Origin of the sequence: Microcoleus sp. FACHB-68, assembly GCF_014695715.1 — a bacterium.
Lineage (GTDB): Bacteria > Cyanobacteriota > Cyanobacteriia > Cyanobacteriales > Oscillatoriaceae > FACHB-68.
Genome location: NZ_JACJOT010000006.1, coordinates 173,015 through 230,685, shown reverse-complemented (window position 1 = coordinate 230,685; position 57,671 = coordinate 173,015). Strand labels below are relative to the sequence as shown.

At 45.5% G+C, this 57,671-nt stretch carries 53 protein-coding genes (2 of these 53 running past the window's edge); 26 read left to right on the top strand and 27 right to left on the bottom strand.

Annotated elements, in window-relative coordinates:
- The 6 genes from H6F73_RS05635 to H6F73_RS05610 form a co-directional block, all read left to right on the top strand.
- Positions 1-322, top strand: the 3' portion of a protein-coding gene (locus H6F73_RS05635; protein ID WP_190757818.1) for a DUF2301 domain-containing membrane protein. It extends 338 nt beyond the left edge of the window; only the last 322 of its 660 coding nucleotides appear in the window; its start codon lies beyond the left edge, outside the window; it ends in the stop codon at positions 320-322.
- A gap of 108 nt (positions 323-430) precedes the next feature.
- The gene (locus H6F73_RS05630; RefSeq protein WP_190757817.1) at positions 431-994 is read left to right on the top strand and encodes an ElyC/SanA/YdcF family protein; all 564 of its coding nucleotides are present in this window, start codon (positions 431-433) and stop codon (positions 992-994) included.
- A 47-nt stretch (positions 995-1,041) separates the two neighbouring features.
- Positions 1,042-1,581 carry a GNAT family protein gene (locus H6F73_RS05625; RefSeq protein WP_190757816.1) on the top strand — a complete coding sequence of 180 codons (540 nt, stop codon included), beginning with the start codon at positions 1,042-1,044 and terminating at the stop codon, positions 1,579-1,581.
- Between the two features lie 16 nt (positions 1,582-1,597).
- Entirely contained in the window at positions 1,598-2,734 is a 1,137-nt protein-coding gene (gene dprA, locus H6F73_RS05620; RefSeq protein WP_190757815.1) for a DNA-processing protein DprA, read from the top strand.
- 187 nt (positions 2,735-2,921) lie between these two features.
- A complete protein-coding gene (locus tag H6F73_RS05615; protein ID WP_190757814.1) occupies positions 2,922-3,953 on the top strand; it encodes a hemerythrin domain-containing protein in 1,032 nt (343 codons plus the stop codon).
- Positions 3,954-4,080: 127 nt separating this feature from the next.
- Positions 4,081-4,290, top strand: coding sequence for a hypothetical protein (locus H6F73_RS05610; protein WP_190757813.1), 210 nt, complete (start codon positions 4,081-4,083; stop codon positions 4,288-4,290).
- A gap of 125 nt (positions 4,291-4,415) precedes the next feature.
- Here the strand turns inward: H6F73_RS05610 and H6F73_RS05605 are convergent, their stop codons facing one another.
- Both H6F73_RS05605 and H6F73_RS05600 read right to left on the bottom strand, forming a co-directional pair.
- Complete coding sequence (locus H6F73_RS05605) at positions 4,416-4,895, bottom strand: DUF2243 domain-containing protein (RefSeq protein WP_190757812.1); 480 nt, start codon at positions 4,893-4,895, stop codon at positions 4,416-4,418.
- Positions 4,896-5,095: 200 nt separating this feature from the next.
- Positions 5,096-5,956, bottom strand: a complete 861-nt coding sequence (locus tag H6F73_RS05600; protein ID WP_190757811.1) for an SDR family oxidoreductase — start codon at positions 5,954-5,956, stop codon at positions 5,096-5,098.
- A gap of 1,064 nt (positions 5,957-7,020) precedes the next feature.
- On the opposite strand from H6F73_RS05600, the gene H6F73_RS25900 reads away from it, so the two are divergent.
- The gene (locus H6F73_RS25900; RefSeq protein ID WP_199330434.1) at positions 7,021-9,225 is read left to right on the top strand and encodes a Bpu10I family restriction endonuclease; all 2,205 of its coding nucleotides are present in this window, start codon (positions 7,021-7,023) and stop codon (positions 9,223-9,225) included.
- A 420-nt stretch (positions 9,226-9,645) separates the two neighbouring features.
- On the top strand, positions 9,646-10,098 hold the full coding sequence (locus H6F73_RS05580; RefSeq protein ID WP_190757810.1) for a GNAT family N-acetyltransferase: 453 nt from the start codon (positions 9,646-9,648) through the stop codon (positions 10,096-10,098).
- A 100-nt stretch (positions 10,099-10,198) separates the two neighbouring features.
- Here H6F73_RS05580 and H6F73_RS05575 read toward each other — a convergent pair whose 3' ends face one another.
- Entirely contained in the window at positions 10,199-11,749 is a 1,551-nt protein-coding gene (locus tag H6F73_RS05575) for an FAD-dependent oxidoreductase (RefSeq protein WP_190757809.1), read from the bottom strand.
- A 57-nt stretch (positions 11,750-11,806) separates the two neighbouring features.
- Between H6F73_RS05575 and H6F73_RS05570 the strand changes: the two genes are divergently transcribed.
- Positions 11,807-11,962 (top strand): hypothetical protein, encoded by a 156-nt coding sequence (locus H6F73_RS05570; protein ID WP_190757808.1) that lies wholly within the window; start codon positions 11,807-11,809, stop codon positions 11,960-11,962.
- A 248-nt stretch (positions 11,963-12,210) separates the two neighbouring features.
- Complete coding sequence (locus tag H6F73_RS05565) at positions 12,211-12,687, top strand: hypothetical protein (protein WP_190757807.1); 477 nt, start codon at positions 12,211-12,213, stop codon at positions 12,685-12,687.
- Here the strand turns inward: H6F73_RS05565 and H6F73_RS05560 are convergent.
- Positions 12,684-13,172 (bottom strand): hypothetical protein, encoded by a 489-nt coding sequence (locus tag H6F73_RS05560; RefSeq protein ID WP_190757806.1) that lies wholly within the window; start codon positions 13,170-13,172, stop codon positions 12,684-12,686. The two genes, H6F73_RS05565 and H6F73_RS05560, sit on opposite strands and share 4 nt — an antisense overlap.
- 204 nt (positions 13,173-13,376) lie before the next feature.
- Here H6F73_RS05560 and aroA point away from each other — a divergent pair, with 204 nt between their 5' ends.
- The 3 genes from aroA (at position 13,377) to H6F73_RS05545 (ending at position 16,572) form a co-directional block, all read left to right on the top strand.
- Positions 13,377-14,726 (top strand): 3-phosphoshikimate 1-carboxyvinyltransferase, encoded by a 1,350-nt coding sequence (gene aroA / locus H6F73_RS05555; RefSeq protein ID WP_190757805.1) that lies wholly within the window; start codon positions 13,377-13,379, stop codon positions 14,724-14,726.
- A gap of 254 nt (positions 14,727-14,980) precedes the next feature.
- Positions 14,981-16,006 carry an S-layer homology domain-containing protein gene (locus tag H6F73_RS05550; RefSeq protein ID WP_190757804.1) on the top strand — a complete coding sequence of 342 codons (1,026 nt, stop codon included), beginning with the start codon at positions 14,981-14,983 and terminating at the stop codon, positions 16,004-16,006.
- Positions 16,007-16,146: 140 nt separating this feature from the next.
- Positions 16,147-16,572: a hypothetical protein gene (locus H6F73_RS05545; RefSeq protein WP_190757803.1), complete on the top strand. Its 426-nt coding sequence runs from the start codon at positions 16,147-16,149 to the stop codon at positions 16,570-16,572.
- Between the two features lie 311 nt (positions 16,573-16,883).
- Here the strand turns inward: H6F73_RS05545 and H6F73_RS05540 are convergent, their stop codons facing one another.
- Both H6F73_RS05540 and H6F73_RS05535 read right to left on the bottom strand, forming a co-directional pair.
- Positions 16,884-17,330, bottom strand: a complete 447-nt coding sequence (locus H6F73_RS05540; protein ID WP_190757802.1) for a CAAD domain-containing protein — start codon at positions 17,328-17,330, stop codon at positions 16,884-16,886.
- A gap of 313 nt (positions 17,331-17,643) precedes the next feature.
- A complete protein-coding gene (locus H6F73_RS05535; RefSeq protein WP_190757801.1) occupies positions 17,644-18,651 on the bottom strand; it encodes a 2-hydroxyacid dehydrogenase in 1,008 nt (335 codons plus the stop codon).
- 595 nt (positions 18,652-19,246) lie between these two features.
- Between H6F73_RS05535 and H6F73_RS05530 the strand changes: the two genes are divergently transcribed.
- Together H6F73_RS05530 and H6F73_RS05525 are read left to right on the top strand one after the other, a co-directional pair.
- Positions 19,247-20,695, top strand: coding sequence for a YdiU family protein (locus H6F73_RS05530; protein ID WP_190757800.1), 1,449 nt, complete (start codon positions 19,247-19,249; stop codon positions 20,693-20,695).
- A 242-nt stretch (positions 20,696-20,937) separates the two neighbouring features.
- A complete protein-coding gene (locus tag H6F73_RS05525; RefSeq protein ID WP_190757799.1) occupies positions 20,938-21,654 on the top strand; it encodes a methyltransferase in 717 nt (238 codons plus the stop codon).
- Positions 21,655-21,749: 95 nt separating this feature from the next.
- Here the strand turns inward: H6F73_RS05525 and H6F73_RS05520 are convergent, their stop codons facing one another.
- From H6F73_RS05520 to H6F73_RS05505, 4 genes are all read right to left on the bottom strand, one after another.
- Positions 21,750-22,811: an iron-containing redox enzyme family protein gene (locus H6F73_RS05520; RefSeq protein WP_199330432.1), complete on the bottom strand. Its 1,062-nt coding sequence runs from the start codon at positions 22,809-22,811 to the stop codon at positions 21,750-21,752.
- Between the two features lie 382 nt (positions 22,812-23,193).
- A complete protein-coding gene (locus H6F73_RS05515) occupies positions 23,194-26,238 on the bottom strand; it encodes an ATP-binding protein (RefSeq protein ID WP_190757797.1) in 3,045 nt (1,014 codons plus the stop codon).
- A 386-nt stretch (positions 26,239-26,624) separates the two neighbouring features.
- Positions 26,625-27,617, bottom strand: a complete 993-nt coding sequence (locus H6F73_RS05510; RefSeq protein WP_190757796.1) for an aliphatic sulfonate ABC transporter substrate-binding protein — start codon at positions 27,615-27,617, stop codon at positions 26,625-26,627.
- 78 nt (positions 27,618-27,695) lie between these two features.
- Positions 27,696-28,688 (bottom strand): ABC transporter substrate-binding protein, encoded by a 993-nt coding sequence (locus H6F73_RS05505; protein WP_190757795.1) that lies wholly within the window; start codon positions 28,686-28,688, stop codon positions 27,696-27,698.
- 562 nt (positions 28,689-29,250) lie between these two features.
- On the opposite strand from H6F73_RS05505, the gene H6F73_RS05500 reads away from it, so the two are divergent.
- The 4 genes from H6F73_RS05500 to H6F73_RS05485 all read left to right on the top strand — a co-directional run bounded on the left by H6F73_RS05500 (position 29,251) and on the right by H6F73_RS05485 (position 33,706).
- Positions 29,251-30,453 (top strand): ABC transporter substrate-binding protein, encoded by a 1,203-nt coding sequence (locus tag H6F73_RS05500; protein ID WP_242072373.1) that lies wholly within the window; start codon positions 29,251-29,253, stop codon positions 30,451-30,453.
- 115 nt (positions 30,454-30,568) lie between these two features.
- A complete protein-coding gene (locus tag H6F73_RS05495; protein ID WP_190757793.1) occupies positions 30,569-31,477 on the top strand; it encodes a sugar ABC transporter permease in 909 nt (302 codons plus the stop codon).
- A gap of 213 nt (positions 31,478-31,690) precedes the next feature.
- A complete protein-coding gene (locus tag H6F73_RS05490; protein WP_190757792.1) occupies positions 31,691-32,572 on the top strand; it encodes a carbohydrate ABC transporter permease in 882 nt (293 codons plus the stop codon).
- 45 nt (positions 32,573-32,617) lie between these two features.
- A complete protein-coding gene (locus H6F73_RS05485) occupies positions 32,618-33,706 on the top strand; it encodes an ABC transporter ATP-binding protein (RefSeq protein ID WP_190757791.1) in 1,089 nt (362 codons plus the stop codon).
- Between the two features lie 108 nt (positions 33,707-33,814).
- Here H6F73_RS05485 and H6F73_RS05480 read toward each other — a convergent pair whose 3' ends face one another.
- Together H6F73_RS05480 and H6F73_RS05475 are read right to left on the bottom strand one after the other, a co-directional pair.
- Positions 33,815-34,540: a YARHG domain-containing protein gene (locus tag H6F73_RS05480; protein ID WP_190757790.1), complete on the bottom strand. Its 726-nt coding sequence runs from the start codon at positions 34,538-34,540 to the stop codon at positions 33,815-33,817.
- A gap of 102 nt (positions 34,541-34,642) precedes the next feature.
- A complete protein-coding gene (locus H6F73_RS05475; protein WP_190757789.1) occupies positions 34,643-35,506 on the bottom strand; it encodes an oxaloacetate decarboxylase in 864 nt (287 codons plus the stop codon).
- 374 nt (positions 35,507-35,880) lie between these two features.
- On the opposite strand from H6F73_RS05475, the gene H6F73_RS05470 reads away from it, so the two are divergent.
- Positions 35,881-36,672: a hypothetical protein gene (locus tag H6F73_RS05470; RefSeq protein WP_242072342.1), complete on the top strand. Its 792-nt coding sequence runs from the start codon at positions 35,881-35,883 to the stop codon at positions 36,670-36,672.
- Positions 36,669-37,802, top strand: a complete 1,134-nt coding sequence (gene dcm, locus H6F73_RS05465) for a DNA (cytosine-5-)-methyltransferase (RefSeq protein WP_190757788.1) — start codon at positions 36,669-36,671, stop codon at positions 37,800-37,802. The genes H6F73_RS05470 and dcm overlap by 4 nt, the downstream gene beginning before the upstream one ends.
- 43 nt (positions 37,803-37,845) lie before the next feature.
- On the opposite strand, the gene crtH is transcribed toward dcm, so the two are convergent.
- Entirely contained in the window at positions 37,846-39,381 is a 1,536-nt protein-coding gene (crtH, locus tag H6F73_RS05460) for a carotenoid isomerase (protein ID WP_190757787.1), read from the bottom strand.
- Positions 39,382-39,687: 306 nt separating this feature from the next.
- Here crtH and upp point away from each other — a divergent pair, with 306 nt between their 5' ends.
- The 3 genes from upp to H6F73_RS05445 all read left to right on the top strand — a co-directional run bounded on the left by upp (position 39,688) and on the right by H6F73_RS05445 (position 41,289).
- Positions 39,688-40,338 carry a uracil phosphoribosyltransferase gene (gene upp, locus H6F73_RS05455; protein ID WP_190757786.1) on the top strand — a complete coding sequence of 217 codons (651 nt, stop codon included), beginning with the start codon at positions 39,688-39,690 and terminating at the stop codon, positions 40,336-40,338.
- Between the two features lie 182 nt (positions 40,339-40,520).
- On the top strand, positions 40,521-40,856 hold the full coding sequence (locus H6F73_RS05450; RefSeq protein WP_190757785.1) for a hypothetical protein: 336 nt from the start codon (positions 40,521-40,523) through the stop codon (positions 40,854-40,856).
- Between the two features lie 133 nt (positions 40,857-40,989).
- Positions 40,990-41,289, top strand: coding sequence for a YggT family protein (locus H6F73_RS05445; RefSeq protein WP_190757784.1), 300 nt, complete (start codon positions 40,990-40,992; stop codon positions 41,287-41,289).
- A gap of 141 nt (positions 41,290-41,430) precedes the next feature.
- Here the strand turns inward: H6F73_RS05445 and H6F73_RS05440 are convergent, their stop codons facing one another.
- The 14 genes from H6F73_RS05440 to H6F73_RS05370 form a co-directional block, all read right to left on the bottom strand.
- Positions 41,431-41,865, bottom strand: coding sequence for a hypothetical protein (locus H6F73_RS05440; RefSeq protein ID WP_190758320.1), 435 nt, complete (start codon positions 41,863-41,865; stop codon positions 41,431-41,433).
- A gap of 234 nt (positions 41,866-42,099) precedes the next feature.
- On the bottom strand, positions 42,100-42,969 hold the full coding sequence (locus tag H6F73_RS05435; RefSeq protein WP_190758319.1) for a shikimate dehydrogenase: 870 nt from the start codon (positions 42,967-42,969) through the stop codon (positions 42,100-42,102).
- A gap of 32 nt (positions 42,970-43,001) precedes the next feature.
- Positions 43,002-43,367, bottom strand: a complete 366-nt coding sequence (locus H6F73_RS05430) for a Dethiobiotin synthetase (protein WP_190757783.1) — start codon at positions 43,365-43,367, stop codon at positions 43,002-43,004.
- A gap of 261 nt (positions 43,368-43,628) precedes the next feature.
- Positions 43,629-43,979, bottom strand: coding sequence for a DUF5615 family PIN-like protein (locus H6F73_RS05425; RefSeq protein WP_147682323.1), 351 nt, complete (start codon positions 43,977-43,979; stop codon positions 43,629-43,631).
- A gap of 7 nt (positions 43,980-43,986) precedes the next feature.
- Positions 43,987-44,316, bottom strand: coding sequence for a DUF433 domain-containing protein (locus H6F73_RS05420; RefSeq protein WP_190757782.1), 330 nt, complete (start codon positions 44,314-44,316; stop codon positions 43,987-43,989).
- A 150-nt stretch (positions 44,317-44,466) separates the two neighbouring features.
- The gene (locus H6F73_RS05415; RefSeq protein ID WP_190757781.1) at positions 44,467-46,089 is read right to left on the bottom strand and encodes a hypothetical protein; all 1,623 of its coding nucleotides are present in this window, start codon (positions 46,087-46,089) and stop codon (positions 44,467-44,469) included.
- A gap of 50 nt (positions 46,090-46,139) precedes the next feature.
- Complete coding sequence (locus H6F73_RS05410) at positions 46,140-46,523, bottom strand: hypothetical protein (RefSeq protein WP_190757780.1); 384 nt, start codon at positions 46,521-46,523, stop codon at positions 46,140-46,142.
- A 12-nt stretch (positions 46,524-46,535) separates the two neighbouring features.
- Complete coding sequence (locus tag H6F73_RS05405; RefSeq protein ID WP_190757779.1) at positions 46,536-47,177, bottom strand: Uma2 family endonuclease; 642 nt, start codon at positions 47,175-47,177, stop codon at positions 46,536-46,538.
- A gap of 3 nt (positions 47,178-47,180) precedes the next feature.
- Complete coding sequence (locus tag H6F73_RS26360; RefSeq protein WP_242072341.1) at positions 47,181-50,525, bottom strand: CHAT domain-containing protein; 3,345 nt, start codon at positions 50,523-50,525, stop codon at positions 47,181-47,183.
- Between the two features lie 46 nt (positions 50,526-50,571).
- Positions 50,572-50,694: a hypothetical protein gene (locus H6F73_RS26885; RefSeq protein WP_277882582.1), complete on the bottom strand. Its 123-nt coding sequence runs from the start codon at positions 50,692-50,694 to the stop codon at positions 50,572-50,574.
- 436 nt (positions 50,695-51,130) lie between these two features.
- Positions 51,131-51,919, bottom strand: a complete 789-nt coding sequence (gene phnE, locus H6F73_RS05385) for a phosphonate ABC transporter, permease protein PhnE (RefSeq protein WP_190757778.1) — start codon at positions 51,917-51,919, stop codon at positions 51,131-51,133.
- A 298-nt stretch (positions 51,920-52,217) separates the two neighbouring features.
- A complete protein-coding gene (locus H6F73_RS05380) occupies positions 52,218-53,054 on the bottom strand; it encodes a phosphonate ABC transporter ATP-binding protein (RefSeq protein WP_347239475.1) in 837 nt (278 codons plus the stop codon).
- Positions 53,055-53,084: 30 nt separating this feature from the next.
- A complete protein-coding gene (locus H6F73_RS05375) occupies positions 53,085-54,122 on the bottom strand; it encodes a phosphate/phosphite/phosphonate ABC transporter substrate-binding protein (RefSeq protein ID WP_190757777.1) in 1,038 nt (345 codons plus the stop codon).
- A 259-nt stretch (positions 54,123-54,381) separates the two neighbouring features.
- Positions 54,382-54,816 carry an NUDIX domain-containing protein gene (locus H6F73_RS05370; protein ID WP_190757776.1) on the bottom strand — a complete coding sequence of 145 codons (435 nt, stop codon included), beginning with the start codon at positions 54,814-54,816 and terminating at the stop codon, positions 54,382-54,384.
- Between the two features lie 93 nt (positions 54,817-54,909).
- Here H6F73_RS05370 and malQ (H6F73_RS05365) point away from each other — a divergent pair, with 93 nt between their 5' ends.
- Both malQ (H6F73_RS05365) and malQ (H6F73_RS05360) read left to right on the top strand, forming a co-directional pair.
- On the top strand, positions 54,910-56,394 hold the full coding sequence (malQ, locus tag H6F73_RS05365; protein ID WP_190757775.1) for a 4-alpha-glucanotransferase: 1,485 nt from the start codon (positions 54,910-54,912) through the stop codon (positions 56,392-56,394).
- A gap of 100 nt (positions 56,395-56,494) precedes the next feature.
- On the top strand, positions 56,495-57,671 hold the 5' portion of the coding sequence (gene malQ, locus H6F73_RS05360; RefSeq protein WP_190757774.1) for a 4-alpha-glucanotransferase. Its footprint extends 335 nt past the window's final position; 1,177 of the gene's 1,512 nt are visible here — the first part of the coding sequence; it begins with the start codon at positions 56,495-56,497; its stop codon lies beyond the right edge, outside the window.

Here is a 57,671-nt window from a genome sequence, read left to right as displayed (position 1 = left end):
GCTAGCTTTAACAATTTACAACCATCCCGTCACCTTACTGGGTGCCGGTTTCACCTTTGCCGCACTAACCGGAATTTACTTTAAAGAAGCCTTTTGTTTTAACCGTTTTGAAACCAAACTGCTAACACCCTTAGTGCCGGTGTTACTGCTGGGGCATCTTGCTGGAGTATTGCCGGTGCCGGTGGAGAAAACTTTATTAGCCGGTTGGGCAATTTTATTCTTAGTCTTCGCACTTCGCAAAGCCTTTCAAGCAATTCCCCCCGACATCGGCGATAAAAGCGTCTTTGATTATTTGCATCAACAACGCTCAGTAGAGGCTTGATTTTCACTCAGTTCACACAAATCAAAATCGCCCATCTCTAGCCAACAATATTAAATTTTGAGGGCTTTGGGATGGGAAATTACCTGGCTCAGGACGATCAGTATACTCGTGTTGACAATTAATCATCTCCATCCCTTTCTTGCCCTCAATTCTCCGGTTGCTGCTGATATCTTAGTTGTCGAAGGATGGCTGCCAGATTATGCCATCAAAGCCTCTATCGATGAATTTAAAACGGGAGGTTATCGTAAACTTATCACAACCGGCGGCCCTTTATCCAAAGGCTACTATCTGGCAGAATACAAAACCTTTGCCGAAATTGCAGCCGCAACTTTAATCGCCCTCAACTTTGAGCCAGATAATTTAATTGCAGTTCCGGCACCGGCAGCCATCAAGCATCGAACCCAAGCATCTGCGGTTGCCCTGCGCCAATGGCTATCCACTTCCGATTTAGAAGTCAAAGCAATTAATTTATACACATTTGGCCCTCACGCCCGCCGCAGTTGGCTAATTTTTAAACAAGTCCTCGCGCCTGAAATTCGCGTTGGAGTCATTGCCGCCCAACCCCTCGATTATGATGCTAACAATTGGTGGCAATCTAGCACTGGAGTTAGGTCAACAATCTCTGAAAGTATTGCTTATGCTTATGCACGTTTTATCGATTGGAAAGCGTAAAATTTTAACAAGCCAATCTAACTAAATGACAGTTTAACCGGCATTCTATGATAAAAATTGAATTGCAACCGTTTGAGCGCGATGATTTCGCCCGATTAATAGGTTGGATCACCTCTGCGGATCTAATCCAGCAATGGGCACCTTCAACTTTCACTTATCCATTAGATGACAATCAACTGGAAAAATATATTCAAACGTCCCAGGGAGAGAAACCTACTAAAAAAATATTTAAAGCGGTAGATACTCATACCTTCGCAGTCGTGGGTCACATCGAACTTGATAGAATTGATCTGCAAAATAGGTCTGGCACAGTTTCCAGAGTTTTAGTGGGTGAAGCTTCCCTACGAGGACAAGGAATTGGAACTCAAATGGTGAAAAAACTTTTGCAATTCGGATTTGAAGAATTAAAGCTGCACCGCATTTCTATTGGAGTGTTTGATTTTAACATAGCAGGAGTTTCTTGTTACGAAAAAGTCGGGTTTGTGAAAGAAGGATATTTTCGAGATGCTTATAAAGCCGGTGATAAATATTGGAGCTATTACGTGATGAGCATTCTCGAATCCGAGTGGAAATCGTCAGACGTTTAATCAAGATGGGGGATGAGTGGAAGAACGCGCATACTGGCTAGCCTGGTCAAAAGTTGCCGGTGTGGGTCCTGTGTTTCTCAGACGCCTGCAACAGCACTTTGGCACCCTGGCAACCGCTTGGGAAGCCACACCGGCAGCGTTGGGACAAGTGGAAGGATTTGGACGAAATACGGTTGAACGCGTCGTGCAAGGGCGAGCGCAAATCCAGCCAGACAAATTGCTACAACAGCACCAACAACAAAATCCCTGTTTCTGGACGCCGGCAGATCCCGACTATCCCCGCCTGCTGCTAGAAACGCCCAACCCGCCGCCGGTTCTGTACTGCCGGGGACAATTTGACCTCCAAGAGAATCTCGGACAAACACCGATGGTGGCGATTGTGGGCACCCGCGAACCGTCTGAATATGGCAAACGCTGGACGCGCAAAATCAGTACGGCTTTGGCAAAAAGTGGCTTTACGATTGTTTCTGGACTGGCAGCCGGCATCGATACAGAAGCGCATCAAGGCTGTTTGGATGCCGGTGGGCGCACTCTGGCGATTTTGGGCACCGGCGTTGATATCGTCTATCCGCCGCGTAACCGGCTTCTGTACGAGGCAATTCTGAAGCAGGGAGCGGTTTTAAGTGAGTATCCAGCCGGAATCGGGCCAGATCGTGCCCACTTTCCCCAGCGCAATCGAATTATTGCCGGTTTGAGTCGGGCAGTGCTGGTGATGGAAGCGCCAACGAAATCGGGTGCTTTAATTACCGCACACTTGGCAAACGACTTTTGTCGTGATGTTTATGTACTGCCGGGATCGCTCGATAATCCTAACTCGCTAGGTTGTTTGGGGTTGTTGAGTAAGGGCGCACAAGTGATTTTAAATGAAGGTCATCTATTAGAAATGCTGGGCGCGATGCCACCGATAGATGCCACTACAGAAGCAGTACATCCTGTATCTGGACAATTGTCGTTATTTGAGCAAGTGCCGATGCCGCAGTTGGAACCAGAACTCGCTAAAGTCTTGCAAGTTGTGCCGGCGGAACCAACATCATTAGATTTAATTGTGCAAGAAGCGGGCTTAGCGGCTGGATCGGTTTCTAGTGCTTTATTGCAACTAGAATTGTTGGGCTTGGTAACTCAATTACCGGGGATGCGATATCAGCGTTCTTAGGTTAGCGAGTGTCTCCTTTGGTAGGCAGTTTCCCCCAAAAGTTGTAATGCAATCTGTCAATCGTTAAGTTTTTATAACAATTCGGGTTTCGTCAAATCTGCCGGCAGAAGGATGAGCAAAGTTGGGCAACTCCAATAAGCTAATAAAAGCATCCGATAACGGAAGTTCAAATAAGAGGAGAACAAGTATGCCAGTGACTCTTGAAGACACCAAGCGTCAAGCAATTGCCACTAAATTGGCAGATATGAAAGCGGTGCAAAACCTGATCATATCCAACGACCAAGCTCTTTTAAATGCTTGTAGCGATCAAGATATTGCCCAGCGCGTGCGGGATATGCTTGAAGATGATCAAAAAAATCTGGGCATTCTTGACACCGTGATTGTTCAGTATGGTGTTAAAGCAGAGCCAAAACAAACAACCCAAGAGTTGATTGAGAAGACTCAGAAACTGATGGAAGGTTCTGAGCTGACTGTTTATGAGAAGTTCTCTCAGCACGAACTGCTCAAGCACGCTCAAACCATGAAAGGGCTGTTAGTTCACAAAGCCGCTCAGGTTGTTGGCGCTGACATTGAAGCCGCTATCACTCCTTTAAATACAGTTAACTTTGAAAACCGCGCTCATCAAGAACAACTCAAAGGAATTTTAGAAATTCTGGGTGTTCGTGAGCTAACCGGCAAAGATCCGGATCAAGGTATTTGGGCACGAGTTCAAGACGCAGTTGCCGCCTTTACAGGTGTCGCCGGCAGCGTTGTTTCTCGCACCGATGATGAGATGAGCATTCGCGATCTCATTCGCATGGATCACACCAAAGTCAACACCCTCTTCATGCAAATTCAAGGGACTGATGATCCTCAAAAGCTGCAAGAATATTTCGGTCAAATTTACAAGGATTTGAGCGCTCACTCTGAAGCCGAAGAGCAAATTGTCTACCCCGCAGTGCGTTCTTACTATCAACAGACGCAAGACTTGTACAACGAGCAAGCTGAAATGAAGCAGATGCTCGAACAAATCAAGTCTTTGAACCCCTCTGCGCCGGACTTCAAGAACAATGTTCAGCGGCTGATGGATGCAGTGATGCACCACGTTCGTCAAGAAGAAACTGAAATGTTCCCGCTAATTCGTGACAACTTCAGCGACGAACAGCAAAAGCAAATGGCTACCGAGTTCAAGACAGCAAAAAGCCAGGTTCAAGACCAATTTGCAGCTTCTAGCAAGTAATCAGAAGCTAACCGATGGTTGAGTTGCTAGTTGACATAATTCGCGGCTCTCTTTAAACAAAACTCTCACCACTAAAGTGGTGGGGGTTTTACAACTGTTTAAAGAAGTTCATTCAAGACAGCTTTCTATGCCTATTTACAGAGCGTTAGAGCGAGTTAGTGAGATGGACAAAGAGTACAAAGATCGACAAACCCAGCGACTAGATGAGACAATTCAGCAGCAAGCTGAGCGAGTTAAACAACAAGGAAGAAAGCTCGCTGAACTGGCTGAGCGAGTTAAACAACAAAGAAAAAAGCTGGCTGAACTGACTGAGCGACTTCAGCGACAGGAACATTGAGTTCGGCAATAGCAAGAAAAAATTTAAACCTTATTAACGAACAGTTAAAGAATGTGTGCCGGCAACACCCAAAAAAAGGAGGCTTTTAAATGCCTCCCTTTTTTATTTCTTTTTTAACAATCACTTTACGCCGTGACATCACTCTGCCGGCGCTGTAATAAAATCCAGCCGGCAGCAACCAGCAGCGCACTAATTACCAGAAATCCCAAATCCCATGCGAGTTGGTTTGGCCCTGATTTGACATGATGGACGCCTAATATTTGGTGGTCGATTAAACCTTCGATCAGATTAAACCCACCGGCACCAATCAGCAAGGCACCTCCGAAAGTGCTAAACGATGCCGGCACCTCACCCTGCTTGCCGGCACGCCACAGCAACCAAATTCCCACGCAGTTAATCAGGTACACCCCCGCATGAAAAAAGCCGTCCCACACCATATTTTCTTTCACATTAGAAAGACTGGTCGGCGGCATCACACTTGTTAACATTTGGTGCCATTGTAAGATTTCGTGCAGCACAATTCCATCAAAAAAGCCGGCTGCACCCATGCCAAGCAGGATGCCGGCTGCTATCAGCGTTCCGCCTACATTTCCTTGTTGATTCATTCAATTTCCTATCAGGCTCGTCGAGCTTACTATATTGACATTTATCTGAATTTAAGATACCAGAAAAGCACCTACAATCGCAGAATTGCCTCACAGAAAAATAAAAACTTAAAGTGATAAGCGGTTAGTTTTTTCCTGTCACTAACCGCTCATCACTCACGACTGTTCACTCTTCACTCTTCACTCCGCCATTAAGCGATTTAGCCATTCACAACTTTGCCGCCGTTGGGGTGCAAAATCTGACCCGACATATAAGAAGAGTCATCCGAGGCTAAAAACACGTAGCTAGGCGCAACTTCTTCTGGCTGACCGGCTCGCTTCATCGGCACTTGCTGACCGAAACTCTCAACTTTTTCTTCTGAGAAAGTAGAGGGAATGAGAGGCGTCCAGATAGGGCCAGGAGCCACGCCATTAACGCGAATACCTTTCTCTACCAACGATTGCGACAGAGAGCGGGTAAAGGCAACAATTGCCCCTTTCGTGGAAGAATAATCAAGCAGTTGCGGGTTTCCTTGATAAGCAGTTACTGACGTTGTGTTGATAATCGCGCTTCCTTCTTTGAGGTGTGGCAGCGCTGCCTTCGTCAGGTAAAACATCGAGAAAATATTCGTGCGGAAGGTGCGTTCTAACTGCTCAGCAGTGATGTCCGTAATACTTTGTTGCGGGTGCTGTTCAGCAGCGTTGTTGACGAGAATATCGAGTTTACCAAAGGTGTCAATCGTCTGTTGCACCGCTTGCTGGCAGAATTTTTCGTCGCCAATGTCGCCGGCAATGGTGAGGCACTCGGTATTATGTTCTTCCACCAGGCGTTTTGTTTCTTGTGCGTCTTCGTCCTCGTTGAGGTAGCCAATGGCGACCTTTGCACCTTCTTTGGCATACATAATCGCCACAGCGCGACCAATACCGCTATCGCCGCCGGTGATCAGTGCGACTTTACCGAGTAATTTGCCGCTGCCTTTGTATTTGGAATCATCGGCTTTGGGTTGCGGCGTCATCTCAGATTCAAGACCTGGCTGCCGGTCTTGATGCTGTGGCGGCTGTTGCTTTTCTTCGACTGGCATATTACTGTCCCTTGGAAATTTTTTGATCTCTACATTAGGAATAAAGCTTTCCTTACCTATCAGCAATCGCTCTTTTTGTAGATCCCTCTCTACGACCAAAGATAGTCATTCTCTAGCCGGTATCAATAATGCTGAGCTTGACTTAGTAATCGAAAATCAATGGATTAATCATTAATAACTGACTTATCTGCGCTGCAAATAGCTGAATGCTGATGTACGGCGGATGTATTAATCGCTACGAGATTGATACACAGTTTAGGATGTGCCGGATGATTAAAACGTATTTGAATGAGGATGCCGGTTGAAAATATTTAGAAAAAGAACAAATGAACTGAAAAGTCATAACTTTGGCAGCAATATGAATGGGGGAAGTAGAACTCAAAAATTCTTGTTATTCTTGAGCTAAAAATTCAGATAAAAGCTGAAAAATTACCCAAAGCTTTTTATGTTGGGAGACAACACCAGCGCAGTGAGTGCCTAATTTTGAGTAGAACCAGCAACCTGATCTTGCACAGCTAGATATGTCCCATTCAGCTGGGATGCCGGTTGTCATGAAACAGAATATAGCGGTTAACCCACTGCACTTAGGTGTCTTCGGTGCGGTCGGCGTAATGCTGGATCTGAATTGCGTCTCGCACTTAATCTAAATGCTTTTTAGAGCGTGGTTCCATCAGCAGTTGAGTCAAAATAATAGACCATGTTCCTGATGATATTCATTTATCTAGCGGTACACATCTGAAGATATGTGAAAATTTTTCGCCAATCTACCTATGTTAGTGTACTATACGGAAGGTTTGTGCTGAGCCAGCCGATTGAGCTACAGAAGCTATCTGCCTATGAGTCTGGTTTCTGGTGATATACGAAAACTTTCAGTCTAAAAAAAGTTATGGTGCTTCACCCCCTGATGTGGCATCAACCCATTAACCCTGGTTAGAGATCCTAATTTTATAAGTAAAAATACGAAAATTCTTTATCTGGGTTCGTAGAAGGCGGCATTAGCCAGAGGTTCAATGAACTTGAAAGGTTGATAGTGGCCTTGCACTTCTTTAGCTGTCCAAGGAAGAATGTTAAACTACACTGAGTCTTACGAGAATAGGTTGAGAAATAAGGAAGGCTGGCAATTGAAGGAATTTGACAAACCCATTCCACAAGAAAGGCTTGACATTATTGAGAAGACCAGATCTAACTTATTTGCTTGGCGTGGTCAGTTTTCGCCACAGCTTATTGAGGTTATATTAAACTCATATTGTCTATCTAACTCAGTTATTCTTGAACCTTTTGCGGGTAGTGGAACAGTTTTGCTAGAGGCTGGCACTCTAGCATTTGAGGCATATGGTTTTGAAATTAACCCGGCTGCCTGGATTCTTAGCAAAACGTATGAATTCATAAACAGTTCTAAAAAAAAAGAAGTCCTCAAAATTATTAGGAACCTAATTGATAGGGAATTTCCCTTTAGGATTTTTGAAAATGGTAGCCAAGTGCCAGATATAACAGAAAAACTAAGAAACATTAGAAGTGAATTAGATGAGGAAGGAACAAAAATATTTGATGCTTTAATAATTCTTCTTGATGTTGCAAACAATAAAATTACTAATGAGTTTATACAGAATAAATTTGCTGATTTAACAAATGTAATTGAAAAGCTTCCATACTCTGAAAAGCAAATTAAAGTAGGTTTATCTGATGCTCGGTCTCTTCCTTTGAAAAACGACCAGATAGATTTTGTTGTGACATCTCCACCTTACATAAACGTATTTAACTATCATCAAAACTATCGTAGATCTGCTGAGCTATTAGGATGGGATCTATTAAAGATAGCCAAGTCAGAAATTGGCTCCAACAGAGCAAATAGAGGAAATCGCTTTTACACGGTAATACAATACTGCCTAGATATGGCTGACACTCTAAGGGAGCTTTCTAGAGTAACTAAACATGGGGGTCGGATCGTGTTTGTTGTGGGGCATGAATCTAATGTTCTTGGAGTACCTTTTTACAATGCTGACATTATTGAGAAAATTGGAATAAGAGCAAATCTATTTCATAGAGCTTTGAGGCAAAAGAGGGAATTCAAAAACAAGTTTGGCAAAGTTATTAGAGAAGATTTAATTAACTTTTTTAACTTAAATAATAATTGCAATAAGGAAACAGCCGAGCAAATTGCGAGAGAAGTGGCATTTGATTTACTGAAAAGTGGTCTTTCCTTAGTTTCCGCAAAAAACTTAAAATCTTTAGAAGATGCAATTGACAAAGTTCAAGATATTGGAAGAACACCAATTTTAGATAAGAGATGGCATATTTATCAATCTCGTCAGTCTGCTCAATTAGCCAGCCCTCAGTATTCACAATCAGTCCAATCTATGCCTGAACTTTCTCGTCCTCATTACACGAAATTAACTGCATGTCTCAGTAACCGTCGGCTACCTGAAGCTGATAAGGAGCGGCTAGAAGAAGCTGTTATAAAGTACCACAACTGGATTGCTGAGTTGGAAGCAATTGAGCGTGGTCAAGCAGATACAGTAGAAAAGTTAGTTAAAGCTACTAACCGATATAAACGTTTTATTGAACTTGACCTAATATTTGATAGCTCAGATAACTTTTTGTATAGGCAGAAGGGTCAGCTAAAACTAGATAATACTATCTTGGAAGAATTTTTACCGCAAGTAGTTTTCCGTAGTTTGCGGGGAATAGATGATTCTTTTGAGTTGGGTCCAAGAAATACGTTTTCTGGACTTAGTTTCCTATCCTCTCTAGGAAATCTTGGTCAAGGTGGTGAACCAAGCATCAGGACTAAAGATCAGGATTTCATACTTGGAAAAAGGTTATATTTAAAGTCATCCTTCGATCCAGAATTTAAAAATTACAAGTTGATTGAGTCACATCTTGGATATGTTTGTGCGGAATGCAAAACAAATTTAGATAAGACTATGTTTCAAGAAGCAGTGGCAACAAGTAGAGATTTAAAAATAGCTGTTCCTGGATCTTTGTACTTTCTGATTTGCGAATTTCTTGATATGACACCAATTTCAATAATTTCAACTCAAATTGATGATGTTTTGATCGTGCGAAAAACTAAACGCCTGTCTTCTAATATTCGACAAGAGTATCGAACACCAGAGGAAAGACAGCTTCATAGACAGGAATATGTAGACTTTTTGGATTCTTCTAGGTACTACCCTGATGTATTTCAAAGGATGATCGATAAGATCCAAGCTCTAATTGACGATACAAGTCCATCAATGGAAAATGTTTTAGACCAGGGGCATTTCTAATACTTTTCGTATTTTTTTTGTAATCCAGTACATCTGAAAGTTAATCCAGCATAACAATCCCGATGCACGTGATCGGCGAGACGTTATCTGTTTGAAGTTCGATGTTATCTGCGGCAGGTGATTGGAAACGTTGGGTTACTTCGCTGACGGGTTGGGGCAGCACGTTGCGCCTATCGAAGCGTTGCTCAACAGGATTGGGAAGATTTTAAGTGTCAAGCGATATCTCTACAATTGGAAATCGAAAAGGCTGCCGGCACAATCTGCAATCGCAGTATTTTATAATACAAAATAGCTAAAACTGAGTGATTTTTTAGGCGGCAAACCATTGAGCGGCGGGCCGTTCAATGGTTTGCCGGTGGGGCTATACCGGCCTCCGTGGCAGGGACAATCCCAGCTTTTTTCTGTAAGGTGAAGGGCAATATGCCGCAAGAACGCATCTCTCCAGTCAATCAGGAAGACTTCCCGCGCGTCGTCGAAGTGTGGGAAGCCTCCGTCCGCGAAACACACCTGTTCCTTTCCGAAGCTGACATCCAGTTCTTCAAGCCGCTGATAAGTAATGAGCTTCCACATATAGCGGATCTGGTTTGCGTGCGTGATGAGGCCGGTCAAGTAGCCGGCTTCGTTGGCGTGGCGGAGGGCAAGGTCGAGATGCTGTTCATCCATCCAATGTGGATGCGCCAGGGGATCGGACGCCAACTGCTAGAGTATGCTGTCAAGAAGCTCGGTGCGACAAAGGTTGATGTGAACGAGCAGAATGAAGAGGCACTAGAGTTCTATAAGCGGATGGGGTTCGAGGTAGAAGGGCGCTCGGAGTTGGATAGCACCGGCAAACCGTTTCCTTTATTGCATATGCGCTTAGGTAAGGTAGCTTAAGGGCGGCGTGCCGACGGAGAGGCTTTAGAACAAATCGATCAAGCGATCACAAAGGCTGCCGGCACAACCTCTAAGCGCAGTATTTTGTAATACAAAACAGCTAAATTTGAGCGATTTTTTTAGGCTGCAAACCATTGATCGGCGGGCCGTTCAGCACTTGGCCTGTGGGACTATACCGGCCTCCGTGGCAAGGACAATCCCAGCTTTTTTCCGTATTGTTCCAATGCACAATGCAGGTGGCGTGGCTGCACACCGGCGAAAGGGCATGAATCGTGCCGGCTTCATCCCGGTAAATGGCTAATTTCTCCCCGTTGACATCAACAATTTTGCCCTCATTCGGTCGCACCTCCGACAACCGGCTGGCATCAGACTTGAACCGATCCGCAATTAAGTGCGTAGCCACATTCAAATTTTCTGTCATCAACCGAGACGCACCGGCAACCGGCACCCGATTGGGATCATACACGTCGCGCCAGGGATTCGGTTTGCCTTGAACCAGATCCGCTAAAAGCATCGCCGCAACCGTCCCGAAGGTAATACCATTGCCCGAATAGCCGGTGGCAATATACAGATGCGAGTGAACACCCGGCTTCCCAATAAACGGCAACCCGTCCACCGGCTCGTATAATTGGGCTGACCATTTGCAATCAATCGAGCTGACTTCATAGCGACCGCGCACATACTCTTCTAAGCGCTGAAAGCACGCCTCAGTATCCACATCCTGGCCGGTTTTGTGGTCTTCACCCCCAACCAGCAAAATTTGGCCGGCACTGTCTGTGTGAGTGCGGGTGTAATGATAGGGTTCTGCCGTGTCCCAAAAGAGTCCCACAGGAATCGGGGAAGTGGGGCCAAAACGCTTTTCTACCAACCGCACGCCCAGTACATAAGAGCGATAGGCGGCGATTTTAGTCGTCATTAACAACAAGTCTGGCAGGTGGAACAAGTCGTGGATCGGAGTGTGGGTGGCGAGAATCACGTTTTGCGCTTTGACGCTGCCCCGGTCGGTGTAAACTCGGCAAGGCACGTCGTCGGTGATATCGGTAACGCGAGTGCGCTCAAAAATGTGGCAGCCATCGCCCTCAATGGCACCGGCAAGTGCGTGGAGATATTCCATCGGGTGGAACTGAGCTTGATTGGGAAATAAGATGCCGGCGTGGAGTGGGAACGGCAGGGGAACGTCTGTGGTTAAGCTGGCAGTGACACCCAGGTTATTGGCGGCTTGCACTTCTTCTTGAAGATACTCAATCTCTTCCCGTGATTCGGTGTAGAGATATCCGGGAACGCGCTGGAAGTGGCAGGCGATTTGCCCTTGTGCCACAAAACCGGCAATTAATTCAATGGCAGCGCGGCGAGATTGGGCGACTAAGCGGGTATTTTCTTTTCCGAAATTAGAAATCAGCGTTTGATAACCGGCATCCGGGACTTCGCTGAGGTGAGCAGTCGTTGAGCCGGTGGTGCCGTGGCCAATTTTAAAGGCTTCAATAACGGCCACTTTCAAACCGGCACGTTTAAGCAGAAGCGCCGTTGTTAAGCCGGTGATGCCGGCACCCACAATTGTCACATCCACTGAAATATCTGTAATCAGTTGGGGAAAATGTGTCTCGGCAGTCGTCTTGCGCCAAAAAGATAGCGGTTGGTTTGGTAATGTCATGTTATACAGTCTCCAACTACAGCCTTGAGTTAATTACACCGCAGTGTTATTGAAGAAATGCCCCCACACCTTGCCCCACCCGAATTGGATTTGAACACCGTTGCCGGCTGGGGCGATCCCCTCTTTTGGCATAACCTATCTGCCGTGGATTGGCATCTGCTACTAGAGAGAGAAGAATTTAGCTGTCAGCGATTTCAACGATTTAATTACTAATAGTCAGCTTGAACGATTTGCAGAGCACCCCAAGGTTTGTAAATTTATATACATCGAGTACGGAGCTTTTCCGATTTCCCGATTCCCCTGTTCTTTTCTCCCCTTCGTCTTTACCTGATCCCCGCCCATTCCCCTGGCTTTACTTGCGCTTGGTTGGTTGATATGATTTTGGCTTTACCAGGGCTGCTAATTGCTGTACTTCATTCTAAAGCGTCAGTTTCATTCACCAATTCGCTAGGAGCGCATTAATGCACTTGCTGTCTAAATCTTCCTTAATTTCTGTTAGCGCTGCTGTTGTTGTATTGGTTGCTGGCTGCGGCAATAACAAAGTAGCCGAATGCAATACACTCATTGAGGCTATCAACAAAGGGCACGGTCTGGTAACAAACTTTAAAGGCAATGATGCGGCGGCTGCAAATAAGCTGGCGGAGGATCTCGATAAAATAACCAAAGAACTGGAAACCGTCAAGTTAAAAGACGAAAAACTCAAAGGATTTCAGAGCCGCTTTTCCCAAATTTATCAGGATCTCGGCAAGGCATTTCGCACCACGGGTAAAGCTTTGGGGACTGCTAGCGCCGCGCAGCCTACCCAAGCCGGTGTACAACAAGTGCAAAAAGCCAAAACAGAAGTAGAAGCCGCCGGCAAAGCCGCAGAACAAGCCGCTCAGAAAGCAGATGTGCTAGCAACGGAAATCAACAGCTACTGCGGCGGCAAGAGCAATTAGTGATGGATATCCAAATTTAAAATGTAGCGACCGAGCTGCACTTTTTCTGCCCATAGCTCGTATTCTAAACGAACGTGTTCTGGTAAAGGTTTACCGATTAATGTCAAGTTTCGGGTGAAGTTACGCAGACGCATTTGGCTATTGGCTCCTAACGAGTCGCTTTGGAGCCAGTAGCGACTGATTCCATACATCCCACGTTCCCAGAGATGGCGATAACTAAATTGACCATTGCCCTGCATCGTCATAATCACTCGATAAGGTGAGATTTCTAACCACAACAACCGCGAGGTTTTTGCCGGCAAGGTGGCAACCTCTGGCGCTACAGTGACAGGATCTCGGTCAGAAATAACGGGTTCGCTTAACAGTAAATGAAACCGCTCGCGATCTTTTTGATAAAGCGTGGCGGCTGTTTCCACCACAGACCAAAAAGGTAAGTCTGTGGACACCACCGATAGGCAGACGGGTTTGCGATGATGCGTCAGCATAGCAGGTGAAGAGTTGTGAGGAATGAGTTGTGAGGTTTGATTTTAGCAATTCGAGATCGGCGATTGGGGGCGCTGCCGTGCCGTGTCCCTAGGGCTGACGGCTGAGGGATGAGGGCTGCCGGCTAACAACTAATAACAGAGAAGCCCCAGTTGGGCTAAGAAAACGGTAGGATTACTAGCGCCGTCCTTCATCAGTCTATCCCAATGGCAACCTCTATCGTGATCGTGGAAACCCCCGAATCCCAACAGTTGCTTATTCAAAAAGCGAACGCCAGTTTATCCCTCCAAGGTAGTATCCGGGTGCCGGGGGATAAGTCTATCTCTCACCGCGCTTTAATGTTAGGTGCAATCGCGCAAGGAGAAACCACCGTAGAGGGGCTGCTTTTGGGAGAAGATCCCCGCAGTACAGCGAGCTGTTTCCGGGCTTTAGGGGCAGAGATTTCTGAACTCAACACTGAGCGGGTGCGGGTGCAAGGTGCCGGCATTGGCCGGCTACTCGAACCGGCTAATATACTCGATGCCGGCAATTCTGGTACGACGATTCGCTTAATGTTGGGCTTATTAGCCGGCCACCCCGGTCAATTTTTTACCGTCACGGGCGATGCTTCTTTGCGATCCCGTCCAATGTCTCGCGTGGTTAAGCCGCTGCGCCAGATGGGTGCCCAAATTTGGGGACGCCAAGATGGCAACCTCGCACCCTTGGCCATCCAAGGCCAGCATTTACGACCGATTCACTACCATTCGCCCATTGCTTCAGCTCAGGTTAAATCTTGTATCTTACTCGCCGGCTTAATGACAGAGGGCGAAACAACGGTGACAGAGCCGGCCCTCTCGCGCGATCACAGTGAGCGAATGCTACGGGCATTTGGGGCACAACTAAGCATCGATCCCGAAACCCACAGTGTCACGATTACCGGGCCGGCTCAACTGCATGGTCAACCTGTGATTGTGCCGGGAGATATTAGTTCAGCAGCGTTTTGGCTGGTTGCCGGCTCGATTGTGCCAGATTCAGATTTAGTCATCGAAAATGTCGGCGTCAACCCGACGCGCACCGGCATTCTGGAAGCGTTGGCAATGATGGAGGCGGATATTGAGTTGCAAAATCAGCGGGAAGTTGCCGGTGAGCCGGTAGCCGATCTGCGAGTGCGTTACCGGCAGCTCAAAGCCTGTGAAATTGCCGGCGATCTGATTCCGCGTTTAATTGATGAAATTCCAATTTTGGCCGTAGCAGCGGCATTTGCTCAGGGCACAACCGTGATTCGAGATGCGGCGGAGTTGCGCGTCAAAGAAAGTGACCGGCTGGCAGTCATGGCGCATCAGCTTAACCGACTCGGTGCTCGCGTTACAGAATTGCCCGACGGGTTGGAAATTACCGGCGGCACACCCCTTACCGGCGCTGAGGTAGACAGCCATGATGATCACCGGGTGGCGATGAGTTTGGCAATTGCCGGTCTTAATGCTGCCGGCACCACCACCATCAATCGTGCTGAGGCGGCAGCCATCTCCTACCCAAACTTCACCGCTACGCTGCAACAGATCTGTCGTGAGGGATAGGGGCGAGGGGGCGAGTGGGTGAGTCTTCTTCTAGGATTTATTAACCATGCCCCATCGCACCGGCACAGCTACAGACGTGGTGAATTACCACAAACGATCCAAGGCTTGTGGTAATTCAGTACAACAAAAGCCCAATGCTCCTCATCCCTAGACGTGAGACGGTTGATCGCTTAAAGTCTAAGGAATACTGAGGCGCACCTCAGCGACAGTCTCTAGTCTGAATTGTAAGGTTATTAGCTAAGTGAGTGTTTGCGATGAGCAATTTACCTCCTTCCGATCCCCGGTCTCCGCGAGATAATCCTCTAGGGTTTGATGAGCTAATTGCGATTGTTGTGACTTTTTCCACCATTGGCACCATTCTCTTGGTGTCTTTGATGCGAGACGATCCCAAGTTTTTTGAGCAATTTCCGACTCAGTCTCCGTCCCCATCTCCGCAGTTGCAAGTCGATCCAACCAGGGAGACGGAAGAGGTGCCACAACCGGCTGGGCGTCAGTCTAGCTTGTCTGAACCACCGGCTCCTAAGCCTGTTGCAGTGCCGGCAACTCCCGTACCGGCAGCCATAGTGGCAATCCCTACTCCCCAAAAGTTAGCCCCAACGGCAAAGCCGAAGCCGGGGGCAAAACCTGAAAAATCGGCTGCCTCGCCGTCGAGTTCTCTGCCGGTTAAAACGCTGCCGGTGATGGCTTCTGTTGATTCGGACATTTTTCGGGATGTTCCAAAAGCCTTTTGGGCGCGTCCTTTTGTCAACTCTATCGCCCAGCGTGGGATTGTTGCTGGCTTTGTCGATAATACCTATCGCCCCACGAAGCCGGTGACGCGGGCTGAATTTGCTGCCATTGTCTCCAAAACATTCAAAGCCAAATCAACTCGCCCTGCCGCTAAATTTACGGATGTGCCCTCTAATCACTGGGCTGCCTCAAAGATTGAACAAGCGACACGCAGCGGATTTTTGAGCGCGGAACCGCCACTGCTGAAGCCCTACCAACCGATGACGCGTGTAGATGTCTTGGTTTCTTTGGCGAATGGCTTGGGGCTAAAGCCGAAATCTGACCCCGCTAAAATTTTGAAGGTTTATCAAGACGCGGATAAAATTCCCAAAAATGCGCGGGCGAAGGTAGCGGCGGCAACTGAAATGGGCCTTGTGTTCAGAAATCCTAATGCCAAGCTTCTCAATCCCACTCAAAATGCCAGCCGTGCTGATATTGCAGATGTGATTTATAAAGCCTTGGTAATCGACGGGCAGGCGGAAAAGAAACCGCCTAAAAAGCCGGCTAAGTAGTGAAGTCTTGGCCACTGTTGGCGAACTCTCAAGCATAAATAAAGGACTTTTATCTTTGGGTTTCTGCTGGCTGATAGCTTATTGCTTAGCTGGGAATACTAAAGAAAAGTTTTAATTTATGCAATTGGTTTTCCTTACAGATGTGGCGAAAGCTCAAAAATTTCTTTATCAGTGTCAGCACCTATACTGACCTGAGTCCAGATGTTCAATTGAGGCAGCAGGTCAATACAGCATTACGCCATCGTCCTGCCCTGACGTTGGATGAGTGGTTTGAATTTTATTGGCAAACTTATGGCGTTTCTAAGCCGGTGGTTGCCTTTGTTTACACTCATCTAGAAAAATACTCTGGGGTGAAAATGTCCAGGGTACAACCGAAGGATCATTTAGAGCGAGACTTACAGATCACGCTTGTGTGTTGCTTTGACTGGCATCTGACTTTGTATGACGATTTTTTCTCTTGTTTTGGGGTGGATATCAGCGAGGAATTTGAGATATATAACCTGACGACGATAGAGGAATTTGTCAAGTTTCTCAATGCTCAACTCCTGGCTGTCAAGCCGGCTTAGAGGGCTAGCCGGTATTCATTTTAGCGCTGAACCTTAGCTGCTATTTCCTTAGCCGCAATCAAAAGGAATGGGAAGATGCAGAGACAAATTAGTAGGCCGGCCATTCACAGGAATCGCACAAAATAAAATTATTTAACTGAATTAAAAGTATCAAATATAATTTGATTAAAATACTTTTAAAAAACTTTATTGCTGAATTTTAAATTATCTTTATTATTCATTTCAGAAATAAGCATTCACAAAGAAAAAGGTAAAAGGCAAAAGAATTTTTTCTTCTCCCTTTTACCTTTTATCGTTTCTTAGGGCTTCGGCTAATTGCTACCGAGGACTTGATCTTTGAGGTTTTTTACTTCCTCAGATAACTCTTGGCGATTTGCCGCACGCAGCAAGAAGCGGTTAACAAACCAAGCTGTGTAGCCAAGACCAATTAACTCAAAGGTTGGTGCCAGCAACGGAATATCGTTAATGGCATCGAGCACAGCCAGGGTCACTTTGATTGTGACTAAAGTGGCGACGATTAAGCCAATGCTAACAATCGGTCTTTGGTTGGCTGCAAAAAAGCCGGCCACATAATTGGGCAGTTCAGAGATAATTTGGACAACTTGATCTCTAATTTGCTGCCACTGATCTCCCATTCCATTTCCATCTGAAGAGTTAACCGTTGCGAGGACACCGGCTTCTTCGACTTTTACCTCGATTCTGGGCAGATCGGTGTCAGTCACTACGTCGGAGGTGTATTGTTGGTTTTCAGGATTCATAAGGATACCGTGGGAATAACAATGTAGTCAGTGCTGGATGATAGTAGACTCTTACCAGCAGTTGAACAGTAGCAGTGTGATTAAGACTGCCTATCCTGACGCTACAGGAATACTCCCGCAGGGCGTCTACAAGAAGGATAGCTTTGTTAGGGTTGGAACTTAATCGGCTTTGAGGTAGTTTTTTAACCCAAAGTCGGCTCAATTTCCCTAAACTGAGTCTCAAGCACATCTGTGCCAGTTGCACCGCTATAATGAGCCGAAGCGGTGGATTCCGTCAAGATAAGTTGAGGCATAAGGGTAAAGTTTTCTCTGCTTAGGGTCTTAACCGATCAACTGAAACCGCATTTGGGCAAGGACGCGCTGCTTCAAAGTCTGTGATGTTAGCGATGGTGGTGTCGGCGATATTTTTTAAGGCAGTTTCGGTGAAAAATGCCTGATGCCCGGTGATCAGGACGTTGGGAAATGTCAGCAAGCGTTGAAATACGTCGTCCTGAATGACGAGATTTGATAAATCTTCAAAGAACAAGTTGGCTTCTTGTTCGTAAACATCTAAGGCGAGGTAGCCGATTTTACCGGCTTTAAGAGATTCAATGGCGGCTTCTGTATCAATCAGCGCCCCCCGGCTGGTGTTGACAATCATCACACCGGCTTTCATCTGGCTGATGGCTTCGGCGTTGATCAGATGGTAAGTTTCTGGCATCAGCGGGCAGTGCAGGGTGATGATATCAGAACCGGCAAATAATTCGGGCAGCGAAACATAGCGCATTCCGAGTTTTTCGCATTCTGGGTTGGGTGTGACATCATATCCCAGCAGTTTTGTGCCAAAGCCGTGCAGAATCCTGGCAACAATCTCGCCAATTTTACCAGTGCCGGCGATGCCAACGGTTCGCCCGTGTAGATCGAAGCCTAATAAACCATCGAGGGAAAAGTTTCCTTCTCGCACACGGTTATAGGCGCGGTGAATCTTGCGGTTGAGGGTTAGAATTAGCCCAACGGCGTGTTCTGCAACGGCATAGGGTGAGTAAGCTGGGACGCGCAACACGGTGATCCCGCACTCGTTAGCCGCCGCGAGATCCACGTTATTGAAGCCGGTACAGCGCAGGGCAATTAGACGAATTCCCCCTTTAGCAAGTTGTTGAATCGTTGGCGCGTCCAACTGGTCGTGAACGAAGACGCAAACTGATTGACACTCGCCGGCTAAAATGCTTGTTGTCAAATTTAAGCGCGGTTCAAAATAGACCAGCTCATGTCCGTGACCCACGTTGGCGGCTTCCAAAAACGTGCGATCATAGGATTTGGTGCTGAAAACAGCCACTTTCATCCGTTTTTTCCCTACAACAAAACTGGCTAAATTGTATCCGAGCAAAAAGTCAATAACGCTGCTTTACATTTAATTCGCATAGCCGCTTGATCGAATCCCCCCAAGGGAAGATTTGAAGTCGGCACGTTGATTGACTTATTTGCCGGCATATCGACAAAATTGATCGCAAGTAACGTCACACAGTTGGCTGACAAACAATTTTGCACACTTTGATTGCTTGTTCCTCACCCTTTGGAAATGGGCCTTAATAGTTTCCTGTAATATTTAACACACTTTCCCAGGACAAGTAACACAGTTTCCTGAATAGGAACATCGTTCTTTAGAGTAATTTGCGGTTTGAGCCTGAAGACAGATCGCGCTGTTATGAAGGTTCGTTAACATCGAAACTGGAAGCACATTAAGTTTTTGTTGCGTTAATACGGAAATTTTGCAGACAGCTTAACCCTTGGGCTGCCGCCTTATCAGAATTTACAGTTAAAAAATCTATCAATTAGTGGGAAACGCTCACAGTTTTAACGCTTTTAAAGTGATCGGCTTTGATTAAGATTATTCTAAATAACTAAAGTATTAAATTAACCTGCCAAGCTTTGCCCCAATGACTCAAGCAACAAACCCAATTCCTTTAGAGACTGCAAATCCTTTCCTCTCGCTCAATTACGAACCGGCGATGGAATCGTTGGGTGAGGATTATTTTGATTTTGTGGAGGCGGCAGAGTTCCCTCAGCAAATTTTGCGCTTTCGCAATAATGATGTGCTGGCGCAACTTGGTTTAGATCCGATCAATGTCACAAATCAGCATTTTATTGAGGCATTTGGCCACTTTGAGAGTGTGCGGCCTTTTATGGCTTTGCGTTACCACGGCTATCAGTTTGGTGAGTATAACCCGCAATTGGGCGATGGGCGTGGTTTTCTCTATGGTCAAGTGCGCGGTGTGGATGGAGAACTTTACGACTTTGGCACCAAAGGCAGTGGCAGAACGCCTTATTCTAGAACAGCGGATGGCCGGCTGACCCTAAAAGGGGGTGTGCGCGAAGTATTGGCGGCTGAGATGCTGCACCGGATGGGTGTGAAAACTTCACGCTGTCTGTGTTTGATAGAAACCGGCGAACAGCTATGGCGAGGAGATGAACCGTCTCCTACTCGTTCATCGGTGATGGTACGTTTTAGCCGATCACATATTCGCTTCGGTACGTTTGAACGGTTGCACTATTTCAAGCGAAAAGATTTAATTGAAAAGCTTTTAAATCATGTCATTGAGTGCTATTATCCGGCGATTCATAATCATGCGGATGCACAAGAAAAATACGGGCTATTTTATGCAGAGTTAGTGCAGCGAGTCGCAGAATTGACGGCACAGTGGATGGCAGCCGGTTTTTGTCATGCGGTGCTAAATACGGATAATATGTCAATCACCGGCGAAAGTTTTGACTATGGGCCGTATGCGTTTATTCCCACCTACAATCCGAATTTTACAGCGGCCTATTTTGATTATTACGGGCGCTATAGTTACAGCAATCAACCGGGGATCTGTCGTTTAAATTTAGAGATGCTTCAGCGTCCGTTAGAGGCGGTGATAGATCCAGCAGCGATGGAAGCCGGTTTGGCGAAGTTTGAGGAGTATTATCATCAGAAATACCGGCAGTTGATGCTAAATAAGTTGGGATTTGCTGAGGTGCCGGTGGATGAGGCCGAAGAGTTATTAAAGTTAACGATTCAATTGCTGCACAAGACTCAAGTTGGTTATCACGATTTCTTTATTGAATTGAAGAAACAGTTTTCTCCAGATTGGCGGGATGATGCAAGCCTGATTTTTAAAGAAGCTGAGCCGGCAGAGGTTTTAAATCCTTGGCGGCAGTTTTACTATCATCTGTTGCAGCAAACTTCGGCGGCAGAATTGGATGAAATGAAAGGCCGGTTGCGGCAGCACAATCCAGAACAAGTGTTGCTTAGACCAGAAATTGAAGCCATTTGGGAGCCAATTGTCGTTGAAGATAACTGGGAACCGTTTTACGCCTTGTTAAAGCGCATCAAGTCTCCCGATTAAATTGGCTATCCCAGAAATTTTAAGTATTTTGATCACAAACCTAATGATTTCTCAGAGGTAATTGAATCAATTGCCTCTGATTTTGTGTCAATAAGTTTAGCAGCATAAATCATTTAGTTGAGTTTAACTTATAAAATATTTTAAGGCTGTTGTCAACATCTTCGGACATAATACTCCTGACAGATGACACAATAAATTTTGTAAATTAAATTAGAATTAATTGTTGTTTGCCTGAGAAGTATATGCTCATCTCCTCAAAGCCCCTGAAAGATGTCTTCCATTGCCCAGAAGAATCAAATTTTTACTCTTACTGTTTAGATACATTAGTTTTAAATCATTGCGCTCATCATCAAGTGATCCTTGAATTTGGGGCGGGAGATGGAACTCCGATTATTAATTCATTAATGAGAACTCGCTTTGATGGCAAAATCCACGGATTTGAACTTAACCCTTTAGCTTATAAAACCGCTAAATCTAATATAGAAGAATATGAGCTTAGTGATAAATATATAATTCACAATACCTCTTTCTTTGATGCTTTGCGACCAAAAGCCGAGTATCTTATCTCAAATCCGCCCTATCTGCCGGCAATCGATGACAAGATTTATCAACCTCTTTTACACGGCGGGACAGATGGCTCGAAAATTACCAGACAGCTTTTAACTTTAGGCTATGAAAATGTCTTAGTGATGCTGTCTAGTTATTCCAATCCCCAAGGGTTGATTGAATTTGCTAATTCTCAGGGATACCGCACGGCTGATTTTACCGTTACCCCGTTACCTTTCGGTTATTACAGCTCTGAATCTAAGGTGAAAAACATGATAGCCGAGTTGCGTGAAAAAGGTATGGCATTTTATACCAAAAACATTTATCTGTTGGCCGGCGTTTTATTCACCCAAAGTTATAAATCTACCCCAGATTTATCGAGTGAACTGAGTCAGGTGATAACATCTTTATAAACAACTGGGGGGCTAGAAAAGTCGAGTGGCAGCGATCAACTTAATATGACAGCAATTAAAAACCCGGCTTCAAGAAACCGGGTTTTTTGCAATCTTTATTTCTGTTCCGCTTCCCGCGCTGAACGTACAACTGCTGCACCGGCACGATCACCCATCAATTTTTCTTGATCATATCCGAGTAGGAGTTCCCAAGCATTTTCGGGATACTTTTCAGCCAGTGGCAAAGCGACATCATCCAACATCCAACGTCCATGCCGTTCATCTTCTCGGATGTGGAGTTCCCAATAACCCATTGCTGCCGCTGAAAGTTCCAAACGTTGCGCGGCTGCGAGATAATTTCTGTAGGCTGCCGGTCCGGCTACTTCAAAATAAGTTAGTCCACCGTTGTAGCGTAGGAAATGACGTTTGCAGTCGGTTAGCAAGAAGTTATGATTAGCGCAAGCAAGAACTTCCCAAGGCACCAAATCAAAGTAAGATTCCGGTTCGGTATTCATCCCAAACTCTTCTAACATCTGGGCAAAATAGGTAGAATGTTTGCGGGAAAGGCGACCGTTGCCGTACTCTTCAATCAGCACCCGTGTTAGTGTTGATTGCACCTCATTTGCCGCACCGCCTAGGATAGCGCACATTCGGCTTCCTTCCACTAAGCCATCAAATGAGCCAATTGCTAGCACTCGCCGGTAGCCGGTTTCACTCATTTGTTCGCGCAGATACCGGCTGTCTTCAGACAGGGGGGGGTTGAGATCCGCATCGCCGCGATCTAATAATGCTTGTTTAACTTGTGCGACGTTTAATTGTTGAAGGGTTGCCACATCAAGTTGTGCGAGTTCCCACTGCTGCCAAGCGGCTTCAATTTGATCGCGCACGGTTTGCAAATAAGCTGATCGCTCGTTAGTATAGCGCCGCAAATCATCATACCAAAATAGTTTGAGCCGGTTAATTCGATAAAGTACGCGGTGCAAAAAGCGGTGTGCTGAATTATCGCCAGCCGATTCTCCATAAGCCGCTTTAATTGCTGTCGTGAGTGCCTTTTCAAAATTACTCACGATAGAGGGCTTCGCGGCTACTTTTTTATCTAAATTCTCCATTTCAAGCAGTTCTATAAATTCCTGCTCTGCTTGATCGTAGTTAATTGCTGTCAGTTGAATTGCTGGCATACTCATCGGCTTTAATTTTGCGTTAGCGCTCATAAATACTATGTGTGAACTTTTTTGATAGTAATGCTGTTTTAATCGCACGTTCCTCAGTCTGTGGGGGGAAATTGAGAGTGCCAAAAGAGGGAAATAAAGCAGACTATCAAGGCTGCAAATTTATCTAAATTCGGGTTATCAATCTGATTTATAGGTTTAATTTAGGCTGCAATCAGGACTGAGGCAGAATAGACTTTTTACATACATTGATTTTTTGAATTTAATAAGCGCCGATAAACGCAGATGGGAATAACCGGCAGCTAGCGGGTATCTGAGATAAACGCAGATGGGGAGAATCAGCAGATAACGGATGTCTGCCGGCAGGCGATTTTGTACAAGAGGTTTGATCTTAAGAGACGCTCAAGCCGGTACTAAACCTATTTTCAACTTTAGTAGGAATCTGAATTACAAACTCAGCGCCTTCACCGGCAGTGGATTTGCAGTAAAGTTTCCCGTTGTGTTTTTCAACAATTATTTGATAGCTAATTGCCAAACCGAGTCCCGTACCTTTACCGACGGTTTTTGTGGTGAAGAAGGGATCGAATATTTTTTGCAGAATGTCTTCTGGAATGCCAGGGCCACTATTAATGATGCGGATTTCTACATAGTTGCCTTCTAAAAGTTGTGTGCGAATTCCAATCGTACTGGGATTTTCTTTAATTTCTTCTAAAGAGCGTTGTTGGTTGTAATCATCGATTGCATCAATGGCATTCGTAAGCAAATTCATAAACACTTGATTGAGCTGGCCGGCATAGCACTCCACAAGAGGCAATTCCTCATACTCTTTAATCACCAAAATTTCCGGATGTCCAGGCTTCTCTTTGAGTTGATTTTGTAGAATTAATAACGTGTTTTCTAGACCCTCGTGAATGTCAACAGGTTTCATATCCGATTCATCCAGACGAGAGAAGTTTCTCAAAGAAAGCACAATTTGACGAATCCGCTCGGCCCCCAGTTTCATGGAAGACATAATTTTTTGAAAATCGTCTATTAAAAATTCTAGATCAATTTCTTCTATCCGGTCTTGAATTTCAGGAGCCGGCTTGGGGTAATGCTGCTGGTATAAATCCAGCAGATCCAGTACATCTTGCAAATATTCATTAGCAGGCTGAATATTACCATAAATAAAGTTAACGGGATTGTTAATTTCATGAGCCACCCCAGCCACCATTTGACCGAGACTTGACATTTTTTCAGTTTGAATTAATTGAGTTTGTGTTTGTTGCAACTCTTGCATGGCTTGTTCTAGCTCTTGAGCTTTTTCTCGATATTGGCTTTCTGATTGTTGCAGTGCTGCCTGGACTTGCTTGCGTTCTGTAATGTTCTCCAACATACCCAAAGCATAGCAAGCAGCACCGTTTCGATCACGAATTAAGGTGACAGTCAAATTCCCCCAAACAATTTCTTGATTTGGCTTGAGGTAGCGTTTTTCAATTTGATAAATGGCGAGTTGGCCGGCTATCATCTGCTTGAATAAAGAAACATCTAGCTCGATGTCTTCTGGGTGTGTGACTTCCTCAAACGTTCGCATATTTAGTTCAGAGCCGGTATACCCCAACATCTCACACAGCACTTTATTCACTTGCAAGAGTTGATGGGTCTCTAAACTCACAATTGCCATGCCGATAGGAGCATCTTCAAAGATGCTGCGGAAGCGCTCCTCAGCCTTTTGAATTTCATCAAATAAACGGGCATTTTCTAAAGCCGTGGCGATCTGTCCTGCTAAAGTATTAAACGTTTCTAGATCCGTCTCACTGAAGCGATGGGGCTGACTGTCTTGAATATCGAGCACTCCTAGAAACGTGCCACGAGTGATCAGCGGCACCGTCACCTCAGAACCGGCTCTTGATGATTTCAAACCGGCTTCTAAGGATGAGGCGCTGCTGAAATCATCCACCCATATTGTTTCTTGGGTGCGGGCAACAAGGGCGACAAGGCTATCATTTGCGTTGAGAGGGATGCTATTACTCTCGAATTTCTCCCCTTTACCCGGCGGGATAGAATCAGCCCGTGCAATCAATTGATTTGTCGTTTGATCGAGCAAATAAATCCGCACATAATGCAATTTAAATCGATTTTGCATCAGAGTGATCGCTTCACGCAAAAGCCGTTCAGGTTCAAGAATTGAGCGCGAAAGTTCACTCACCGCAACCGTAACGTGTTGGCTAATTTCCAGTTCACGGGTGCGATCTTCTAAGCCTTTAAATAGTTTACCCACCTGCTCGGCCATTGTATTAAAACTGGCAGCGAGTATCCCAACTTCATCTTTAGATCGGATAAAGGTGCGAGCGTTGAGATTGCCGGCAGTGAATTGAGTAACGGTGCCGGTTAAATTAATTAGAGGTTTAGCCAGCAATTCTCCGATTGTGATAGCGGCAAAGACAACAACTCCGCCAATAATTAAAGCCAGCAACAGCGTTTGATAGACTTGCTCTTGCACTGGCTCTAAAAAAGCCGCTTGAGACTGAACGAAAACCACAAACCACGGTTGCGTTTTTAACTTTGTAACTGCTGCGGCTTTCAAGTCATTACTGTTAGGGCTTAAGAGTGTTGTAAAGAAAGGAGTGTTTGCAGCGTTTTCTAAACCTTGCTTAAAAGCCGGCAGGTTGGTTGATATATCTGCTGTTGAACCTTGGGGCAACCGTCCCTCTGTTTGCAAGGCTTTCACTTTAGCCGGCGGTAGCGGCATCAGTGATTTAAACATTAACTCTGGTGCATAGCCTTGAGCTAAACGGATGTAATTTTCGTCTAGCACAATTGCATAGGAATCAAGTCGTCCCACGAGGTCAGTATTTTGAGTAACCAATCGTTGAATTACCGCAGCATTATAACGAACACGCAGCACGCCAAGTATTTGCCCAGACGCATTCCGCACGGGACTACTGAAAAACAGACTTGGCAAATTAGTCGTTGGAGAATACCGAATAGGCGATACGAAAGGTAAGCCGGTTTTGACTGGCTGCTGAAAGTAATCCCGATTAGATTTATCTTGATCGATATCCGGTGTGTGTGTATCCAAAACATTTCGGCCCTGGCGATCAATCAGCGCGTAAGACGAGATATTCAAGGTATCTTTACGGCTAAGGGAGCGTAAGATCGCCTCAACTTCTTCAGCTATATTTTGTCTCTGATCGTCCGGTAAACTTAAATATTTAGCTAGAGCCGGAAGCTGAGCCTCAACCCGCACAGCATCAAGATTAGAACTGATAAAAGCATCAAGACTTAACGCAGTTTGGGAAGCTGCTGCTAAGAGGGTTTGATTAGCATTATTTGTTAGCGCCTTTTGTGTGGTTCGTAAATTTAATAATGAGAGCAGCAGTAAGGGAAGAACCGCCACACCTAAAAACGAAAAGATCAGCTTACTACGGAGGGAAGAAATTTTAAATGATTTCATGATTTGGTGAACTTATTGCAATTGCCGGATAAAAGACAGATGAATGAGTTTTTGAAGCTCGGCTATCGCACTGATTTGGTCTATCCGGATAAAGGAATCAAGATACAATGTGTAACCGGCATGAATATTGCCTTTTGCGTGGAGGCTCAGATTTAGAGATTATAAAGCGCATTCCCTTGCCGGCGGTGAGCAGCAAAATATTGAGCAAGAACAAAGACACAAAGCGGATCAATTGAAATTTCATGCTGGATCGTCTATTTTTGAACTGACAGGGGAGCCTTTGCTTTTAAATTTTAAATGATTTTGAATTTGAAAAAATCATAAAAATTCAAATACAAAAAACTCTGATAAGCTAGAATTAATTTTCTCGAATCGGAGGTTTAAAACTATTGTAGCTGCTGTACAAAAGAGGGAAGAATTAGTTTTTGAAGATCCGGTGCGGTGCTTAGCCCACCAGTGCGAGTATAAAAATCGGCGTACAATTGGGCTGTATAGTACAGTGAGTCTGTGGTAGACCCTGGAGTTAGCGCTGCGAGATTGTTTTTCAAATCCTGTAACTCAATACCCTCGGTTGAAATTTCCTCTGGTTTGAGATTGAGCGTTTTTGCAATCAGCGTTTTGGTTTCCTCTGGATTTGCCTTCCAGTAGTCTTGGGCTTGAAACCAGGCTCGGATAAATGCTCGCACATCATCTGGGCGATCTCGTAACACATTGCTGCGAAATACAACGACATCTGGAATCAAACCAGGTGTTTGCTTGCTGGTGAATAGCACTTTTGCTCCGGATTGGACTGCTTGAAACACATAGGGTTGCCAGGTTTGCCCAGCTTGAATGTTACCGTTTTTTAAGTTTTGTACGATAGTTTCGGCTTCTAGATTGACCAGTGTTACATCGTTGGAACTTAGACCATTTTTTTCCAACATTTTTGTGACAAACAATTCTCCAAAATTGCCCAATTTAACACCAATTCGCTTGCCCTTTAAGTCAGCCACGCTTTGAATGTTGGACTGACTCACTACAGCATCAGCGCCCGTAGAGCGATCAGTAATTAAAATAATATGGGAGTCAGTAATTTCCTCAATACTGCTCATGAAGCTACCGAGTGTTATTGCCATACCATCATAGTTGCCGGCACTGAAATTAGCCAAGGGTGCTAGATGATTTTCTGAATAAACGAGTTCGACTTTCACCCCTTGCTGAGTGAAAAATCCTTTTTCTTGAGCAATTACTAGCGGAAAATACCCCGGCCACAAACTGTAAGCGACTGTTAGGGGCGGTGGCTCAGATTTGGAGGTGACAGAGGGTTTTCCATTGCAGGCAGTGATCAGGGCAATACTAAGCAAGAACAGACACACAAAGCGGAAAAATCGAGATTTCATGGTGAACTGCTATTTTTTAAGAAAAGTTGGGTTATGTTTTTCGCAGTTGATATAAGAGCCGGCCTACGAGTGAATCAGCTATTTCAACTGCTGCACAAAAGAGGAATCGATAATTTTTTGAATGTCGGGCGCAGCGCTCAGTCCTCCTGTGCGAATGTAAAAATCGGCATATAATTTGGCGGTATAGTACAGCGACTCTGTCGTTGTGCCTGGAGTCATCGCTTTTAAGTTGTCTTGCCGGCTAAATAAGTCGATGCCATCAAGTGAAACTTCTTCAAGTTTTATCTTCAGTTTTTTAGAAATTAGTGTGTTGCTTTCTTCTGGATTACTTTGCCAGTAATCTATGGCTTGGAACCACGCTCGACTAAATGCTTGTATATCATTGGGGCGATTGCTTAATACCTTATTGTCAAAGACAATAACACTGGGAATTAAACCGGGCGTTTCGTTAGAGGTGAATAGCACCTTTGCGCCGGCTTTCACTGCTTTAGATATATAAGGATTCCAGGTTTGGCCGGCTTGAATGTCACCCCTTTGCAAGCGTGCTGGAATCGCTTCCGCTTCCGTATTAACCAAAGTAACGTCATCGGTGGTTAAACCATACTTCTCTAGCATTGTGGTGACAAACAATTCCCCAAAATCACCTATTTTGGTGCCGATCCGTTTGCCCTTCAAGTCGGCTACGTTTTGAATATTGGGTTGCCCAAGCACAGCGTCACCACCTGCCGATTGATCGGTTACTAAAACAACCCGCGCATCTGGAGTTTTCCCAATAATACTCATCAGGCTTCCTATAGATGTCGTGACTCCATCATATTTGCCGGCGCTGAAGTCAGACAAAGACGTTATATAGTTTTCTACATAGACAGGTTCGACTTTCACTCCCTGTTGGGTAAAAAACCCTTTTTCTTGGGCAATGATCATCGGAAAAAATCCGGGCCATTGGATATAAGTAACTCGTAGGGGCGCTGACTCTCGATGAGAAGTCAGGGTTTTTGTGCCATTGCAAGCTGTAACGAGTAGAAGACTCACTAAGAAAAGACAAACAAAGCGGAAAAATCGGTATTTCATATTAATCGGCTGATTTTGTGACTGAATTGGGTGATGCTGTGTTTCATCCTGACTTGACAAAAAGCTCAATAAGTGTTGATTTGAAAATTTTTACTTCTTTAGAATCAAAGCTAGCTGCTCGTTTGGATGCTTTACCTTGGCTATCAGAGAAGCTGAACAATAGTAAATGCTACCTGTTTGAGAATTCCCTATTTTTTCAAGAATTTAACAAAGGCATTGTTGGAAAAAAGTCAATATCGTAATGTTGTGTAAACAAAACTAAACTTTTTTGGCGCGACTGAGGAAAATTTGTTGTTTAGCGCTTTAAATATTAAATAAGTTAGACCCATCTTGCATTTTGTTACTTGAGCCGGCAAAATGTCCGAGCCGGCACTCCAAGCAAGATATCTCTAAAATGAGCGTTTGAGATAAAAGTAATGCGCTCCTGTTGAATTCTTATAGTGTCATGAAAAACCCAAAGCAGCTCAGCAGACGGCAAAAATTCCGGCATAAGTTTGGCTTCACCGGCTTGTGCATTGTGCTCGGCTTCCTGTTTGTGTTAGGTTTCAAACTTCTATTGGGGATGCCGGCATTCACTCAAACACCCCAAGTGAGAGTTACAGTGTTGCTGAACGCCCTGGAAGCCTCGCAGTGGAAGACATTGCTGATGCAAGACTTCAAGGCGCAAAACCCAGATATTGAGTTAGAAATTATTGAAGGGCCAAACGCGACTAATTTAATTGAAGACCTTTACACGTCCGCTTTTCTATTAGGAGATTCGCCCTACGATTTAGTTTATATGGACATCGTTTGGGTGCCAAAATTTGCTGCTGCCGGCTGGCTGAGGGATTTATCTGACAAAGTTTCTGATAAAGAATTAGCCAATTTTATACCCGGTGATGTGAATGGCGGGCGCTATGAAGGCGGGTTGTATCGAATGCCCTTCCGTTCTGATGTCGGGATGCTTTATTACCGCACAGACTTGCTGAAACAGGGGGGATATAAGCCACCAGAAACCTTTAACGAGTTGCTTGAAATTAGCAAAGCATTGAAAAAACCTGAAGGAAATCGCTGGGGTTACCTCTGGCAGGGGCGGCAATATGAAGGACTAGCCGCGATGTTTGTAGAGGTGCTTGAAGGTGCCGGCGGCTTTTGGGTAAACCCGGAAAATGGGGAGGTTGGACTCGATAAACCGGCAGCCGTGGAAGCCGTAAAATTTCTACGACGTACAATAGAAACCGGCGTTTCTCCCGGTGGCGTCACGACTTACGGGGAAGAAGAAACCCGCCAGTTATTTCAAAGTGGGAATGGGGTGTTTTTACGCAACTGGCCTTATGTCTGGTCACTGGCAGAAGATTCGGCAATTGCCGGCAAATATAATATCAAGCCGATGGTTCACGCACAAGGTAAAAACAGCGGCGCTTGCCAGGGCGGTTGGGGTATGGGAATTGCCAAAACCTCGAAACATCCAGAAGAAGCTTGGCGAGTGATTCAATTTTTCAATCGGCCTGAAATTCAGCGCAAATTTATCCTCGGAACCGGCTATGTTCCCAGCCGGCGATCATTGTTCACCGATCCACAAATTGTTGCGAAATACAGCCACTATCCGCAACTCTTAAAAGTTACAGAACAATCAGTTTTACGCCCACCCATCGCCCAATATTCCCAAGCATCCGATATTTTGCAGCGTTATCTAAGTGCAGCATTGACAAATCGAATGACTCCAGAACGGGCAATGAAAGCCGCAGCAAATGAGACGCGCCGGTTGCTAGTAACTCGACGTTAAAAATAGACCCAGAAAAAAGACAAAAACATCACGTCCTGCTATTAACCCCACAGTTAACTCATCTGTGTTTATCTGTGGCCAAAAAAAAGGTATCTGCAAAAATACAATTTTAATAATGAAACAAGACACAATTCAACAACGAGAACAACTAACCGGCTGGATATTAGTCGCACCGGCATTACTCCTGTTACTTTTTGTATTTGCTTATCCAATTGGGAGAGCATTCTGGTTAAGCTTTTTCGCGCAAAATTTGGGGACAAAATTAGAACCCGTGTTTGCCGGCTTTGCTAATTACGGGCGGATGGCTGGGGATGGCCGGTTTTGGCAAAGTCTTTGGAATACAACAGTCTTTACCGTTTCCACTGTTGTCTTAGAATTGATTTTGGGAATGGGTATCGCCTTAGTCCTTAATCAATCGTTTCGTGGACGCGCAGCCGTGCGAACCATTGCGATTTTACCGTGGGCGCTGCCAACAGCAATTATGGCTTTAGCTTGGACGTGGATTTTTAATGCTCAATATGGGGTTTGGAACGATATTTTGCTCAGGTTGGGATTGATTAAAGAAGGCATTAATTGGTTAGGAGATCCGACGCTGGCAATGATGGCGGTGATCGCAGCGGATGTGTGGAAAACGACGCCATTTATTAGTATTTTATTACTTGCTGGGTTGCAATCGATTTCTTCTGATCTTTATGAAGCTCATGCAATTGATGGGGCGAATCCTTGGCAGAGTTTTCGGCAAATTACTTTACCTTTGCTAATGCCGCAAGTTTTGATTGCGATGTTATTTCGATTCGCGCAGGCATTTGGTATTTTTGATTTGATTGCGGTAATGACCGGCGGCGGGCCTGCCGGTGCGACGGAAGTTGTGTCACTCTACATTTATGCGACGGTGATGCGCTATTTGGATTTTGGCTATGGGGCGGCTTTGGTTGTTGTGACGTTTTTATTATTGGTTGCGGCGGTGGCAATTGCGAGTTTTGTGTTGTCAAGGTTACGGGCTAAGGCTGCCGGGGTTAATTGATTTTAATGTATTGAAGGGGGAGAATTTTTTAACCGCAGATGCACGCAGATAAACGCAGATGGTTTAATCGCGATGAGTCACGGATTAATTTTTCGGATTTTTTAACCACAGATGCACACAGATAAACACAGATGGTACGGATGTTTTTAGGGCGGTGATTGAGAGATTTACTAGGATTCTTAAAGTTTTATCTTAAAATGAAAGGAAGCAGCTATGGCACTTAATTCTTTGAGCAATGATTCGCCAAGTAGGGAAAGTAAGTTTTCTATTCAAAAAGTTATCCTTTGGGTGGCTGTTGTGTTAATTGTAATTTTTACCCTAGCGCCGGTGTTGTGGCAGTTACTTACTTCTATTAAGGTAAATCAAGCGATTTCTGCGATTCCAAATATTTACTTTCCCCGTCCCAATCAATACACTCTCACTCACTATATTGAACTCTTCACTCGTCGTCCTTTTTTCCGCTATATTTTAAATAGTGCTTTTGTATCGATAATTTCTACTGCGCTTTCTTTGGCAATTGGCGCACCGGCAGCTTACGCTTTGGCAAGATTGAAAATTCCGGGTGAAAAAATTATTCTAGCCGGCATCCTAATTGTGACTCTATTTCCTTACATTCTACTATTTTTAGGATTGCTAGAAATCATCAAAGCAACGGGCTTGGCAAATAACTACCTCGCCTTGGTTATTCCCTACACTGCTATCAATTTGCCCTTAACGATTCTGGTTATGCGTAGTTTCTTTCAACAACTGCCGCGTGATTTAGAAGATGCCGCTAAAGTGGATGGTTACAACACTTGGCAAATGCTTACCCAAATTGTCTTACCGATGACGGTGCCGGCAATGGTAACAACCGGCATTTTAACCTTTATCTTTGCCTGGAATGAATTTCTCTTTGCCCTTACTTTCATCACCCGTGAAACGATGAAAACGATTCCTGTAGCTGCTTCCCAAATCGGGGGATCGACTGTATTTGATATTCCCTACGGCCCACTAGCGGCTGCTACAATTCTCGGTACATTTCCTCTCATTTTGCTAGTCCTATTCTTCCAGCGTAAAATTGTACAAGGTTTAACAGCCGGTGCTGTTAAAGGATAATTTCAGCTTAAAAATACTCTAATCCTGTAATCATCAAAAAAAACCATGTCAAAACTTGAATTAAAAAACCTCAACAAAACCTATACGCCTAAAGTTATTCCCGTTAAAGATATCAGCTTAACGGTAGATGACAATGAATTTCTCACCCTACTTGGCCCATCTGGATGTGGTAAATCAACGACCCTGCGATTAATTGCCGGCTTAGAACAACCTACACGAGGAAAAATCTCAATTGGCGAACGCGATGTCACTCATTTAAGTGCCGGCGATCGCAACATTGCAATGGTGTTTCAAAGTTATGCACTTTATCCGCACATGACGGTTTATGAAAACATGGCATCCGGTTTAAAACTTCGTAAAATACCTCGTACAGAAATCCATCAGCGCGTTGATGAAGTTGCTAAAAAGCTGGGACTGGAAGAGTTGATGGATCGTAAGCCAGGGCAAATGTCTGGGGGACAGCGGCAGCGTGTTGCCCTCGGACGCGCTTTGGTTCGCAAACCCGATGTGTTTTTGCTAGATGAACCGTTAAGTAATTTGGATGCGCTGCTGCGAGAACGGGTTCGGGCTGATTTGAAACAACTGTTTGACGCGCAATCTGTGCCGGTGGTTTATGTAACGCACGACCAAACAGAAGCGATGACGTTATCAACGAAAGTGGCGGTACTTTCTAATGGAAATGTGCAGCAGTTAGATGCGCCGCAACGGATTTATTCACATCCAGCAAATCAATTTGTTGCCGGCTTTATTGGGAGTCCCCAAATGAATTTACTAACGCTAAATTGTCAGGGACGTGATGCAATACTGGGCAATTTTAGAATTCCGCTGCCGGCACTGCCAACGGTTCCATCACAAATTGTTTTAGGGATTCGTCCGGAAAATGTACACTTAGCTGAACCGGCAGCGGAACAGACGATTCAAGGTCAGGTATTTTTGGTGGAGAATTTAGGGATGCACAATTTAATTAGTGTGCGCGTCACCGGCAGCACTGAACAAGCAGAACCCATGACGCTGCGTACTTTGTTGCCGGCAGATCAAAAGTGGGGTGGAGAGGTAATCTCACTAACGTTACCTCCACAGTCGATTCACTGGTTTGATGTCACAACCGGCGATCGCTTAGAATTTGCGCGTTAATCTCAGCAAAAATTACAATTTGGTTGAAAACACAAAGGAAGGTTAAGTAACCTTTTCGGTTGCGATTCTTTGCATTGAAAAAAGGTTTGAATGTCTTAGCTTATTTGCCTAGCGACTAAGGAAATTAAAGTTGTATTTTTCTACAGCATTCAGCAAATTGTTTAATCGAGCGCCAAACTCATGAGTTCGATAAATTGGGCGATACCATTGTTGTTTTGTAAAGATTGCTTTAGCGAGTGGATGGCAAAATATCAGTCCTTTACGGGCGTAAATTGAAGTTTTCATCACATACCGCTTGACCCAATCTGTATCGATTAAATCTTTTTCTGTAACTTGCCGCTGAGAAAGCCAAGGATATTCAGCTTCTTTGACTGATGCAGCAAGATAATCTGTCCATTGAGAGTTATAGACGATAGTTTGTCCGCGCAAAACATCGTAAGGTCTGACAAACTCTTCATCATAGTATAAATTGGTATAGTTGGCTACTCCACCTGCGCCGGTTAACATAATTTCAGCCCTTATCCCATCTCCTAAACAGATAGTAGTTTGGTGGCCGCCCGTTATGATCCATTCTACAAAAATGATTTCAACCGGCGCTGGATATCCAAAGATATATTCAAATAACAACTTAGGCGGCAATTCTGGAGCCACTTCAATTCTTTGGGCTTTTCCATTGACAAATGCGATCCTAAACTCTCCATCTGCTGGAAAGTCTGGAAAGAATTTTTGCAAGCCTTTTATAGGATAATTGACAATGACTTCCCGATCAACCAATGGCTTACCAAAATATCCTTCTATCGTTCCAAACGATTGATTGAGTACATAACGTCCCATAGTTTTTTTGGACTCCAAACGATAGATTTATGGAATTTGGGGAATTGGAAACCTGTTTTAGTGTAGCACCGGCACGATTTAATGCTGGCGCAACCAAAATGTTTAAACCTTAAACTGTTGCTCTAATTGGCGATATTTGGGCACGCCAATAATTTGCTCGAATTCTTGAAAGTTCATTAAATCCTCGAAGCCGGCAGTGGTGCCGTGTTCTTTTAAATGGCGGAAACAATTCGCCATTGCTTTTGTTGCAGCAAACAAGCCGGCAAGCGGAAACACTACAATTTTATAGCCTAATAGTTGCAATTCTTGGGCGGTGAGTAGGGGTGTTCTTCCCCCTTCTATCATATTGGCAAATAGCGGCACATCGGGAAAAGCCGATGCAATTGCTTTTAAATCTTCAATTGACTGCGGCGCTTCTATAAAAATAATATCTGCGCCGGCTTCGTAATAAGCGCGTCCTCTGCGAATCGCTTCTTCTAATCCTAATGGTGCGCGTGCATCCGTTCGACCGATAATGACTAAGCCGCTAGCGCCTCTGGCATGAACGGCTGCTTTAATTTTTTCGACGTGTTCTTCTGCGGAAATTACGCGTTTTCCTTCCATGTGACCGCATTTTTTCGGCCATTCTTGGTCTTCTAAAAGGATGCCGGCAACTCCCAATTGTACGATATCGGTAACAGTGCGGATGACGTTGAGGGGGTTGCCATAGCCGGTGTCGATATCTGCAACGAGAGGGATGCTAATTGACTGTGCAATGCGTCCGACGCTGTAGAGCATTTCAGTGCCGGTGAGCAAGCCGTAATCTGGGCGTCCGAGGGTTGAGCCGGCAATTCCGAAACCACTGGTAAACACGACCTCAAAGCCGAGTTGTTCGACCATTTGAGCGCCAATACAATCATAAATACCAGGGAGTGTGAGAATGCCAGGTTGTTCGAGAATTTGACGCAGTTTTTGGGCTTGAGACATGAGAGTTTAGTTTGTATTTGTTCTTTTTTATTAATACCTTATAAAGTAAGCGCAGAGAAATGATGTTATTTTTTTATTTTCTACTTTCACTTCTTGACACATAGTAATTTTATCTAATTAGTAAGCATTGCGAAGTTAAAAAATTCCGGCTTATTTAATAATTGAATATTTCAATATTCATAAATAAAATTATTATAAAAATTTAATATGTAAATTTTGATAGATATAAACATATTAATTTTTTAAGTATTATTAATAATTTAAATACTAAAAAGCATCAAGGCTTCTAATTTTTTGATGTTTTAGACAACTTGATAATTAACGAAATTTTTTAGTTTATCTAAACCTTGATATACTAAAGTTTAGAAATCATCATGAAAAATGGAGATTTTCCAATGATCGAACAGGGGATAGCCTCTGTCAATATGTGCGTAGATATTTTTCTGGCTTGTCACGATGCCATTAATCAAGGAGCGTTAATTCAGCGAACAAGCCGGCAAGATAAAGAGTTTCATTTCCAAAACTGGTTTGAGGCAAGACTGCAAGAGTTGGAAATCCACTATGATCAGAAAGGTCGGAACTCATACCCTGATTTCAGTTTAGTTCAAAATCCTGAAGGATATGAGGTTAAAGGTCTGGGGTGGCCAGGAAGAGAAGCCGATTATGATAGCAACAGCCAAGTTCCAACCGGCTACCATAACGGTCGAACCATTTATTATGTTTTTGGGCGATATCCATCAGCCGTGAATGAAAACGAGTATCCAGTGATTGACTTGGTAATCTGTCATGGAGACTTTCTCAACGCAGCCCATGAGTACGTTCATAAAAATAAGAGTTTTACAGGGTTCGGAAGTTATGGAGATATCAAGATTCGTGACCGAAAAATGTATATCGCGCCAACACCTTATGGACTTCTTCATGGCACGGATCGGCAAATAACCCTCATCCTTCCTGAGAATTCTTCCCCAGAGCCTAGGCTTGATCCCGTTGGCCATTTGATTCGCACGGAAACTAATCAGCTAATCGTTGGCTATTCATTTGATATGATTACTAATCAGCTAACGCCCCAATATGGCAATAACCCCAGCGCTGGGCAAATTCATTCCTTTATTGCATACCGAGCTAAGGGTATTCTTGGCCCTCAAGTGAGTCTGAAGAATCCGTGAAAGTTAGAAACAGCAGCAATTATTCTGTCCTCAGCCTTTTCACAGGTGCCGGTGGGCTAGATTTGGGTTTTGAATTAGAGGGCTTTAAGCTTATAGAAGGCATCGATATTGACCCTTGGTGTATTAAAACCTTAAAGGAAAATCGACCACACTGGAACGTTATTTCAGGGGATGTCTGTTCCTACAATCCCCAAATTAAACAACAGCCTGATGTGCTGCTTGCCGGCGTTCCTTGTCAGGGATTCTCTCTCGGTGGCAATCGCAATAACTATGATACGCGTAACCTACTTTATAAAGAAGTAATTCGGATTGCAAAAATTTGCCAACCAAGGGTCATTGTTATCGAAAATGTGCTAAATCTTCGCACAATGAAAACTCCTGATACCGGACGACCTTTTGCACAGCAAGTTGCTGCTGACTTGGAGCAGCTAGGCTATGAAGTTTTGTCCGATATTTTCAAAGTTTGCTATTACGGAGTACCCCAAACTCGCCGGCGCTTTGTGTTTGTCGCATTTCTCGGAGGACGCCCCTCAAGATACTTTTTGCCAAGACCAGACTCAGAAACAACTATTAGAGAGTTTCTCTACGATCTGGCGCAATCTAGAGTAACTAATTTGCCAAATCATCAGCCTGAGTGGGGTTTCAAAAGTGCAGTTCACATTGAAACCGGCCAGCCATTTGTTCCGGGTGAGGAAATTGTGCCGGTGCGTTTGTCGAGAACTGCCTCTGATGGCAACCCCATTCGCTCATTTGATGCACCATTTCCGGCAATTGACACGGCAACAATTTGGGGCTGGGCGCAAGGAAATGTTGTGGCGGCGAGACATCACAAAGATAGACTCAATGGAAAATTTGTCAGAAATCCCGAAGCAGATGTAACGCTTTGGCGGGTTTCAGCTTCGCGTCTGAGGTCATTCACACATCGAGAATACGCACGTTTGCAGACTTTTCCAGATGATTGGGTTTTTATCGGAGGAAATAAGCGGGATATTCATCTGCAAATTGGCAATGCTGTACCAGTGCGGTTTGCACAACAAATCGCAAGAAATATTAGAATTGCTCTCGAATCCCTCGACCAAAATTTAGCTTTTTTTGATGAGATGGCAACGGGGAATCTGCTGCTATTTTAAAGAGTGATTTCCCCTATCTATCTGCATTCATCTTTTGTTCAAATTACAACCCCAAATCCACCGCAACTCGGTGAGCACAGGCAAACCCGGAAAAAGCTACCGCATTTAAACCTTGCCCTGGAAATGTACTGTCGCCAACACAATACAACCCCGGAATTGATGTGCGGTTAAATGGCATTCCTAGCAACCCTAATAACTTGCGCTGGGGAATCGGCCCATAGGTGCCATCTTCACGTCCTAAAAAGCGTCGGTGAGTTCGTCCCGTCCCGACTTCCATGTAATCTAATCCCGCATCTAAACCGGGGAAAATTTTCTCTAGCCGATCAACAATTCGCCAACCGGCCTCCTCTTTTTTCTGTTCATATTCGCCGGCAGATAATCCCTGCCAATCATCTATCCAATTGGGGGTAAATGTATGAATGATGTGATAGCCTTTGGGGGCTAAATCTGGATCTAATAGGGTGGGAATGGATACGAAAATCGTGCCTTCCGGATCTTCCATTCGCTCCCAATCTTCTAGGACAATGTGATGACAATCGGTATCCGCCGGCAGCACACTCGCCTCAACTCCCAAATGCAAACTTAGGAAGCTGGGAGACTTCTTATACCGTTCTTGCCATCTCTTCTCAGCCGCCGGCATCTGATCTGCCGGCAACAACTTCTCAAACGTATCCCAGCGCGTTGCATTCGAGACTATTCGCTTAGCGCGATATACTTCGCCGTTGACTAGCTTGACGCCAACTGCACGCCCCTTTTCTGTGATAATCTCACTGACTTTGGCTTGGTACTGAATCTTGCCGCCAGCCTTTTCCAAGCCTTCCACGAGTTTTTCCGCAATTTTGCCAACCCCACCTTTCGGGTAATTAATTCCCCCATAATGCCGATCTGAAAACACCATGCCGGCATTAATCATTGGGGTTAAATCTGCCGGCACAACAGACCAGCAATAACACTCCATATCAATAAACTTCAACAAGGCGGGATCGCTAATGTAGCGCTTAGCAATATCCCCAACATTTTGCGGCAAATACTTCACCAACCCCAGACACGCTAAAGGATGCTGGAAAAACACGCGCATCAAATACCCTAATTCTTCCAGCGACAGCAATTCCATCGCATTTAGGCAGTTGAAAACCTTCCAGCATTCATCGTAAAATTTGCGAATCCCTTCCCGCTCGTGGGGAAAATAACGGATCAGCTCTTGCAAAAATTTCTCATAGTCTTTGTGAACTTGCAGATCCAATCCCTCCGGTAAATGATAGTGAATCTGCACCGGATCGGGAATGGTTTCCAAACTAACATCAACTGCTTTCAGCGCCCGCGTGAGCAGATTTGTAGTGCCGCGTTCGCCAAAGCCAAAAATCATCGACGCACCCACATCAAAGCGATAGCCTTCGCGCTCAAAATAGCCGGCACTCCCGCCCGGTATCAGATAGCTTTCTAGCACCAGCACTTTGGCTCCCTTGGCCGCAAGTTGGGTTGCTGTGACTAATCCGCCAATGCCAGATCCGATAACAATGGCATCAAAAACCGAGGCTTGCAGGTTGGGGTTTGAGGGTTGGAAAGAAGCTGCGGGCATGGAATTGTGGGTGACGAAACATTTCTTTAATGTATCTTAACCGCTTGCCACACCGGCAATTACTGCCCCTAAAAAAAAAGCACGGGATCTGTCTGTTCAGACTTACCGATCCCGCTTGCCGATTCTTAGAGAGGAGAACACTGAAAGCTAATATAGCTGTTGTTGAAAAAGATTGTCAATACTTACTGAAAATTATTTTCAAAAGCTGGAAATCCAAGGCGGACACATCAATGAAGCCGGCGCACCCAGAAGGGAGTATGATATTGCAGGTCTGTAACCCTTGCCACTCATCCGAATTTCCTGCTTATGACGCTTCAAATGCGGGTCTATGTTCCACCCCATCCCTTAATCAAACACTGGCTGGCTGTCGCTCGTGACGCTTTGACGCCACCGGCTTTGTTTCGCAGCGCCATGACAGAACTGGGACGCTGGCTGACTTATGAAGCGAGTCGAGATTGGTTGCCAACGGAAGAAACTACCATTCAGACGCCTTTAGCAACTTGTCCGGCGACGATGGTGAATCCAGAGGTGCCGGTGGTGGTGGTGCCAATCTTGCGGGCGGGGTTAGCCCTACTGGAAGGCGCACAGATGGTGCTGCCTTTAGCGGCGATTTATCACCTCGGCATGGTGCGGAATGAGGAGACGCTGCAAGTTAGCTGTTATTTAAATAAGTTGCCGGCGCGGTTAGATCCGAAGACGCGGGTGCTAATTAGTGAACCGATGCTGGCAACCGGCGGCACGATGATGGCGACGATGGCAGAATTAACTCAGCGGGGCGTTGATCCTAGCTTAATTCGGATTATTTCTGTGGTGACAGCCCCACCGGCACTGCAACAGCTGAGTGTCGCTTACCCCAATTTAAACGTTTACACAGCCGCGATTGATGAAGGACTGAACGCTCAGGGGTTTATTGTGCCCGGTTTAGGCGATGCCGGCGATCGGACTTTTGGCACTTGAGAAACTGGGGCGATAAACACGGTGCTTTCATTCAAGTCGGCATCAGATTATCGCTCTCCCACTCAGCACTCCCTCTCCCCCACTCAGCACACAGCACTCAGCACTCAGCACTAATCCCTAGTAGGCATGGTGAGCAGCCAACAGTTAAGCTGAAGGTTATAGAAAATTACGGCAGATAAACAATGAGTAATCGAGATGGTTTCGCCGGCGGCTTTTTCGCTGGAGCCTTAGTAGGCGGCTTGGTGGGTGGGGTTTTGGGAGTGCTTTTATCTCGACGAACCGAGGAAAGCGCCCCATCAGAGGAGAGATTACGCAGTTCCAGCCGGCCAGAAGCTAAGGCAATTCGGGCCAGAACTCGGCAGATCAAAGAAGAAACGATTGAAGTGGCGCGTCGCAGTTTAGAGGATAAGATTGCTCAACTGAACGACGCAATTGACGATGTGCGTCTGCAACTGAACAATGTCAATGGAGCGCCGGCAGCATCGGAAATTGAGCGTTCCCTACCCAAAGATAGTTGACCGGCTGCCAAGTCGTCCTTTCCCGGCACTCACCACCTGCGCCGGCCTTTGAACAATGCTGACGCTTGCCCAAATCGATTAAACTAAGTGAAGTTAAACAGCCTGTGAAATAGCAAAGGAAGCTTTAACCGCTATGTCTTCTGTCGTCGTACTGCTGATTAATACCCTGAGTACCTTTCTAAGCATTTATTTGGTACTTTTGTTTATTCGGATTCTCTTGAGCTGGTTTCCGAATGTTAACTGGTTTGACCCGCCCTTTTCAATTGTTGCTCAGTTAACCGATCCCTATCTCAACGTCTTCCGCTCTATTATTCCCCCCCTAGGTGGCATTGACTTTTCCGCCATTCTTGCAATTATTTTGCTGCAAGTTATCCAGTCGATTCTTCCCTCTCTTTTGGGAGCATTTGCCTTGCAGGGGGCATCGGCTTTCTAGTTTCAAGGCTTGTTTAAAGCTTGCCGTGCGACTTCATAAAAATCTGGAAGCGAACTTATTAGAGATTTAGCTGGTAACGCTTTCTTGAACCCAGTTATGGGATAAACCTTGCGATAGTGTACCAGCTAAACACAGCTTGAATTAGCGGCGAACTTTGCCGGCAAATCCTGCTGCTTTAAATTGTTCCAGTTTCAGGGGAGTCGGCTGATTGGCTGCTACAGAGATTCTTAGTTCAAAATCACTCGCGCCTGGAGGAATTTCTTCAATTGAGCCGAGGCGGGTTCGGTTGGGCATCACGTTGTTGTTATTGGCATCGAAGATGCGACCGAAAATATCGGCATCGTAAACCGTTTTACCCGTCGTATTGTTGGCTTTGCCGGTGACGATAAAGCAGTTGGCAACCATTGGGTTTCCGCCGCTGGTGACGGTTCCTTCTGCCACTTCTGCTGGGCAATCATGGTAGGAAATATCGGTCAGTTTAATTTGAGTTAACGCCCATGCCGGCGGCGTTATCAACCAAGTGGCTATCCCGATGAGACAGGACACAATGGCAACAGCAAAGGGTCGCATTCGCATCTTTACCATTCCCTTAACTCCCTAATAATTGAATAATTTTTTGGCAGCAACTCTTACCTTCAGCTTACAGTTAAAACCGAAAAATTAAAAATTAAAAATTCGTTCGTTAGTTGAATTTGCCGGCTCCTTTGATACAAAGCTGTAAGCGAATCGAGGGCGAGTTGCAGCAAATTAGAGGGTATTTCGCTGATAGATGTGGTTTTAGATAGTAGCCGGCAACGATAAAACTTGAGTTTAATTCTTGACTTTTAATCCCAAGTGTTGCGTTAAAGATTGGCGCATGACATCCACCGGCACAGGTTGCTGCAGCCACATTTGCAAAGCGGTTGCGCCTTGTTGAACCAGCATTTCCAGTCCATCAATGGCAGTTGCGCCCATTTCCGCTGCGACTTTTAGGAATTGCGTGGGGTTTGGGGTGTAAATTAAGTCGTAGGCAATTGCACCGGCATTTAAGTTTTTCATTTCATCTGCACTCACCGGCATCTGATCAACTTGCGGGTGCATCCCCACCGGCGTGGTATTCACCAGTAAATTTGCTTGAGAGATCAATTGCGGCACTTCTTCCCAAGTGTGAATTGCCGGCACCGGCACAGCGGAATTCACCCAACTTTGCTGAAACGCGTCTAATTTCTGCCGGTTACGCCCGATCACATGAATTTCTCGAATGCCTAACTCTGCACAGCCGGCAACCACTGCCCGCGCCGCACCGCCTGCGCCTAAAATCACGGCGACTGTCTGGCTCCAATCTCGATTGTATGCTTTCAGGGGAGCGACAAAACCCTCAACATCGGTATTTGTGCCGGCCCAACTTGTGCCGGTGTGCCAGACGGTGTTGACTGCGCCTACGGCTTGGGCAATAGGGGATATTTCTGATAACAAAGGCATAATTGCCTGTTTGTGAGGAATGGTGACGCTAAATCCTCGCAAATTGATCGCCGCAAAACCGGCAAGTGCGACTTCTAAATCTGCCGGTTTAACCGGCATCGCCAGATAAACATAATCCACGCCCAACTCGGCAATCGCGGCATTGTGCATCACCGGCGACAGAGAATGTTCAATGGGAGAACCGATCACCCCTAAAAGTTTTGTCGTGCCTTTAATCACAGATATCCTCACATTTTGATCGCATTGAACGGTTATAAATCAAACGCATCTTTGCCTTGCGGGATGCCGGCAAAGGTATTTTTCACAGCAAGGGCAAGCCGGTTTAAGTCTTCTTTTAACAGCGGTGGCCATTCCACACCCGCGCGGTAGCCGGCTTCAAATAACTGTATACTTTCAACGGCGATTGAATACAAGGCGAGTACGAGTTGCCGGTCAAGATCGGGATTTTCGTGCAAAGCATCGCCGATGATTTTCACAGCCAGCAAAATCGAAGTCATTTGCCCTGGCACCGGCGGCTTACCTTCCTTGAGCAGCATCAGGAACGCATCGGGATTTTTCTGAGTGGTCAGAGCGGTTCCCTGTGAGAGGATAAAGTTACGGGCTGTTTTGTAATCCATAAATTAGAATAAGCGATTTTGGATCAGAGATTTGTTAACGATTGCGTTAAGCATCTCAGATTTTACTGTTATATAGAATAGCTTGGTCTAAAGGAATAGCGAGCCGGTTTTGTGCCGGCGTGTCAAAATCAATTTCCAAGCAGAGGAATCTAACCGCAGAGTTGAGTGCCGGTTGATCACGCTTGCAGTTACACCCGGATCTTTTATCTGCCGGCTGCATTTGAATTGTAATGCCGGCGCAACCATCTTATAATTTAGCTTTCACAAAGGTAAGTACAATACAACTCCCTTCCATTCTGGTTGCTCACTACAATCTATCAGCAGTAACAACTCATCGATCACTTGTCGAACCGGCATTCGGTCATTTACTACAAATAACCCCGCCATCTGTTCTCCTCTAGCCAAACGTTCATAAGCAAAGTCTGGCATAGTTGCACGATCATGGGTTAGAAGAATGCGCTCATTGTTTGCCGCCCAATCTAAAATCGCTTGATCGTCTACTTTCCGCAAACCGACATCCTGAACCCGAACTAGATCTAGGTCAGGTTGACGCAGAAACAGTCCTCGAACAATGTCACCATTAAAATTTTCATCGCTTAGCAATCTCAACATACCACTGCTAAGATTGCTGTTGCGATAACAAGCGAGAACGAATCTGACTCAAATCAGGTTGAATATTAGACAAACGTTGCTGTACAGACTCCGCTAACTGCTCTCTTTGATTCAGGTACATTTCTACAGAATTTTGATGCCGAAGATAGTAACCGATTGTGTTGTAGACATCAGACAATGATAAAGTTGAATACCGATGAACAATAGACTCAGGGGATGCGCCATCTTGAAATGCTCGGATTACAATCTCTAGCAAAACCCTTGAATTTCCAACTCGAATCGCTCCAGTTTCATCTTCCCAAAGAGGAGGTGTCTCACGCTCTAAAACGAGAATCATGGGTTCATTTTTGTGTCAGCTACACCATGATTGTAGCTTAATATAAGGCATAATTTCTTAGTACAAACCTCAAAGCATCGCCTCACGCTTAACGATGAGCTATCTTGATAAAGCTCTCTATTGTTTTATTGCTGAATTAACGATTCCAGCTTAAGTTTTGTCAGAATTTGCCGGCAGTGTTTCGCCTACTTTTTGGGCTTGTTGCGTTGGAGCCGGCATTTCTGAAGTTGAGCAACTAGGCAAAGTAGATTGCTTGCTTTCAGGCGACTCTGTTGAGGATGGAGGTTTGATAAGTCTCCACAGCTTTTCCACAAGATCGATTAAGACAAAAGTGCCTACAGAGGCTAACGCACCAATAAGAAGACTGATAGAAATAGACTTGGTAATTGGATGGGGAGAAGAGTTCCAAGGAAAGAACTGAATTTTTGTCGGCGGCTCTGCCTCCTTTATATAGTCAGTAATTGCAGTTGCCGTAACTCCAGCCACGCCGATTCCTACACCGATGATGGTAATGCGGTTTTGCAAGTCGCGATCACGCTTTTTTTCTGCTTGCGCTGAAATGCGATCTCTCTCTGCTTGGTTGCGATCACGCTCTTTTTCTGCTTGCGCTGAAATGCGATCGCTTTCTGCTTGGTCGATTTCTACTAAGCCGCGTATACTAGCAATCGCTTGATCTAGTAATTGAGAACCCGGTTTAGCATAGTTTATATCGGCTTGAATTTGCAGTTGAAAGGTTTGGCTTTCTCGTTCAGCAAATCGACTAAAGAAGTCAAGATTATAATTTGTTTGAGTTTGCAGTGGATCGTTTGCTTGATCTTGCAGACGTTTAAGCGTGCGTTGATAATTTCTAGCATGAATATTGAGGGTGTTTAAAGTATCTTCAAGATGACGAAGTTGCAAAGTGTATTCAGGAACAACTTTTAAGATTTCTTTTAGTTGATTTTTTAATACATCCAAATTTAAAGATTCTGGCAATTTAGATTGACTTTCAATTTTTTCTCTAATTAATTGATCAATTTCATCGGCATATTTCCGGCTCTGTTGAAACCCGTTGGTAATTTTATGATAGTATAAAAACAGTTCGGGTAAGTCCCAATATATTTTTTTAAGTTTTTTTGGAGTGGAATCGGTTAAATAAAAAAGGACTAGATAGCGAGTTTGCGAGGTTTTTGGCCGGCTAAATTCTAAAATATAACTATCTAAAAATTTATCAGCTTGATAAAACTCAGGACAAGCACCCAGTAATTGCTTTAATAATTTTTCGGCATCAGTTCTTAATGCTTCGGCGTTAGCTGGTTTTGATTTAGGCAAATAGGCGGTGATGAGTAAAGTTTGTCCTATAAAATGTGGATCTTTTGCCAGCGTTAAGCATTGATTTGGGTTGAATTTGCCAACTTCACTTAAGGGAACGCGATCAAAACCTTCAGCTTGCGGACGAAAAATATTAATTAATAAGGCGTAAGTATCGCTAAGTTTTTGAGGATATGCCAAGAGACGATATAACGGTTTAGGCTGACTTTGATTTTGGCTTTGGTCTAGACTTGAAAGCAAAAAGTATCGTCTTGTACCTTCTTTTTTGCTATTTAGTAAGTCGTAGCTATCTGAGTTTGGAAAATCTTGACGAAGTTCAGGGAATGAATTAGAAAAATCAAACTTTGCACTAAAATTATCTTTTAATAATTTTTCATATTTTTCTTTAAAACTTTCGGGAGGTTCGTTAATTAATTCTGGCGAATCGAAATATGAGCCAGATTGCAGCGTGAAGGCAAACAAGCTAACATTTAAGGCATAATAAATCGTATCCGGCTCATTAGACATTGTGATTAATCTTCTGAACTATTTTGAGAATTGTTGCCTTGATTGTCCTGAATTATTCTTTGGATTTTATCCCGGTTCCGAATAATATCTGCTTCACTATGCGGGGGTGCAGAAGGAATATCTGGATTTGCAGGGTCAACCATATCGCAACGACGTTTTTCCCAATTATTTGTGTTTAGAGCATTCTTGATTTTAGGATGTCTGTTACACCAGATTATAATTTCCTTGGCAATTTTATCCGGTGTATCAGCAGCATTTAAAGCTTGATCGAGTTGAGTCAAATCTTGCCAATCATTCGCATCAAATAGGTCTCTGTTTTCCTTTGCTTCAGTTTCCAACAAAGTGAGGAAATCGAGAATTTTTTTGGGAGAATCAAATAAAGGTTGCATTTTTCTAAGTTGTTACTGTTGAAATTGGGTTAATAGCCAACTACAGACTTGACTTTGAGGAGTGGTGCGAGTTTGACTTAAAGCAGATTCTAGCACAGACAATTTTAACCCGGCTAAGACTTGGGACTCTTTAATGCGATGGCTTCCTTGAGAATCGATGGCAAAGGCTAGAATTTCAGCGGTGTTGACATCAACTATCCAGTATTCTTTGACTTTTAAATCTTCGTAAAGAAGACGTTTTTCGCCTTTGTCGTCAGAAATCGAGCTTCTGGCGATTTCAATCACTAAATCGGGTGGGGGAGAATTTTCTAAATTAATGATACCTGTTCCCCAAATAATTGCTTGGGCATTGTTGCCGATATAGCAGGAGAAATCGGGTTGGGATTCTTGAATTTTTGGGTGGCGATAGGTGCAGTTATCTTTGCCATTTAGGGGAATTCCTTTTAGGCTGGCATACAGGCAAACCGCAAAGATGATAATACTATGGTCGCTGGCGTGTTCGTTAGTTACGGGAGACATTTCAACTCGGAATCTGCCTTTGTAATAATAAGTTTTTGCGGTCGCACAGTCGAGACTATCCGCAGTTTGGAGATAATCAGACCAGGTGGCAGTTACCCAGGTATCTGTGGGGATTTGGGTGGGAGGAATAGTCATTATTTATATACCAATCGCACAAAAAGCAGCCCAGTATTGAGGTTCGGCAAAAGGTTCGAGGTTGGAGAATTTGTCCAGGAGGATTAGTTCAATTTGACCGCATTGATTTTCATCCATTTTTACATCATTTTGCAACCAGATTAAAAAATCTTCCGACTTTACATTTTTTAACCATTTTTGAGCAGATTGGAGGGCAATAGCAACGCTTGGGGTTTCCCCCAATTCTTGATAAAAGCGAATCATCAGAAAAGCGGTAGAGAAATCACTAACCGGCCATAAACTGCTGACAACATTACCGGCACCGGCATAGAGGAAACCACTGGCTAAACCGATATATTCATCGGTGAGAACTCGATTGACTAATCCAGTTTCGCAGGCTGAGAGGCTGACAAGCCGGCAGAATGGTAAATTGAGAGTTGCGAAGATTTCCTTGAGGGTTAGGCATTGAGTCTCAGTGCGAAAACGACGACCATCGCGGAGAGTGAGATACCGGCTTTTATTGTCTTGTGCTTGCCCTTCATTTTGTAAGGGAGGTTGGGGGGGATCTAAAGGGATTTGGGTTAAATCTCCAGCCAAAACTAAAGCTGAATTCAGCGGATCAAGTGCGTTGAAACTACCATGACAAGAGAAATGGGCGTAGTGAGAATCACTTAATTTTTTGAGGGTTTCTTGGGAGTTAAAGGCGGTTTTTGTGGCTTCGCGGCGCTTCAAAATGTGGGCGTGGGGGTTGAACCGGCGCGAAATCTCTTCGACTTCAATTTCAGTGTAGCGCAGGTCTTCCGTCGGATTCTGGATGGCAAATAAGGGGAAAATTTCATCGGTTTGCGGGCGTTTCCGTTGATGCAAACGTTCTAGAAATTGGCTGCTGGGGGCGTATTGAATGCCCTTGGCATAGAGTTCAAGCAAATAGCCGGTTTTGCTTTCCCCGGCTTCTAACTGTCGAGTAGCCGGTAAGGCGTGAAGCGGTAACAAATGTAAATCGCGGTGGGGGATGAGGATCAGTTTTTCAATGGTTGGAGGCAGTTTGGCGAGGATTTCGTTGAGATGGAGAGATTCGGCAAGGTTGGGTAGGATACGGATGAGGGCATCGCCCCAGGTAGATGGGTTGTAGTCACTGAGATAGGTGGCGATGTGGATGTCGAGTTGTTGCCGGCTTTCGGGGGTAAAGGCTAGGTGTTGAATTTGGGTTTGATTGCCCCCTAAATCCCCCAATTCTGGGGGACTTTGAATTGCCGGTTCCTCTGAGGTTGATTTGCCCCCTAAATCCCCCAACTCTGGGGGACTTTGAATTCCGGTTCCGCCCAGAATTGGGGGGTTAGGGGGGCGAATTCCAGGGTTTTGAGGTTGATTAGCAGATGTGTTTACACCGTTGACGTTTGAGATTGATCTGCCCCCTAAATCCCCCAATTGTGGGGGACTTTGAATTCCGGTTCCCCCCAGAATTGGGGGGTTAGGGGGGCGAATTCCAGGGTTTTGAGGTTGATTAGCAGATGTGTTTACGCCGTAGTTGCTAAGGGGGGGGATGGAATCTTCACTCAAAGTGCCCCTTAACAAGGGGGATGTAGGGGGATCTCCGGCGGGGTTGGTAACGATAAAAACATGAAAGCCAGATTCAGGGTTTGGGGGAAGATACCACTCGATCAGGGCGGTTTCGCTGTCGAGGAATTGGGTAAAGTCGGGGAGTTGGGGGGTAACTTTTTGGGTGAGATTGAAGTCGGGATCGTTGATTTCACTCAAGAGTTGAGTGAGTTGCTGTTCCTTGGTTTTTAGTTCGGTTTCGAGGCTGGAAGTCGCTGTTTGAGGAGTTTCTAGGGTGGAAAGACTGCGCTTTTCTGGGGGAATGGTGTCCGTGTTTGGGTTGGTTTCCTCTGGGGGTTCGTTGCGATCCAGTTGTTGTTGCAGGGAGGCAATTTGCCGGCGGAGTTCGCTGAGGCGTTGTTTTTGATCTTCGGAGGCGTTTTTGGGGTAGAGGTTGGCGTTGTCGAGGAGTTCGATGAGGGTGCGAGATTTGCTGCGTTCGATAGTGAGGAGGGCGATGTCGTAGCGTTCCGCATTGATAGCGGCTTGCACCAGTTTCTCGTATATAGGCAAGGCATCTTCGAGGATTTGGCGCTTGCTGCGTTGGGAGGTTGCCCACTCGCGGCTTTGTTCGACGGCAGAAATGGCGTTTTCATAGCCGTAAATGGCGTTTTCCCAGTCTTGGAGTTCAAAGGCAAGGTTGCCGAGGTTGCGTCCTGTTTGGAGACAATCTAGAGGAAAGGCAGAAGGCATCCGAATTTCTAAAGCCGCCGTGAAATATCGGATCGCCACTTCCAGATTGTCAGCCCGCTCTCCCCTGATTCTGTCCCGGTAGGCAGTTGCCAGATTATTTTGCGTCCCTGCCCATTGTTGGGGAAAGGCTTCGCGGGTGTAGACGAATAATGCCGCCGTGTAACATTTAATCGCCGCTTCGAGATTGTCTGCCCTGTCTTCCCTGATTCTGTCAGAGTAGGCATTTGCCAGATTATTTTGCGTCATTGCCCATTTTTCTGGAAAGGCTTCGCGGGTGTAGACGGATAAAGCCGCCGTGTAACATTTGATCGCCGCTTCGAGATTGTCTGCCCTGTCTTCCCTGATTCTGTTACGGTAGGCAATTGCCAGATTATTTTGCGTCATTGCCCATTTTTCTGGAAAGGCTTCGCGGGTGTAGACGAATAAAGCCGCCCTGTAACATTTGATCGCTGCTTCGAGATTGTCTGCCCTGTCTTCCCTGATTCTGTCAGAGTAGGCAGCTGCCAGATTATTTTGCGTCGTTGCCCATTTTTCGGGAAAGGCTTCGCGGGTGTAGACGAATAAAGCCGCCCTGTAACATTTGATCGCTGCTTCCAGATTGTCTGCCCTGTCTTCCCTGATTCTGGAATAGTAGGCAGCCGCCAGATTATTTTGCGTCGTTGCCCAATCTTCGCTTCCCGGTTGCCGATGACTTAAAACGATTTGATAGCCGGCAATCGCAATTTCAATATTATTCGTTATCTTCCCCAGCGGAAAGTCGCTAATATGAATACTTAAATTTTCAATGAGGGCGACAATTGACGCAATTGCTTCTGGATGTTCCGCAATTAAATTCTTAGCTACTTCCTGTAAAATCTTGGCAAAATCGGCATTGAGGAGATGTTGCCGTTGAGCGAGAATGGGGTAAACTCCCGCCATACCGCTATAGCTTTCTTCTGCTTGCAATAATTCTAGGATAAAATTTGTATATTCTTGGGAATTTTCACCCTCAGAATGCTCACCGTTTCCCTGCTCATTCCTCCCTAAGACTTCCCCTAGCTGGCAGGCAAGATTTCGTAAAAAATTAATTATTCCCATTTTTTTATCTTTCCTCTACCAACGTTGCCACTACTGCCTCGCAAACTTACAGAAACTCCGAATCCAGCAATTCTAAGTTAGCCTGTAAAATCTGCGGTTCCTCACCGGCAGGGCAATTCAGCAGCGCGTTAATCAATTGCAGATAAGCTTGGGTGCGGGTTTCATCCATTGGGAGCAACCTTTAGCATTCATATTTGCTAAAACCTAGCACAAATAAAATTTATTTAACAAATTTGTATAATTATTTAATTGTTACCCCAAGCAGTTGATCTCACTTCCTCGCCTCCTCTCGACAAAGACTGCCCCTAAAGAATAAAAACAAGAGAAGAGAAACCCCGCCAGAGTCAAAATAAATGTTAAGCGGGTAATTCGATGCTTGAAAATCGTTAGGATTCTATCTAGCCGTTATTGGAATCGCAGTCAACAATTTGGACTGCGAGTAAACCGCATTGCGGGAATGTACAATGACCAACTAAAAATGGCTAGATAGTCTTAATTCCGCAAAAGGTTTATTGTTTTCCCTAGAGTTGCATCCTTGCTTTTAAGGAATTCCCTAGCCGAATAAAGCCGGCTTTAACGATTCGCTAATAATGCCGGCAAGCAATCTACATCCGCTCCAACCGCTGACGTAACTTGCTGCTCGCCATATCGATCACCGTCACCACCACCAACAGCACCAGCATCATCGTGGTGGCTTTTGTATATTCAAACGCTCGGATATAATTGACCAACTCAAAACCAATGCCGCCGGCACCCACAACCCCCAGCACGGAAGCCGCACGGATGTTGTATTCAAACATATATAATGTATAGCCTAAACCCAGTGGCAGCACTTGCGGCAAAATTCCATATTGAGCGATTTGCAGCCAAGATGCTCCAGCCACCTGCAACGATTCAATCGAGCGCGGCTCAACCGATTCAATCGCCTCTTGATAAAACTTCCCAAGATAACCGATGGTGTAGATGCTCACTGCCAACGTTCCCGCCGGCGCACCTAAGCCCGTTGCCGCGACAAACAGCAACCCCAACACGATAGAGGGAACTGAACGCACGGCATTTTGCAGAAAATTTGCAATCCATTGCAACCAGCGGGGTGCCAAATTGTGAGCGCTGCAAACAGCAAGCGGCAGAGAAAGAATTGCCCCCATCGTGGTTCCCCAAATCGACATCTGGATCGTCTCGATCAGCGCTTTCACGGCAATATCCAGAACATCCAAATTCGGAGGCCACAACCGGGAGATAAAATTAGTGATATGAGGCCAACTGGTCTTCAGTAATTCCAGATTAATTTCAAGACCCTGCAACGCCCAACCATAGACGATAAAAATGCCGGCAACCGTTGCCAGCCGGCTTAGCCAGGGATAGCGTCGCCACCAACTCACCAAATCTTTCATGATTAAAAAATTCTGCTCACCCTTCTTTTTAAATGCTTTGGCGTTTTGGCCGGTTTAAACAATGTTGATTAGCCCCCTACATCCCCCAACATTGGGGGACTTTGATATTCCGGTTCCCCCAGAATTGGGGGGTTAGGGGGCGAATTCCTGCGTTTTGAGGTTTATTAGTCCCCTAAATCCCCCAACCTTGGGGGACTTTGATTATTCCTCCGGTTCCCCCCAGAATTGGGGGGTTAGGGGGGCGAATTCCAGGGGGGAACCTAACTTTTCAGACATCCTCTAACCACCCCATGTTTTATCAAATAGAAACTTGAGTTAATTCCGCAAATCGATCTGATAAATTGCCACAAGGGCCATCATAAACCACACGACCGGCATCTAAAATAATTGCCCGTTCTGCGTAGGCACTCGCCATTCCCAAATCGTGCAAAACCGTTACAACCGTCATTCCTTGCTGCCGGTGTAAATCGGCAAAAATCTCCATCACCTGTTGCGCCGCCTTCACATCCAAGCCGGCAGTTGGTTCATCCGCGAGCAAAATCTGCGGAGATTGCATCAGCGCCCGTGCGATCGCCACCCGCTGTTGCTGTCCCCCACTGAGCCGGTCGGTTTTTTGGTAAGCCAAATCCTTCAGCCCCAGATTAGCCAGCAAATCCAAAGCGTGCCGGCGATCTGCCTTGCTGAACCCCCACAGGGTTTGCCATGCCGGCAGCGTCCCCAGCTTTCCGCACAGCACATTCTCCAAAGCCGATAACTGGCGCACCAGCCCCCCGCCCTGAAAAATCAAACCGACATCCCGCCGAATCCGCCCCAGTGTGCGCGGCGTCAGCACCACGCCATTTATGCGAATCTCGCCGCGTTGCAATGGCAGTAGCCCCACCATCGTCCGCAACAGCGTAGACTTGCCGGCCCCATTCAGCCCCAGCAACGCCACAAATTCCCCCGGCTGGATTGTGCAATCAATGCCATTCAGAATCGGACGATTGAGCGACAGGGCGTAAGGGGTATGCAGTTTTTCACACTCGATAGTCATGGGGAATTGGGCATGGGGAATTGGGCATGGGGGATTGGGCATTGGGGATGGGGCCTGGGGAATTGGGGATGGGGCATGGGGAATTTTTACCCACTCAGCCACTCAGCCACTCACCCCCTCTCCCCCTGTCCTTTACGGGGTTACTCCTGCCCGTTTCATCGCGTCGCGCATCGGTGCGAGGTGAGTTTCGTGATCGACTTTCACTAATTCGGTTGAATTATAAAGCGCGGTGAACATTGGATTGTTTGCCGGCTCGTTCAACTTCATCATTGCATTCACGAGCTTTTCTCTGGTCTCCGCCGGCACATCATCATCTATAACAATCCCGTGTGCCGGTACGCCGGGGATCTCGTGAAGAACCCGCAACTGTTTTGCTTCTTCTTCTGTAATGTAAGGATCTTTAAGGGCGTATTCCGAAACTGCAGCCACATCAGCCTGATCCCGCAATACCGCTTGCAAGGCGCTGCCGTAGCCATCACCATAAGTGACTTCGCTAAAGAAATTCTCTAACCGATCAGGGCCATCCACAAATCCCTGGTTGACTAACTCGCCGGTGGGCATAATAAAGCCCGATCCCGATGTGCGAGAAGCAAACGCCATTTTTTTATCTTTGAGCTGTTCCAGGGTTTCCTTCGCTGTCGCCTTAGACTCTAGGGGGCTATCTTCCCGCACCACCAATACAGAGTTATAGGTATGCCCACCCGAATAATCTTTCCGCACCTCAGCGAGGGCCATACGTGCGCCGGTTAATTCCTGGGCTTTCAGAGCGGGCCGGCTGCTCAAAAACGCCACATCAGCGCGATCAGCGTTCAGCGCTTCAACGGCTGCGGTGTCATCGCCAATCACCGTATCCACCGGCATCCCCACTTCTTTCGAGAGGAACTCTCCGACAGCCTTGGCTTTTTGCTCCAAATCTGTAGATTCTTTGCGGCTGGCGAAAGCAACCGTGAGGCGAGTTAGGGGTTTTGTCGCAGTCTGCTGGACAGTCGTGGTCGTCTGAGTGGTTTTAACAACCGGGGTGCTTTCAGTCGTAGCTGGGGTATTTTGGGCTGACTGTTCTTGCCCACAGCCGATTACACCCGCTAGCACGACCACTGCGATGCCGGCATTCAGTCCCGCCCGTTTACCCGCGATTCTAAAAAGTTCTTTTGTAAAACTTGAGAGTGACATTTTTTGAGAATTAGTTGCAATTATCTTCTACATTAAATTACCAGGTTTTGAATAAAAAAAATCTCTGAACCTTTTATAAAAATCTGAAATCCTCATCTTCAATAGACTTTATACTTACCCCCCTCCCTCGTGAAGATGGCTCTTTCACGAATTTACATTTAATTTATATACACAAATCTCTCAATAAGCCCAAAAAAAGCTTATCATCGCTACCCTTTTGTGCTTTTCAATCTGAGATGATGGGAAAAATTATGCAAATTTAATAATTCAAGCGAGGGCGGATGCCGTAGTGCCGGTAATGCCAATAATCCCGCAAAATTTGATCGTGATCGAAACACAGGTCTGCCGGCACCCGCCAAGACTCAAAAATCCCCAAATCCTTTGCATCATCAGCAGCTTCGGGATTGCCGGTGGCTGTTGCAATAAACACAATACTGAGGGTGTGCTTTCGCGGGTCGCGCTTGGGGTCAGAATATACATGAAACTGTTCTACCAACTGCACCGGCATTCCCGTTTCTTCTTCAGCCTCTCGTGCAGCCGCCGTTTCCACCGACTCGCCCTCATCAACAAAACCACCCGGAATCGCCCAGCCATAGGGGGGATTGCGACGTTCAATGAGTATGATAGGGCGGTGGGGCCGGTCGATAAGCTCAATAATGATATCGACCGTAGGGACAGGATTTTTATAAGTCACAAGCAAAAATTTTTAAGACTCTAGAGTGAGTAACCAGGGCTGAGATAAGTATAAGATTACGGAGGACTCTCCCAATCAGGACTTTGCGCGGATATGCCCCACAGAGCTAGCGGGATTTTGCTACACCCCTCCTCCTTACCCGGACGTTTTGGTATTGGTGACTTAGGCCCAGAAGCTTACCGCTTCGTTGATTTTCTGGCAGAGAGTGGCCAGCAGTTGTGGCAAGTCTTACCCTTGGGTCCCACCGGCTACGGCAATTCCCCCTATATGTCCTATTCTGCACTGGCCGGCAACCCCCTGCTGATCAGCCCAGAACTGCTGCGGGACAATGGCTTGCTTTCCGATCAAGATTTAGCCGGTGTGCCAGAGATGCCGGTTGAAAGAGTCGATTATGACCAAGCCATCGCCGTAAAAATGGAGTTGCTGTGGAAAGCTTGCCAAAATTTCCAACGGCAGCCACAAGATGAATTTGAAGCATTCTGCAACCATCACGCACATTGGCTCGATGACTACGTCATGTTTATGGCCATTAAGCAGATGAATCGCGGAAAAGGTTGGAATGCGTGGAACCCAGCCCTCGCTAACCGTGAACCCGAAGCCCTATCAGCGTGCAAGATGCTGCTAGAGACCGAAATTTCCTTCCGCAAATACCTACAGTTTGAGTTCTTCCGCCAGTGGGCGCTGCTCAAGCGCTACACCAATGATCGCCGCATCCAGATCCTCGGAGATCTCCCGATCTATGTCGCCCACGACAGCGCTGATGTGTGGGCGAACCCCCAAAACTTTTGCTTGAATCCCAAAACCGGCGAAACCACACTCATGGCCGGCGTCCCACCCGACTACTTTAGCGCCACCGGCCAGTTGTGGGGCAATCCGATTTATAACTGGGAAACCCTGAAAGAGAAAAACTATCACTGGTGGGTGCAGCGCTTCCAGGGAATACTGGAATTAGTAGACTGGATTCGCATTGACCATTTTCGGGGCTTTGAAGCCTACTGGGCGGTCAAATCCGGCGAAACCACTGCTTTGCATGGCCAGTGGATGACAGGGCCGGGAGCCGCTTTTTTTGAGTCAATCGAAGAACAATTAGGCCGGCTACCCTTTATTGCCGAGGATCTGGGCGTGATCACCCCAGAAGTTGAAGCGCTGCGGGATCAGTTTAATATGCCAGGAATGAAGATTTTGCATTTTGCCTTTGGTGACGGCTGGGACAACACTTATTTACCCCATAATTACCCACGCAATAGTGTTGCTTACACCGGCACTCACGATAATGACACAACCCTAGGCTGGTTCAATAATCTGTCAAACCGCGAAAAAGAGGAAGTGCGGCGTTATTTAGGTCGCACTGATGATGAAGAAATTCATTGGGATCTAATCCGGGCGGCTATGAATTCTGTTTCTGATTGGGCAATTACACCCCTTCAAGATATTTTGGGAATCGGCAGCGAAGGGCGGATGAATACCCCCGGTAAAGGTGAGGGAAATTGGGAATGGCGATACACAGATGGTGCGTTAACCAATGAACTACGTCATCGCATTCTTTCCCTAAGTGAAGTTTATGGCCGGTTTTATTAAGAGTCGTGAGTTCTGAGTTTTGAGTTCTGAGTTTTGAACGAAGAGAAAGTCTTTGTTCTTTTCGCTATTTTCTTGTTTTTTATCCTTCAGTTTCTAAACTATGCTTTTTCCAAGATCCAGCGGTATTTTGCTCCACCCAACTTCTTTTCCCAGCAGATTTGGAATTGGCGATTTGGGAGAAGAAGCCCATCGTTTTGTTGATTTTTTGGCAGAAGGCCGCCAAACGTTATGGCAAGTTTTGCCGGTGGGTCCCACGGGATATGGCAACTCTCCTTATATGTCTTATTCTGCACTCGCCGGCAATCCACTTTTAATCAGCCCAGATCGGCTGCGGGATGATGGGTTACTAACCGAAGAAGATTTCAGAGATTTGCCTGAATTTCCCGAAGATCGTGTGGATTTTGAGAAAGTTGCTCAAGTCAAAATTCCTTTGCTGCAAAAAGCGTGTGAAAATTTTAAAGCTCACGCTTCTGAAGAGTTGCAACAAGAATTTCGGACATTCTGCGAGAGCAAAGTTTACTGGCTCAATGACTATGCCTTATTCATGGCGATCAAAGAAGCTCACGCCGGCGATGGTTGGCATACTTGGGATGCCGGTATTTCTCAGCGCCACCCGGAAGCCATAGAGTTGTGGGAAAAACAGCTAAGCGATCAGGTATTATTCCACAAATTTACTCAGTTTGTCTTCTTTCGCCAGTGGTCAGCGATCAAGCATTATGCGAATGAGCGGCAAATTCAAATTATTGGGGATATTCCCATTTATGTTGCTCATGACAGTGCAGATGTTTGGGCACACCCGGAAAGTTTTTGCCTTAATCAAGAAACAGGTGAGCCGGCTTTAATGGCCGGTGTTCCACCGGATTATTTTAGTGTCACCGGCCAACTCTGGGGTAACCCGGTTTATAACTGGGAATACCTGCAACAAAACGATTTTGATTGGTGGGTGCAGCGCTTCAAATTCATGCTTGATTATGTGGATATTATTCGCATTGACCACTTCCGAGGGTTTGAATCTTTCTGGGCAGTACCTGAAGGCGAAACTACAGCAGTGAATGGGGAGTGGGTTGACGCGCCGGGAGAAGCTTTCTTTACGGTGCTTAATGATAAATTGGGCAAGCTTCCTGTGATGGCTGAAGATTTGGGAATGATCACACCAGAAGTGAAGGACTTACTAGATAAGTTTGAATTTCCTGGCATGAAAGTTTTGCATTTTGCCTTTGGGGGCGATGCAGACAATCCTTATTTGCCCTTCCAATATCCGCATAACAGCGTGGTTT

Excerpts from the sequence above, each read along its gene's own strand:
- H6F73_RS05615 (WP_190757814.1), top strand. The coding sequence starts at position 2,922 with ATGCCAGTGACTCTTGAAGACACCAAGCGTCAAGCAATTGCCACTAAA.
- H6F73_RS05535 (WP_190757801.1), bottom strand. The coding sequence starts at position 18,651 with ATGAAAGTGGCTGTTTTCAGCACCAAATCCTATGATCGCACGTTTTTG.
- H6F73_RS05550 (WP_190757804.1), top strand. The coding sequence starts at position 14,981 with ATGAGCAATTTACCTCCTTCCGATCCCCGGTCTCCGCGAGATAATCCT.
- H6F73_RS05605 (WP_190757812.1), bottom strand. The coding sequence starts at position 4,895 with ATGAATCAACAAGGAAATGTAGGCGGAACGCTGATAGCAGCCGGCATC.
- H6F73_RS05430 (WP_190757783.1), bottom strand. The coding sequence starts at position 43,367 with ATGGATTACAAAACAGCCCGTAACTTTATCCTCTCACAGGGAACCGCT.
- H6F73_RS05405 (WP_190757779.1), bottom strand. The coding sequence starts at position 47,177 with ATGACTATTCCTCCCACCCAAATCCCCACAGATACCTGGGTAACTGCC.
- H6F73_RS05445 (WP_190757784.1), top strand. The coding sequence starts at position 40,990 with ATGTCTTCTGTCGTCGTACTGCTGATTAATACCCTGAGTACCTTTCTA.
- H6F73_RS05510 (WP_190757796.1), bottom strand. The coding sequence starts at position 27,617 with ATGAAATCTCGATTTTTCCGCTTTGTGTGTCTGTTCTTGCTTAGTATT.
- crtH (WP_190757787.1), bottom strand. The coding sequence starts at position 39,381 with ATGCCCGCAGCTTCTTTCCAACCCTCAAACCCCAACCTGCAAGCCTCG.
- H6F73_RS05505 (WP_190757795.1), bottom strand. The coding sequence starts at position 28,688 with ATGAAATACCGATTTTTCCGCTTTGTTTGTCTTTTCTTAGTGAGTCTT.
- H6F73_RS05530 (WP_190757800.1), top strand. The coding sequence starts at position 19,247 with ATGACTCAAGCAACAAACCCAATTCCTTTAGAGACTGCAAATCCTTTC.
- H6F73_RS26885 (WP_277882582.1), bottom strand. The coding sequence starts at position 50,694 with ATGGATGAAACCCGCACCCAAGCTTATCTGCAATTGATTAACGCGCTG.
- H6F73_RS05485 (WP_190757791.1), top strand. The coding sequence starts at position 32,618 with ATGTCAAAACTTGAATTAAAAAACCTCAACAAAACCTATACGCCTAAA.
- H6F73_RS05475 (WP_190757789.1), bottom strand. The coding sequence starts at position 35,506 with ATGTCTCAAGCCCAAAAACTGCGTCAAATTCTCGAACAACCTGGCATT.
- H6F73_RS05500 (WP_242072373.1), top strand. The coding sequence starts at position 29,251 with ATGCCGGCATTCACTCAAACACCCCAAGTGAGAGTTACAGTGTTGCTG.
- H6F73_RS05375 (WP_190757777.1), bottom strand. The coding sequence starts at position 54,122 with ATGTCACTCTCAAGTTTTACAAAAGAACTTTTTAGAATCGCGGGTAAA.
- H6F73_RS05520 (WP_199330432.1), bottom strand. The coding sequence starts at position 22,811 with ATGCCAGCAATTCAACTGACAGCAATTAACTACGATCAAGCAGAGCAG.
- H6F73_RS26360 (WP_242072341.1), bottom strand. The coding sequence starts at position 50,525 with ATGGGAATAATTAATTTTTTACGAAATCTTGCCTGCCAGCTAGGGGAA.
- H6F73_RS05560 (WP_190757806.1), bottom strand. The coding sequence starts at position 13,172 with ATGCTGACGCATCATCGCAAACCCGTCTGCCTATCGGTGGTGTCCACA.
- H6F73_RS05470 (WP_242072342.1), top strand. The coding sequence starts at position 35,881 with ATGAAAAATGGAGATTTTCCAATGATCGAACAGGGGATAGCCTCTGTC.
- phnE (WP_190757778.1), bottom strand. The coding sequence starts at position 51,919 with ATGAAAGATTTGGTGAGTTGGTGGCGACGCTATCCCTGGCTAAGCCGG.
- H6F73_RS05625 (WP_190757816.1), top strand. The coding sequence starts at position 1,042 with ATGATAAAAATTGAATTGCAACCGTTTGAGCGCGATGATTTCGCCCGA.
- H6F73_RS05490 (WP_190757792.1), top strand. The coding sequence starts at position 31,691 with ATGGCACTTAATTCTTTGAGCAATGATTCGCCAAGTAGGGAAAGTAAG.
- H6F73_RS05420 (WP_190757782.1), bottom strand. The coding sequence starts at position 44,316 with ATGATTCTCGTTTTAGAGCGTGAGACACCTCCTCTTTGGGAAGATGAA.
- H6F73_RS05480 (WP_190757790.1), bottom strand. The coding sequence starts at position 34,540 with ATGGGACGTTATGTACTCAATCAATCGTTTGGAACGATAGAAGGATAT.
- H6F73_RS05570 (WP_190757808.1), top strand. The coding sequence starts at position 11,807 with ATGCCCCCACACCTTGCCCCACCCGAATTGGATTTGAACACCGTTGCC.
- H6F73_RS05440 (WP_190758320.1), bottom strand. The coding sequence starts at position 41,865 with ATGCGAATGCGACCCTTTGCTGTTGCCATTGTGTCCTGTCTCATCGGG.
- malQ (WP_190757775.1), top strand. The coding sequence starts at position 54,910 with ATGCCCCACAGAGCTAGCGGGATTTTGCTACACCCCTCCTCCTTACCC.
- H6F73_RS05575 (WP_190757809.1), bottom strand. The coding sequence starts at position 11,749 with ATGACATTACCAAACCAACCGCTATCTTTTTGGCGCAAGACGACTGCC.
- H6F73_RS05580 (WP_190757810.1), top strand. The coding sequence starts at position 9,646 with ATGCCGCAAGAACGCATCTCTCCAGTCAATCAGGAAGACTTCCCGCGC.
- H6F73_RS05495 (WP_190757793.1), top strand. The coding sequence starts at position 30,569 with ATGAAACAAGACACAATTCAACAACGAGAACAACTAACCGGCTGGATA.
- H6F73_RS05610 (WP_190757813.1), top strand. The coding sequence starts at position 4,081 with ATGCCTATTTACAGAGCGTTAGAGCGAGTTAGTGAGATGGACAAAGAG.
- H6F73_RS05525 (WP_190757799.1), top strand. The coding sequence starts at position 20,938 with ATGCTCATCTCCTCAAAGCCCCTGAAAGATGTCTTCCATTGCCCAGAA.
- H6F73_RS05540 (WP_190757802.1), bottom strand. The coding sequence starts at position 17,330 with ATGAATCCTGAAAACCAACAATACACCTCCGACGTAGTGACTGACACC.
- H6F73_RS05450 (WP_190757785.1), top strand. The coding sequence starts at position 40,521 with ATGAGTAATCGAGATGGTTTCGCCGGCGGCTTTTTCGCTGGAGCCTTA.
- H6F73_RS05545 (WP_190757803.1), top strand. The coding sequence starts at position 16,147 with ATGTGGCGAAAGCTCAAAAATTTCTTTATCAGTGTCAGCACCTATACT.
- H6F73_RS05600 (WP_190757811.1), bottom strand. The coding sequence starts at position 5,956 with ATGCCAGTCGAAGAAAAGCAACAGCCGCCACAGCATCAAGACCGGCAG.
- upp (WP_190757786.1), top strand. The coding sequence starts at position 39,688 with ATGACGCTTCAAATGCGGGTCTATGTTCCACCCCATCCCTTAATCAAA.
- H6F73_RS05425 (WP_147682323.1), bottom strand. The coding sequence starts at position 43,979 with ATGTTGAGATTGCTAAGCGATGAAAATTTTAATGGTGACATTGTTCGA.
- aroA (WP_190757805.1), top strand. The coding sequence starts at position 13,377 with ATGGCAACCTCTATCGTGATCGTGGAAACCCCCGAATCCCAACAGTTG.
- H6F73_RS25900 (WP_199330434.1), top strand. The coding sequence starts at position 7,021 with ATGTTAAACTACACTGAGTCTTACGAGAATAGGTTGAGAAATAAGGAA.
- H6F73_RS05565 (WP_190757807.1), top strand. The coding sequence starts at position 12,211 with ATGCACTTGCTGTCTAAATCTTCCTTAATTTCTGTTAGCGCTGCTGTT.
- H6F73_RS05410 (WP_190757780.1), bottom strand. The coding sequence starts at position 46,523 with ATGCAACCTTTATTTGATTCTCCCAAAAAAATTCTCGATTTCCTCACT.
- H6F73_RS05515 (WP_190757797.1), bottom strand. The coding sequence starts at position 26,238 with ATGAAATCATTTAAAATTTCTTCCCTCCGTAGTAAGCTGATCTTTTCG.